Consider the following 55,417-nt stretch of genomic DNA (forward strand, 5'->3'; position numbering starts at 1 on the left):
TGTTTCCGTCAACACCTCATTTCGAGGCGGTTGACGCTGGTTCGTCTTCAAACCCGAAGGCTTTTCGTCGAACCGAGCCGCCCATCATAGCGGCTTTTTTCTTGCCGTCAACACCTTTTTGATCAGGGAGTTGACGCCGCCTCTTCATCCAAACCCGCAGGCTTTTCCTCGAAGCGAGCCGGCCATATTAGCCGACTTTTTCACGCTGTCAACACCCGATATTCGCTAGGTGTTTCCGGCCCCGCCTGCCTCTGTCGCGCCGAAGCTCGGCAGTTGCGTAGCGAGCCGCGCAGTTTAATGGCACCGAAAAAAAGGTCAACCGTTTTTTGCGCGCCCTTGCAGCGCTGCGTGCTGCCACGCTCTCCTATCTATTGGTAAGGGGGCGGCACAGCCGATCGCCGGCGTTTGCCCGAGAATGCAGGCTGCGCTCCACCATGGAACTCCGCATGACCGCTGCTGCCCGCGCGCTCTGGCGCGACGCTTCGCTGCCCGCGCTGATCGCCGGCTTCGTCACCGTGCTGGTCGGCTTCACCAGTTCGGCGGCGATCGTGTTCGAGGCTGCGCGCAGCGTCGGCGCCTCGCAGGCACAGATCGCGTCCTGGATGTGGGCGCTGGGGCTGGGCATGGGCCTGACCTGCATCGGGCTGTCGCTGCGCTACCGGATGCCGGTGGTCACCGCCTGGTCCACGCCCGGCGCGGCCTTGCTGATCGGCAGCGGTGGCGGACTGCCGCTGTCCGATGCGATCGGCGCCTTCGTGGTGGTGGCGGTGTTGTCTGCACTCGCCGGGTTTTCCGGCTTGTTCGAACGCCTGCTGCGGCGCATTCCGCTGTCGCTGGCCTCGGCGATGCTGGCCGGGGTGCTGCTGCGCTTCGGCCTGGACGTGTTCGTCGCGATGCAGCACCAACTGGCCATGGCCCTGGCGATGTTCGCCACCTATCTGCTCGGGCGCCGCACCTTCCCGCGCTATGCGGTCATCGCCACCCTGTTGGTCGGCATCGCCGTGGCCGCGGGCAGCGGCACGCTGCACCTGGAGGCGGCGCAGTTGCGCCTGGCGCAGCCGGTGCTGGTGTGGCCGACGCTGTCGTGGCAGGCGCTGTTCGGGATCGCGCTGCCGCTGTTCGTGGTGACGATGACCTCGCAGAACCTGCCCGGAGTGGCAGCGATCCGCGCGTCCGGCTATGCGGTGCCGATCTCGCCGACCATCGGCTGGATCGGCGTGGTCAACACGCTGCTGGCGCCGTTCGGCGCCTACGGGCTGAACCTGGCGGCGATCACCGCGGCGATCTGCATGGGCCGCGAGGCGCAGGAGGATCCGCAGCGGCGCTACATGGCCGCGGTGTTCGCCGGGGTCTTCTATCTGCTGATCGGCGTGTTCGGCGCCACCGTGGCCGCGCTGTTCGCGGCCTTTCCCAGGGAATTGGTGATGGCGATCGCCGGCATCGCGCTGTTCGGCACCATCGGCAACAGCCTGGCCTCGGCGCTGCGCGAGGAACATGAGCGCGAGCCGGCGCTGATCGCGTTCCTGGTCACCGCGTCGGGACTGTCGCTGTTCGGTATCGGCGCGGCGCTGTGGGGCCTGCTGGCCGGTGCGGCGACGCTGGCGCTGTGGCGGCGCAGCCGCTGAGGCCGCGCCGCCGCACCGGACTCAGCGCGGATCGCGCAACTGCAGCAACCAGTGGCTGGACACGCCGGAGTGATCGGGCAGCGGTTCGAAATCGAACTGGCGGTGCACGGCGGTGGTGCCGTCCACTCGCAGCGGCAGGGTGACGTAGGCGGCTCGGCCCTGCCGCAGCAGCGTGTCGATACGCTGGGTCTCCGCCAGCACGGCCTCGCTGGCGTACAGGCGCTCCAGGTCGCAGCCGATCAATTCTGCGACCTCGCGCTCGTACAGGGCGGCGAAGGCCTCGTTGACGAAGGCCAGGCGGCTGCGCCGCGCGCCCTCGCCGCGCTCGACGATCGCCACCGGCTCGCGCAGCCGCGACAGCGAGGCCTCCAATAGGGCGAAATCCTGCTGGAAGCGCTTGCGCTCCATCAGTTCGATCAGCACCCGCAGGCTGCGCGCCGATTCCAGGCTGATCGGCGACCAGGGCCGTGCGCGGCCACGCACGGTCTCCTGCCACAGGTCGAAGCTCTTGCGCGGCGACAGCCGCGAGCCGGCGATGTCCTGCAGCTTGGCCAACTGCGGATTGCCCGCCCAGTTGACCGTGCGCACCTGTTCGCGGCGGGTCCACAGCAGCGCGCTGCGCGCCTGCGGCATCAGCGGCACGAAGATGAAGCCGGCCGCCAGCGGCGCCAGATCGGCCAGCGCCGGGAAGGTCTCGCCGATCTGGTCCGAGTGCAGCGCGCCGACCGCGTCGTGGCGCAGCGCTTCGTGATGGGTGGACTCGATCTGCTCGCGGATCCGCGCCAGGTCCTCGGTGGCCGGCAGCATGCCGTGGCGGGTGACGTGGTCGCCATGGAACACCGCGACGCCGTCGGCATCGACCACGTCGAGCAGGTCCGAGGCCATCTCGTCGAGCATCGACGCGGTGAGCATCTCGGCGTCGTTGAAGTTGGTGATCAGCTTCTCGCGCACGGTCAGCAGCACCGACTCGGTGCGCGCGCGCGCCACCGCGGTGATCGCACCGATGCGCCCGGCCAGCGCCCGGCTCAGCGCATCGGCGACATCGCGCATCTCGTGGTTGCAGAAATACGGGCGGTAGTGGTGGCAGGCGATCAGGCCCCACAACGCATCGTTGACCACGATGGAGGCCACCAGGGTGGCGGTGACGCCCATGTTGGCCAGGTATTCCAGGTGCACCGGCGAGACGCTGCGCAGGCTGACGTCGCTCAGGTCCACCGGCGCGCGCAGGCGCGGATGCAGGGTGGGCTGGATCGGCGACGGCACGTAGCCGACGTTGGCGATCTGGCGCACGCGGTTGCGCAGGTACAGCGCGCGGGCCTGCGCCGGAATGTCGCTGGCCGGATAGTGCAGGCCGAGATACGGCTCCAGTTCCGCCGCGCGCGCCTCGGCGACCACGTCGCCGTTCCAGTCGTCGTCGAAGCGGTAGATCATCACCCGGTCGTAGCCGATCAGGCTGCGCAGGCTCTTGGCGGCGCGTTGGCAGGCCTCCTCGATGCTGTGGTCGGCCTCCAGCCGGCGCAGCACCGGTAGCGCTTCGCGCAGGGTGGCATCGGCCAGCGGCGCGTCGCGCGGCTCCAGTTCCAGCAGCCACTGCTCCGGATACAGATGCCAGGCGCCGACCCAGCGCTGCGTGGCGGCCGCGTCCTTGAACCCCACTTCGACATAGGCCAGGTCGCTGCGCTCGGCCGCGTCGGGCAACAGACGCGTGCGCGGATCCTCCAGCACGAGCAGGGCGTCGTAGCGCTGTCCGAGCAATTCGTCCAGCGGCCGGCCGAACAGGTCGGCGGCACTGGCGCTGGCCTGGACGATGCGCCCGTCCTGCGGCTCGATCACCAGCAGCACGCCGTGCGGCTGCACCGATCCAGGAATATGGATGGGCTCGCGTGCGCAGGCGTCCATGTCCAGGGGCACGACGATGTCGCTCATGCGGCGATCTCCAGGGCGAAGTGAGTGTGGAAGTGCGCGAACATGGCGCGGGCGCCGTCGACCGCGGCCTGCTGCAGCGGCGCGCTCGGCAAGGCCCGCTCCAGCCGCTGCTGGAAGTGTCGCCAGGCGGCCGGGTCGGCATGGCCGAGTTCGAAATAGGACAGGGCCGGCGCGGCGGTGGGCAGGGTCTGCCGCAGGTGCCGGGCGATCACCCGGCCGCCCAGGCGCGAGCCTTCGACCACGTAGAGCATGCCCCAACGCGCGCCGACGTCGACGGCCGGCGGCAGCGGCTGCAGCGCTGGCGGCGCCGCCCGCAGCGCGTGCAGATCCTGCGCCAGCAGCGGGGTGCGCGGCTGGTACTGCCAGTGCGCGTCGCCGCAGTCGCGCAGCCAGGCCGCTTCGCGCTGTTCCCAGCCGGCCAGCACCGCGTGATGGCGACGCAGCACCTGCACGTAGTCGGCCAGCGACAGCGCCGGATCCATCAGCGCGCGCATCGCCGGCAGGTCTTCCACCGCCTGGTGCTGCTGCGCAGTGGCCTCGCGCAGCAAGCGCGCAGCGGTCAACGGCAGGGCGGTTCCGTCGGGAGGGGACATCATGCAGGCGACTGGTACAGCAGCCGGCCGGCCGCGACGAAAGAGAGGACACAGCGTAACAATCGCGACCGCGCGGTGCCAGGCGAGGCAGCGCGGGAGCCGCGACGCCCATCCCAGCAAGCTGAGCCGTTCACGCCGGCCGCGCCGCCTGCGCCGCGCCTCAGCCGGCGGCCACCCCGGCAGCCGGCATTCGCGCACGGCGCCAGGCCACGATCCAGCCGCCGCCCAGCAGCAGCGCCGCCAGCAGCCACGGCACGCCAGGGAAGTGCAGCAAGGCATGCGGGCCGATGAAGGCGGCGAACACCCACGCGTACAAGAGCGGCCCGATCACCCCGGCCAGGCTGACCAGGCTCATCAGTGCGCCCTGGATGCGGCCCTGCGCGTCGGCGCCGACGTGGCGGGTGACGATCGCCTGCGCCGCCGGCCCGGCCACCGCCCATAGCGCGCTGATCGGCACACCGAGCAGGAACAGCGCGCCGCTGCCGGCCACGCTGTAGATGGCGAAGCCGATCACGCCGCAGCCCAGGCCGAACAGCAGCGCGCCGCGCTCGCCGAAGCGGCGCACCACCCGCGCCACCAGCACGGCGTTGACCACGATGCTGCACACGCCGACCAGGGCCAGCACCCAACTGACCTGTTTCGGTCCCCAACCGAAGCGGTAGTCGGCGAACAGCACGAAGATGCTCGGGTAGACGTAGTGCGCCAGGTTGGCCAGGAAGATCACCGCGGCCAGCGCGAACACCTGCGGGTAACGCTGCAGCAGGCGTAGCGCGCCGAACGGATTGGCATGCGCCCAGTCCACCCGCGCGGTGCGCCGTTCCGGCGCCAGCGATTCGGGCAGCACCCACAGGCCGTAGAGGAAGTTGAGCAGGGCCAGCCCGGCGGCGAACCAGAACGGCGCGCGCAGGTGCAGGCTGCCGAGCCAGCCGCCCAGCAGCGGACCGACCACGAAACCGACGCCGAACGCGGCGCCGATGATGCCGTAGGCCTGGGCGCGCTTGTCGGCCGGGGTGATGTCGGCGATGTAGGCGTTGGCCGAGGTGAAGCTGGCCGAGAACACGCCGGAGACCATGCGTGCCAGCAGCAGCACCGGCAGGCTCTGCGCCAGCGCCATCACCATGAAGTCCACGCCCAGCCCCAGGCACGAGGCCAGGATCACCGGGCGCCGGCCGTAGCGGTCGGACAATGCGCCCTGCAGCGGCGCGCTGACGAATTGCAGGGCGGCGAACAGGAAGCCGAACCAGCCGACCCAGCGGGCCGCGGCAGCGAAGTCCCCGCCGGTGAAGCCGCGCACCAGCGTGGGCAGCACCGGGATGATGACGCCGAAGGACAGCACGTCGATCAGCAGGGTGACGAAGATGAAGGCGACCGCGGCGCGGCGTGAGCGGACAGTGGGAGTCGGAGCGTGCACGGCAGGCCTCCTGGCGGACGCGGCAGTGTAATCGGCGTACCTGGTCATCGGCGCACCCGTGGGTGTGGAAGGTGACCGATTGGAACGGGCGGCGTGCCTGCGACACCGTGGTGGCTCGGCTGGCCGTCGCGGGAGCGCTTGCACCGCGACCGGTGGGGTCATGGCGTCGGGACTGAAGTCCCTCCCACAGAAGCATCGGGGCTGGCCAATTGCGGGTCAGGGCTCGACCCTTTCTGCACCAGCGGCGCAGCCAGGCCGCTTGCCGTAGGGGAGGTTTCAACCGCGACCTGAGGGACCGAGGTGTCGGGACTGAAGTCCCTCCCACAGAAGCATCGGGGTTGGCCAATTGCGGGTCAGGGCTCGACCCTTTCTGCACCAGCGGCGCAGCCAGGCCGATTGTCGTAGGGGCGGTTTCAACCGCGACCTGAGGGACCGAGGCGTCGGGACTGAAGCCCCTCCCACAGAAGCGTCCGGGCTTGCTGATTGCGGCTCGAAGCCCAAGCCCCCTTCCTGCACCAGCGGCGCAGCCAGGCTGCTTGTCGCAGGGGCGGTTTCAACCGCGACCTGAGGGACCGAGGCGTCGGGACTGAAGTCCCTCCCACAACAGGGTCGAGGCTTGGCGGATTGTGTCGGAACCGACGTCCTCTACACCGAGCGACTCCCCTCTCCCGTCGGGAGAGGGGTCGGGGTGAGGGTCCGGCGGAGGCAGCGGCGCCACTCATGCCATCAAGGCGCGGCGGCGCAGCAGTGACGGCCGGACCGTCACCAATGCCGACTGGCGGGCCGCAGCAGGTGGTGCCGCCGTCCGGCCGGGGTCACAACGCCGCGACAGAGATCGTCTGCTGCAGCACGTGCTGGGCGCCCGGGGCCAGTTCGATCACCTCGGGTCCGGCGTTGGCCGCTTCCAGGCACACGAACTGGCGCCAGTGCGGTCCGACGTCGGCCATCTTCTGTGCGCCGGCCTCGCCCGGGTTCCAGGCCACCAGCGTGCGGCTGCCGGTGGTGGCGATCTCGATGCGGCGCTGCAGGCCCGGGTCCAGCAGGGTGTAGCGGCCGCCGGCGCCGGTGTAGATGCGGTCGCTGCGGCCGGGGTCGCGCGGATCCTGCAGGCTCCAGTCGCCGTGCTGGCGATGCGGTGTGGCGTAGTTCTCGAACTTGTCCAGGTACTCCAGGCCGTCCAGGCCCTGCACCCGCACCTGGGTAGCGTCGGCGACGCGGAAGTAGTTGTGCAGCGCCTGGGTGAAGCGGGCGGGCGCGGTGCCGACATTGTCGGTGACCAGGCGCTGCTCCAGGGTGGCGCCGATGCGCAACTGCATGCGCAGGCGCAGCGGCAGGTCGTCGAAGTCCGGCGGCGCCAGGGTCAGCACCAGGCTGCCGTCGGCCTCGCGCCGCGCGTCCTGCAATTGCCAGGGCACGGTGCGCACGAAGCCGTGTGCGGGCACGGCGTCGCTCTGGCCCTGGCGGCCGAAGTACGGCCAGCACACCGGGGTGCCGCCGCGGATCGGGGTCGGCGTGGGCTGCGCGCTCGGCGACAGCCACAGCGCGTCGGTGCCGCCCTTGGGCACGAACGACAGCACCTGGCCGCCGAACAGGCTGATCGCGGCGGTGGACTGCGGGGTCTCCACCAGCAGCGAGGGATAGCCGTGGAAGTCGCCTGTGCTCAGGCCGGGGACGTCGGACATGGGGTGGATGCTCCGTGGCGCGGGGGATTGGGCGAAGGCCGGGTAGGCGGCCGGCAGCCGGAATGCGGTGGGCGGCGTGCCGCCGAACGGCGTCTTTGTAGGTGTAGGTGCCGGTGCTGGCGACGATGTCGGTGCAGGCGATTGCGGCGGCGTGGCCGGTGTCGGCACGGGCGTCGCAGGCGCGCTGCCGGCCTCGCGGCGCAGCGCATCGAGGATGCGTTGCCCGGCGCGACCGTCGGCCGGCTGCAGGCCCAGGCGTTGCTGCTCGGCCTGGATCGCACGGCGGGTGGCGGTGCCGATGGCGCCGTCGGCCTGGCCGATGGCGTGGCCGCGCGCCAGCAGCAGGGTCTGCAGTTCGCGCCGCTCGGGGCGGCCCAGGCCCGGATCGTCGGTCGGCCAGGCCGCGACCAGCCCGGGCTTGCCGCGCAGCCGGTCGGACAGCAGCGCGATCGCCAGCGCATAGCTTTCGGCGGCGTTGTAGGCGTAGATCGCGTCGTAGTTGCGGAACACCAGGAACGCCGGGCCATGCACGCCGGCCGGGATCAGCACCGCTGCCGGCGTCTGCGCGGCCAGCGCCGGCAGCGCGCCGCCGTCGGCGGCGGTGAGGCCACGCGCGCGCCAGTCCGACAGCGGCCGGCGCTGGGTGCGCCCGGCCAGCGCCGGGTCGAAGCCCGCCGGCAGCTTCACCTCCAGCCCCCACGGCTGGCCGCTCTGCCAGCCGGCGAGCTTGAGATAGTTGGCGGTGGAGGCCAGCGCATCGGGAATGCTGGCGACCAGGTCGCGGCGGCCGTCGCCATCGCCGTCCACGGCGACGCGGGCGTAGGTGCTTGGCATGAACTGGGTATGGCCGAAGGCGCCGGCCCAGGACCCGGTCAGGCCTTCGGGGCGCAGGTCGCCGGCCTGCAGCAGCTTCAGCAGCGCGAACAGTTCGCTGCGGAAGAACGGCTGGCGACGGCCTTCACAGGACAGGGTCAGCAGCGACACCAGCAGCGGACGCTTGCCGGAGATGCGGCCGTAGTCGCTCTCCACGCCCCACACCGCGACCACCGTCTCCGGGTCGACACCGTACTGCTGCGCCACCTGCGCGAGCAGGTCGCGATGCGCGGCGAGCATGGCGCGACCATCGTCGATGCGCTGGCTGTCGACCAGGCCGGCCAGGTAGTCCCAGATCGGCGTGGTGAACTCGGGCTGGGCGTCGAGCAGCGGAAGCACGCTCGGGTCCGGCTGCAGACCGGCGGTGAAGCGGTCGAAGGACGCCTCGGCGACACCCGCCTTCGCCGCGGCCGGGCGCAGGCCGGCCACGCAGCTGGCGAAGGCCGGATCGGGCGTGGACGGCGCCGCCGCGGGTGGGGTCTGCGCGAGCGCGCACGGGGCCGCCAGCAGCAGGATCCAGGCCAAACGCATCATCGCAACATCCTCGCCGACGGCAGGGCCGACATCATAAACAACCGCCGCGTGTGCGCTCCGCTCACGCGGCGCGGGCGGCAGGCACGCGACCGGCAGCGCGCGTTCCGAGCGTGGCCTGGTTGGCGGATCGCGCGGCACGACGTCGCGGCCGCGACACGCATGGCGTTCCGGCCGCTGCGGCATTCCGTCGGAGCGCCAGAGGGCCAACGCTTGCCCCGCCAACGAACGGCGGTGTGCAGGCGTGCGCCCCGCCAGCGCGACGCGCGACGCTCAGTCCAGCGCGTCGAGGTAGTACCAGCGCCCATCCTCGCGCACGAAGCGGCTGTGCTCGGTCATGCGCACGGCGCTGCCGCCGCCGATGCGATAGCGCGCCAGGAAGGCGACTTCGGCACTGTCGGCGCCGGTCTGCAGCACGCGCTGCACGGTGAGGCCGAGCCACGCCGTGCGTGGATCGATCTCCACCTGCGGCGGACAGGTCGACGGATGCCAGCTCGCGCGCAGGTAATCGGCGTCCTGGCGCACGTAGGCGCTGTAGCGGGAGCGCATCAAGGATTCGGCATCCGGCGCAGGGGTGCCGGCGTGGTACGGCCCGCAGCACTGCGCGTACTCGCGCGGACGGCCGCAGGGGCAGGGATCGGCAAGGCGCGGGGCGGACGGAGACATGCGCCGATTGTGCCGGCTGCGGCGACACGGCGCACGCCGCGCACGCGTCGCGGCCGGTGGCGGCTATGCTTGCGGCCCCTTGCGCGGAGCGCCGGCGTGCTCGAGTCGATCCCCACCGAACTGCCCTGGCTGCTGTGCATCGCCTTCGTCGCCGGGCTGGTGGACGCGGCGGTGGGCGGCGGCGGCCTGATCCAGTTGCCCGGGCTGTTCGCGACCTTGCCGCAACAGGCGCCTGCGGTGATCCTGGGCACCAACAAGTTCAGTTCCATGGCCGGCACCGGCACCGCCGCCTGGCGCTATGCGCGCCACGTGCGCCTGCCGTGGCGGCCGGTGCTGTATGCGACCGCCGCCGCGTTCGTGTTCGCCTTCCTCGGCGCCACGGCGGTGAGCCTGCTGCCGAAACAGGCGGTGCGCCCGCTGATCCTGGTGCTGCTGATCGCGATGCTGGGCTACACGCTGGTCAAGAAGGACTTCGGCGCGTTGCACCGCCCGCGCCACATCGGCCGCCGCGAATTGGCGATCGCGCTGGCGATCGGCGCGGCGATCGGGTTCTACGACGGCTTCTTCGGGCCGGGCACCGGCAGCTTCCTGATCTTCCTGTTCATCCGCTTCTTCGGCCTGGATTTCCTGCGCGCCTCGGCCGCGTCGAAGGTAGTGAACCTGGCCACCAACCTGGCCGCGCTGTGCTTCTTCGTGCCCAGCGGCAAGATCCTGCTGGCCGCGGCGGTGCCGATGGCCGTGGCCAACGTGGCCGGCGCGGTGACCGGCACCCGGCTGGCGCTGCGCGGCGGCACGCCGTTGATCCGGCAGTTGTTCCTGGTGCTGGTGGTGGTGCTGATCGGCAAGATGGGCTGGGATCTGCTGCACTGAGTGCAGTGCGCGGCACCGTGTGGTTGCCGCGTGTCTCCCCTCGCACCGATGTTGCCGCGCGCGCGCCCGATCGGCACGTACGCAAGCGCCGCTCAGTGGCCGCGGCGCTTGCCGCTCGCAGGCGGCGTCTTGACTGCTGCCGCCTTGGCCGGCTTCGCAGGTTTGCTGCCTGTGCCTGCTTTCACCGGCTTCGCCGACGCCGACCGCGCGGCTGGCCGCGTTGCCGCGGACGCAGCTGCCGCAGCCGCGGTGGACGTGCGTGGCGCCTTCGCCGAGGTGGCCTTGGCCGAGGACGGCGCGGCACGCGTGCCGGCGCGTTTGCCCGGCGCCGCTGGCGACGCCTTGCGCGGGGTCGACTTGGCGCCATTGCCGCGGCCATCGCGCGCCTTGGCGGAGGCACGCGCCGGCGTGGCAACGGTGTCTGCCACAGTCGCTGCGCCGGGCTCGGCGATGGTGGCCGCTGCGTCCGCGGCCGGCGGTGGCAGATCGGCGCCAGCCTGGTCCACCGCCACGCCGGATTCCACCGCAGGCGTCGCCGCGTCGTTGCGGCTGCGCTCGGGCAGCTTCAACCGGTGCGCCTGCTCGTCGTATTCGATCAGCAGCACGCCGGAGTTGTGGCGGCCGCTGATCTCGACGAAGCAGGCGCCGCCGATGAACGGCTCCAGCGTCATCACCGACTTCAGCGGCGTGGCCACCACCATCTGGAAACCGAAGTTCTCGAAGATGTTCATCGCCAGCGCGGTGAACTCGTTGTCGGCCTTGTCGAAGGCCTCGTCCAGCACCACTGCGGCATAGCGCGGCAGTTCGCCGTCTTCGCCGCCGAGCTGGTAGCGCAGCGCCGCGGCCAGGCAGGTGGTGGCCAGCTTCTGGCGCTGGCCGCCGGATTTGCCGGCGCCGCTGCGGTAGATCTCCACCTGCGCGCGGCTGTCCGCATCCAGTTCCACGCCGACGAACTCCACATGCTGGCGCACGTCCAGCACCTGCTCGCGCCAGCGCCGCAGCTCCGGCTCCTGCGCACCGAGCCGCTGCACCAGCCCGCGCAGCATGGCGAACTGCGCCTCGGCCAACGCACGATCTTCGGTCTGCTGATGGCCGAGCACGGCGCGCAACTGCTGCTGGAACTCCTGCACCTCGAGCAGGCGCCGGTCGCTGACTTCGATGGTCAGCAGGGTGCCGCGGTTGAACGGCACCTGTTCCAGGCTGGCATTGACCTCGTCCATGCGCTGCTTGATCGCCTTGTGCGCTTCGGCGGTGTAGCGCTGCAGGGCCAGCAGGTTGTTCTTGCTCTGGGTCTGCAGCAGGTCGAAGAAGCGGCCTTCGTGGCGCGGCAGGCCGTCGCTCTCCAGCCGCTGCAGGCGCGCCAGGAAGTCGTCGGCGCTGGCCAGGCTGACGGTGAAGTCGCCGCTGTCCTCCGGCCATTGCTGGCAGTAGCGGCGGAAGCAGTCCAGCACCTGCTGGCTCAGCCGCGCGTCCTGCGCCTGGCTCTGCGCCAGCTGTTCGCCGAGGCCACGCTCGACGCTGCGCAGATGCGCTTCCAGGTTGTCCAGGCTCAGCGGCGGCAGCGCCGCCAGGCGGGCGTCCAGCCCCGCCACCTGCGCCGGGCCGATCACCGCGGTGGCCACGCGCGCGGCGCAGGTCTCGCGCTGCGCCTCCAGGCGGGCGCGCTCGCGGCTCAGCTGGGCGCGCTCCAGGCGCACGTCCTCGTAGGTGCGGCGGGCCTGGTCGCGGCGCGCGCGGACGGTGGCGATCTGCTCGCCCAGCGCGCGCAGCGCGGTGTCGCCTTCGCGCAGTTGCAGCAGTTGCTCGGCGATGTCGCTCAGGCGCTGCAGCTTGGGCGCGACGTCGATCTCGTCCCACTCGCGCTCGGCCAGGGTGTGCGCGGCCAGTTGCCGGCCCTGGTCCTGCTCGCGCTGCTTGCGCAGAGCGGCGACGTCGGCATCGCAGGCGGCGATGCGCTGCGCCAGGGTCTGCCCCTCGCGCTCGTAGACCTTGAGCTTGTCGCGGTTGTCGTAGCCGAGCAGCCAGCGCTTGCGGTCGCCGACGGCGTGGCGGTCGTCCTTCTCGTAACGGTCGCCCGGATGCTTGACCTGGCCTTCGCGGGTGATCGCGCGCTCGGCGTCGCGCAACTGCGCCACGGTATCCACGCAGGCGTAGTCGAAGCGCCGGGCCAGCTCCTGGCGCAGCCACGGCGCATAGGCATGGTCGCGCAGCTGCAGCTTGCGCAGCAGCGACCTGGCGTCGGGCTCGCGGTGCTGCAGCGGCGCGTTGTGGCGCACCCGGAAGTACACCAGGCGGGTGCCGAGCTGGGTCTTGTTGACCCAGTCGGCGACGCTGGCGTAGTGGCGTTCGTCGACCAGCAGCGACTGCGCGAAGCCGTGCAGCACGCGCTCGATCGCGCCGCGCCAGGCAGCCTGGTCGGCCTCCACCTGCACCAGCTCGCCGACGAACGGCAGGGCGGCTTCGGGCAGGCCGGTCTCGGCGCACAGCCGCGCGCGCAGCGCCTGCATCGGCGCGGGAATGCTCGAGGGCGCCTTCAGCAGCGCCTCGATCTCGGTGCGGATGACCGCGAAACGGCGTTCGTCCTCGCGGCGCTCGGCCATGCGCTCGGCGATCGCCTCGTCCAGGCTGCTGGCCTCGCCGGCGACGCCGTCGCGCAACGCGCGCGCCTGCGCCACCTGCTCGGCAAAGCCGCTGGCGCTGCCGGCCAGGCCCATGCCGAGTTGGCGGCAGGCCTGTTCGACCTGGCTGCGGCGGCGCATGCGCTCGTCGCGCTCGCGCTCGACGCGGCCGCGTTCGCGCTCCAGCGCCTCGACCTGTTCGCCGCCCTGCGCGCGCTGCTGGGTCTCCAGCTCGGCCAGGGTCTGCTCGTGGTTGTCCAGCGCTTCGCGGCGCTGCCCTTCCTCGCCGGCCAGGCCGCGGTCCTGGGTGTCCAGTTCCAGCAGGCGTGCATCGAGCAGGGCCAGGCGGCGCTGCTCGCGGTAGCCGTCGATGCCCAGCTGCAGTTCGCGCAACTCGCCGACGCTGTGGCGCAACGCCAGCAGTTCGGCGTGGTAGTCGCGCGCCGGGGTCAGGGTTTCCACCTGGCGCCGCGCGGTCACCACCGCGTGGTGCGCGCCGTCGAGTTCGGCAAAGTCCTCGACCAGGCGGTCGGCCGCCTCGAAGGTGCGCGGCTCGTCGAGCATGAAGCTGCGCAGGAACGCGTTGAGATCGCCCAGATTCTTCGCCGACTGGGTCTTGTGCAGCAACCGCAGCGCCATCTCGTTGCCGATGCCGAGCAGGTGGCGGAAACGCTCGGCGTAGCCGGCGAAGCTGTCGAAGTGGTGCACGTCCTCGCCCAGGCGCAGCTTGAGCCGGCGCAGGTCCAGGTCGAAGCCGTCCAGCTCGGCGGCCACGTCGAAGCCGCGCGGCACCACCATGTAGTGCTTGCGCACGTCGGCCGCGGCGGTGCCGCTGCCGGCGATCCAGAACAGCCGCACCAGGCTCACCGCCTGGCCCTGCGCGTTGCGGTACTCCAGCGCCAGCGCCGACCAGGTCGCGCCCTTGCGCAGGTACTGGGTGGCGATCTCGCCGGAGGCGCTGTCTTGCTGGTCGGCCCAGGCGCCGCGCACGTAGGACACCAGGCTGCGGTCGCGGCCGCTGCGCTCGGCCTCGCGCGCGGCGGCGTTGAAGTCGACGATGCTCGGCGGGGTCAGCAGCGCCGACATCGCATCGAGCAGGGTCGACTTGCCCGAACCGGAGCGGCCGACGAACAGGAAGCCCTTCTCGGCGATCGGCACGTCGGTCAGGCCGTTGAATGTGCCCCAGTTGTGCACCTGCAGGCGGCGCATGCGGTACTGCTGCGCGCGCTGCTCGGCCAGGGTTTCGGCGAACAGGGACGGGGCGACGGGGACGGTGGACGATTCGGACAGGGACGTCATCGGGAACTCATCGGAAAACGGGGACGGCCGCCACGGCGGCCGGCGCACGGTGCAAAGCGGGCGCTAGGCGTGCGCGACGTGCGGGCACGGGCCGGTCACGGCGCCGCCTCGGCCACGCCGTCACGCAGGCCGCGATAGGCCGCCGACAGCGCCTGCACGTCCTCGGCCGAGAACAGCAGCTTCAGCGCGGGCGAGACTTCATAGCGGTCCTCGCTGCCGCGCAGCTTGGACAGCAGGTGGTTGTCGCGCATCTTGGCGATCGCCGCCAGCACCCGCCGGGCGAAGCCGGCGCGGTCGGTGGACACGTTCTTCTCGTACACCGACAGCACCTCCAGCAGCTGCGCCTCGTCGACCACCGCGCGCTCGCCACGGGTGTCGGCCTCGGCCAGTTGCTGGCGCAGGAACAGCAGCAGCACCGACTCGATGAAGGTCAGCGGCGCGGTGCGCAGCAACGCCGGGGTCTCCAGCTCGCCGGTATCGGCCTGGCGCGCGAACGCCACACCGCCATCGCGGTCCAGCACCAGTTCCAGGAACAGCTCGCTCAGCACGCGGCGGACCGCGGCCTCGTGGCGCAGCAATGCCTGCCACAGCGGGCCGTGCCGGTAGGCATCGACGCTGGGGCCGGACAGCAGCTGGCACAGCGCGCGCCGCGCCTCCAGCGGCAGGCTGCCGTTGTCGCCGGCGAACAGCGCGGTGCCGCCATCGGCCGCAGCGGACGTGGCGGCGGCCGCGGCGACATCGCCGGCATCGGCGTCGTGGCCGTGGAATTCGTCAGACCAGTTCATTGCGTTTTTCCTTGGTGAACCACACCAGCGGGATGCGCGCGCGCCGGACCTGGCCGTCGCCGCCCTCCCATTGCACCGCTTCCCATTCGCCGTCGACCACCACGCCATGGCGGGTGCCCAGCGCCAGGTAGCCGATCACGCTGCCCAGGCCCTGCGCCGCCGGGCGCTGCCGCAGCGCCTCGCCGATGCTCAGTTGCGGCTGCCGGCCGAGCAAGTCGTGCAGGTCGTTGCGCAGGCCGCGCAGGTCGATCTCCGACTGCGCCACCAGGTCGCCGACGCTGTCCAGCGAGATCGTCGCCGCCTCGGCCGCCTGCACCCGCCCGTCCACCAGCTGGCTGCGCGGGTCGTGCAGGCGCCACTGCGACGGCGAGCGCAGCCGCGCGCTGCTCAGCGGCAGCACGTAGCCGGTGGCCGCGGTGGCATGCAGCTGGTCGCGCAACTGCAGCGCCTCGCCCTGCGCCTGCTTCAGCAGCTGGTTGAGCCGGCGCTGTTCCAGGTAGCCGCGGCTCTGCACGAAGCCGCGCAGGCTGCGCGCGAAATGCTGCATCACCTCGTGCACCTGGCCGCCGCGTTCGAGCAGGGTCCCGGTGAGCCCGCGCAGGAAGGCGCGTTCGTGGCGGTCCAGGCGGCGGGCGAAGCCGCGCGCCAGCAGCGCCTCCAGCGCCGCATCCAGCTGCACGCTCTGCTCGGCATCGTTGAGCAGACTCCAGAACGCCTGGAAACTGCGCCCGGCCTCGCTCTCGCCGATCACGTCGATGCCGGCGAACAGCTTCTCCAGCACGTCGCCGCGCGCGCCCTCGTCGTCGATGATGCGCTCGCGGAACTCGCGGTTGAGCCGCTCGAAATCGTCGCGGACCCGGCGGAAATCCTCGGTCAGGTCGTCGGACAGGCGGATGATGTCGCGGGTGCGTTCGAGCGCGCGCTTGCCGTCCAGCGCGGCCAGCTTGCCGGCGGCGACGCGCTCGATCTCCGCGTCCAGGCGCTCGCGCTCGGCGCGCAGCGCGGCCAGGCGCGCGTCCGGATCGGTCTCGGTCTGCCCGGCCAGTTGCACCAGCTGCTGGATCACCAGCGACAGCCGGCTCTCGGTGGCCACGCTGGCACTGTCGCGCACGCCGGCGATGAAGCGGATGGCCTGCGCCGCCTGCCGCGACAGTTCGTATTCTTCCTGCGCGTCGCCTTCGGGCAGGCGCCGCTCCAGCCAGCCCTGCGCCAGCCAGTGCGCCACGTAGGCCTGCGCGGTGCGCGGCAGTTCGCGCGACAGCTCGTCGTCCTTCAGCGCATCGAGCTGGCGCTGCAGGCGCTCGTGCAGCACATCGGCCGGCAGCCGCCGCTGGGCGTCGCCAAGCAAGGTCTGCAGCAGGCCGATCAGCTCGGGGGCATGGTCGGCAGCGAGCAGTTTCCACAACGGCTTTTCGCGCAACTGGCGATAGCCGGCGATCCGGACATGCGGCTTCATGCAGGAACCGACCGCCACCGCATCCGCAGACTCAGCGCACGCGCTCGATGAAGCGCAGGAACTCGGCGCGGGTGCGCGCGTCCTCGCGGAAGGTGCCGAGCATCTTCGAGGTGACCATGCTGACGCCGCGCTTGTGGATGCCGCGGGTGGTCATGCACTCGTGCGCGCCTTCCACCACCACGCCCACGCCCAGCGGCTGCAGCACGTCCTGGATGCACTGGGCGATCTGCGCGGTCATCTTCTCCTGCACCTGGAAGCGCCGCGCGTAGGCCTCGACCACGCGCGCCAGCTTGCTGATGCCCACCACCTTGCCGCGCGGCAGGTAGCCGACGTGGACCTTGCCGATGATCGGCGCCATGTGGTGTTCGCAGTGGCTTTCGTACTCGATGTCGCGCAGCACGATCAGCTCGTCGTAGCCGGCCACTTCCTCGAAGGTGCGCAGCAGGTACTCGCGCGGGTCGGCGCGGTAGCCGCTGAACCAGTCGCCATAGGCCTCGGCCACGCGCCGCGGGGTGTCCAGCAGGCCCTCGCGGGTGGGGTCTTCGCCGGCCCAGCGCAGCAGGGTGCGCACTGCGTCTTCGGCCTGCGCCTGGGTCACCGGGGGAGTGGAGCTGTTGTCGGAATCGGCCATGGGGGGAACGCCCGTAAGGGGGCTGCATGGTACCCGAGTCGCCTGGCAGCCGCCGCATGCGCGGCCTCCGCGCGGCGGGGCGACCCGGCCGATACCGGGTGCGCCGTTCAGCGTCCGCCTGCTCCGCGCCCGGGCGGCATGCGCATCGCCCGGGCCGGCGCCGCGCCGGTCAGCGCCGGCGCGCGTGCATCTCGCCCTCGTGGTCGAGCCAGTTGGACCCCTTGTTGGTCAGGAAGAACATGTACACCACCAGCGACACCGCGATCACCGCCGTGGCATACCAGACGAAGGTGGTGACGTGGCCGGTCTTCAGCGAGGCCTGGTACAGCAGCGGCGCGGTGCCGCCGAAGGCCGAATTGGCCAGCGCATAGCCCAGGCCCACGCCCAGCGCGCGGATATGGGTGGGGAACAGCTCGGCCTTCACCACCGCGTTGATCGAGGTGTAGCCGGTGAGGATGACGAAGCCGGCGGTGAGGATGGCGAAGGCGCTCAGCCAGTCGCTCTGCCTGGGCAGCTCCAGCACCAGGAACCAGGTGTAGAGCACGCCGCCGATGCCGAAGAACACCAGCAGGGTCTTGCGCCCGATCAGGTCCGACAGCCAGCCGCCCACCGGCTGCATCAGCATCAGCACGATCAGCGCGGCCAGGTTGATGATGGTGCCGGCCATGACGTCGTCGCCGGCGAAGGCGGTCTGGATCATCTTCGGCCCGGTCACCGAGTAGGTGTAGAACGCCACGGTGCCGCCGGCGGTGATCAGGAAGCACAGCAGCAACGGGCGCCACTGGTGCACGAACAGCTCGCGCAGCGAGCCGGAGGACCTGTCCTTGCCCTGCTTGGCCGCGGCGATGGACTCGGAGGTCAGCGATTCGTCCATCGTGCGCCGCAGCCAGAACACCACCAGCGCGCCGATGCCGCCCAGGCCGAAGGCCACGCGCCAGCCCCATTCGGAAATCTGGCCCTTGTCGAAGAAATGCAGCATCCCGAACAGCACCGCCTGCGCCAGCACGTGGCCGCCGACCAAGGTGACGTAGTGGAACGAGGACAGGAAGCCGCGCCGCCCCGGGATCGCCGCCTCGGACATATAGGTGGCGCTGGTGCCGTACTCGCCGCCGGTGGCGAAGCCCTGCAGCAGGCGCGCCAGCAGCAGCACCACCGCCGCGGCGCCGCCGATGCTGGCCACGGTGGGCGTCACCGCGATCAGGAACGAACAGGCCGCCATCACCGACACCGACACCGTCAGCGCCAGGCGGCGGCCGTAGCGGTCGGCGAAGCGGCCGAAGTACCAGGCGCCGATCGGACGCATCAGGAAGGTCACAGCGAAGATCGCCCACACGTACAGCGTGGCGTTCTTGTCCTCCTTGGAGAAGAACTGCGATTCGAAGTAGGTGGCGAACACCGAGTAGACGTAGACGTCGTACCACTCCACCAGGTTGCCGGCCGAGCCCTTGAGCGTGTTGGACACCGAGCGGCGCAGGCTGCCCGGTGCGGCGGCGGCGGACGGAGAGGTGGATGCACTCATGCGGTGGGCCTCATGGATGGACGTCACGGAGTATAGGCAGGCGCTTGCGAGGATCCTGTCGCGACGGCGGCCACGCCGGGCGTGCGCGCCCTGCCCTCATTGCGCCTGCGGCGCGGCGAAGGCCTTGCTGTACATGCCCGAGCGGTCGAAGCAACAGACCCGCCGCTTGCCCGCGGCGAGCATGTCGCAGGTGCTGGCGATGCGCTTGACCCGCGTCTGCGCCTGCTTGCCCGCGCCGATCCAGAAGATCCAGTCGCGCCGCGCCACCGTGGTCAGCGTGTCCCAGGCCGCACGCGCAGGCGGATGCGCGGCCAGCGCGCGCGCCAGGTCGTCGGGCAGCACGGGTTCCGGTTCCACCGCCGCCGGCGCGATCTCCAGGGTCACCGTGGTACCGACCTCGACCGCCGCGGCCGCCCACAACGCCTCCTCGACCTGCAGCCAGTGGCCGCCTTGCCCATCGGGTTGCAGCGTGGCCTGAAACGGATGCCCGGCGAACCGGCCCTCCACGCTGGCCAGGCCACGCGTGGGCAGCGCGGCGCTGGCCGCCGCAGGCAGCAGCAGGAAACACCAGGACGCGTCCGGCGGCGTGGCTGGACGCAGCAGTGTCGCCTGGAAGCGGATCGGGTCGGCGGCGCCGGTCATGCCCGGACCTTAGCACCGGCCACGCGCGGTGCCATGCTGCACCCGCGCGCGGCGGCGGCGCGACGCGCTCCTGGTCTTGTCGCTCGCCAGGCACTACGCGCTGCCTGACCTGCCCGGCGGCCACCGCCGCGGCAGACCGGCACAACGTCACGTTACCGATACGGCACAGGGGACGCCCTCGCCCCTTCCCTTCAGTTCGACAGGCCACCGCCGCTATCCATGCGCCGGCCCGGGGGACCCGCGCCATGCGCGCGTCACGCGGGCGCAGGCAACCTGCCTGCCCGTCCGCCGTCACCTACCGTCGATCCCTCTTCCTTCCCCCCATTCCCCCGATCCCATGCACGCCCTTTCCAATCTGCGCATCGGCCAGCGCCTCGCGCTCGGCTTCCTCACGATCATCGTGCTGATGGTCCTGCTCACCGTGGTCGGCATCCAGCGCGTGCACAGCATCGACCAGCGACTCACCGCGATCAACGAAGTCAACAGCGTCAAGCAGCGCTACGCGATCAACTTCCGCGGCAGCGTGCACGACCGTGCCATCGCCCTGCGCGACGTGGTGCTGCTGGACGATGCGGCCAGCCGCCAGGCGACCGAGCAGACCATCGACAAGCTGGCCGGCGACTACGCGCGCGCCGCGCAGCCGCTCGATGCCCTGCTCGCCGTCTCCAGCGACGCCCAGGAGAAAACCATCCTGCAGCGCATCCAGGGCATCGAAGCGCGCACCATGCCGCTGATCACGCAGGTGCGGCGGCTGCGCGATGCCGGCGACACCGTGCAGGCGCAGGCGCTGCTGCTGCAGCAGGCGCGCCCGGCCTTCGTCGACTGGCTGGCCAGCATCAACGCCTTCATCGACCTGCAGGAAGCCAAGAACCGCCAGGCCGCCAAGGAAGCGATGGCCACTGCGCGCGGCTTCGCCCTGCTGATGGTCGGCTGCACCGTGCTGGCGCTGCTGCTGGGCACGCTGATCGCCCTGCTGCTGACCCGCCGCGTGGTGCGGCCGCTGCGGCAGGCGCTGGGCCTGGCCGAGCGCATCGGCGCCGGCGACCTGAGCAGCCCGGACACCGTCACCACCCGCGACGAGGCCGGGCAGTTGCTGCGCGCCATGCAGCAGATGCAGCGGCGCCTGCACGAGGTGATTTCCGCACAGCGCGAGATGGCTGCGCGCCACGATGCCGGCGCCATCAGCTATCGCATGGATGCGCAGCGCTTCCCCGGCGAGTACGGGCGCATGGTCGCCGATACCAATGCCCTGGTGGATGCGCACGTGCAGACCCAGTTGCGCATCACCGAGGTGATGGGCCGCTACGCCATCGGCGACCTCAGCCAGGACATCGCCCACTACCCCGGCGAGAAGGCCGCGATCACCGCGGCGATGCAGCAGGTCAAGCAGAACCTGCACGCGATCAACGTGCAGATCCAGACCCTGGCCGAAGCCGCCTGCGCCGGCAACTTCGCCCACCGCGGCCAGCCGGAGAAGTTCGAGCACGCCTTCCGCACCATGGTCGAGAACCTCGACACCATGATGGCCACCGCCGACGCCAACCTGGCCAAGTTCTCCGCGCTGCTGCGCTGCATCGCCGACGGCGACCTCACCGTGCGCATGAGCGGCAACTTCCACGGCGTGTTCGCCGCCATGCGCGACGACGCCAACAGCACCGTGCACCGCCTCACCGACATCGTCGCGCACATCCAGCGCACCACCAACAGCATCGGCTTCGCCGCCGAGGACATCGCCAGCGGCAACCAGGAACTGGCCAAGCGCAGCGAGCAGCAGGCGGCCAGCCTGGAAGAGACCGCCGCCTCGATGGAGGAACTGACCTCCACGGTGAAGCAGAACGCCGAGCACGCCCAGCGCGCCAACCAGCTGGCGCTGGGCGCGGCCGGCGTGGCCAGCGAAGGCCGCGACGTGGTGGGCCAGGTGGTGGCGACCATGGATGGCATCCAGGCGGCCTCCAGGCGCATCGCCGACATCATCGCGGTGATCGACGGCATCGCCTTCCAGACCAACATCCTCGCCCTCAACGCCGCGGTGGAAGCCGCACGCGCCGGCGAACAGGGCAAGGGCTTCGCGGTGGTGGCCGCGGAGGTCGGCACGCTCGCGCATCGTTCGGCCGGCGCCGCCAAGGAGATCAAGACCCTGATCGACGACTCGGTGCAGCGCGTGGCCCACGGCGCCACGCTGGTACACCAGGCCGGCGCCACCATGGACCAGGTGGTGGCCAGCGTGCAGCACGTCACCGACCTCATGGGCCAGATCTCCGCCGCCTCGCACGAGCAGGCCAACGGCATCGCCCAGGTCAACCAGACCATCGCGCGCATGGACGAGACCACCCAGCAGAACGTGGCGCTGGTGGAAGAAGCCAGCACCGCGGCGCGCTCGCTGGAGGAGCAGTCGGCGCAGCTCACCCAGGCGGTGGAAGTGTTCAAGGTCGGCGCCTACGTCTGATCCACGCGCACGGCGGCGGCCGTGCCGCTTCGGTTCGTCCCGCCGGCCGGCGGCGATGATCGGCCGGCAGCCCAGCGCGTGAACGCCAGGTGTCGGCCGGTGCCGGCCATCGCATCGGCTGCCATGGCCGTTGCCGGCGCAGGCGGTACGATGGCGGCCTCCCACGTTCGCCCCCTCCCCGGAACCGCATGAAGGCTGGCCTCCCCGACGCCGCCGCGACGGCATGAGCCGCGCGTCGCACCGCGCGCCCGTCGCCGCCGAGACACGCAGCGAACGCTGGCAGCGCTGGATCGCCTGGCTGCTCAGCGCGCTGCTGCACGTGCTGATGGCGCTTGCTCTGCTGTATGCGGCCAAGCCCACCATGTCCACGCCGCAGGGCGCGGCCGGCGGCAGCCGGATCCGCGTGGACTTCCTCGGCGACAGCGACAAGCCGGCGAAGCCGCTGCCGCCCAAGCCCAGCCCGCCGCCGGCGTCCGCCGCACCCAAGCGCACGCGTGCCACCACCACCGTGCAATCCACCCTGGTCGCGCAGTCCGACGACCCGGTGCCGCCGCCCGATCGCGTCGACACGCCGAAAGCGGCGGACACGCCCGCGCCCGCGCCCGCCCCGGCGCCGCAGCCGCGTCCGGCACCGCCGGCGCCCACCCCGCCCGCGGACGCCCCGGCGCCGAGTCCGGCGCAGACCGCCGACAGCAATCCGCCGCCGCCGACCGAGCGCCGTCCGCAGACCTGGACCGGGCGCCCGCCCGGCGCGCTCGACACCGACACCGCCCCGGACAACAGCGGTCTGGCCGCCGGCCCCGGCAGCCGCGGCAACCGCCACGACATGGACGCGGCCCAGCCCAGCCTGGAGGTCGGCGGCTACCTGGTCTATTACGACCTGGGCAGCGAGAGCCAGCTGCGCACCTGGCAGCAGCAGGGCATGAAAGAGATGTTCATCCTACTGCCCGGCACCGAATACCGCATGGTCTGCCCGCTGGAAATCGCCCTGACCCGCGGCTCCGGCAAGTGCCGCGCCCTGCCGCCGGACTCGCCGGAGCTGAAGAGCATCGGCGACGCCCGCCAGGTCATCACCATGCTGCAGGTCTATCACCAGGGCGAGCTGGTCTGGCGCGGGCCGGGGCCGTATCGCTGAGTTGCTGTGAGCGGGCGATCGGTGCGTCCACCCTTGCTGCAGTCGGGACTGAAGTCCCTCCCACAAGGAGCGGCCAGCCTTCAGCACGTCCGTCGGCATTCGCACCGGCGACCAGGGTTCCGCCCTTGTGGGAGCGGCTTCAACCGCGACGCGCGAACCCGTCGGCGCATCCGATCTCACTGCAGTCGGGACTGAAGTCCCTCCCACAACGAGCGACCAACCTTCAGCGTTGCCGTCGGCACTCGCACCGGCGACCAGGGTTCCCCCCTTGTGGGAGCGGCTTCAGCCGCGACGAGTGAACCCGTCGGCGCATGCGAATGCACTGCCGTCGGGACTGAAGTCCCTCCCACAAGGAGCGACAGCCTGCAGCGCTGTCATCGGCACTCGCACCGGCGACCAGGGTTGGGCCCTTGTGGGAGCGGCTTCAGCCGCGACGAGTGAATCCATCGGCGCATGTGAATGCACTGCCGTCGGGACTGAAGTCCCTCCAACAAGGAGTAACCAACCTTCAGCACGTCCGTCGGCACTCGCACCGGCGACCAGGGTTGCGCCCTTGTGGGAGCGGCTTCAGCCGCGACGAGTGAACCCAGAACCAGGCGATGCGCTGCGAAGCGAAGGCGCCGCAACGCCCGCACCTGCAGCAACACCACCCGGCGCCATCACGCCCGCTTTGCATTCGCTGCCGGCGCGGTTGCTAGAGTCTGCCCGCGCCGCCGCGGCCGCCTGTGCCCCGCTTTGTAGGTATCGCCAGGCCCGGCGCCTTTCCTCCATTGAAGGAGTCTCGACATGCCCCGGACATTCCCCCTCGCAACACTCGCCCTCGCCGCCGTCGCCCTGCCCGCGCTGGCCCAGTCCGACCGACAGGTGGTCGAGGACATGCTGACCCGCTCGGCCAACGTCTGCCCGGGCCATAGCACCGACCGCACATCGCCGGCGGTGAAGGCCGTGCCGGTGGGCGCGCTGCGGGTGATGCTCGATCGCGGCCTGGTGATGTGCCCCGACCGTCGCCTGGACGCCACCGCCCCGGCGGTGTTCTACGGCAGGCTCGGCGTGTTCGCCTGGAACCCAGAGGTTCCCGCCGGCTCCAGCGTGATCGTCAAGCAGATCGACGCGATGACCCGCAAGGACGAATACCCGTCCGACACCCTGGTGTGGGATGCCAAGGGCACGCCGCTGAAACAGCAGACCGTCCCCGCGTTCGAACCCAAGCCCGGCGCCACCGTGCTGTACCAGGTTCGCTGACCCCGTTCCGCTGGCCCGCGCACGGGTCGGCAAGATCGATCGCAGCCGGCGGCCCGCAAGGTCCGCCGGCTTTTTTACGCCGCGGTGCGAGTTCCATCGCGACCGCGCGCGGCGACAGACAAGACACGCCGTGACGCGCACGACGTCGATGATGTCCTGCTTCTGTCCTTACGCCGCCCACGCGTTTCGTGGCGGCGGACAATATTCGGATCATCGGGCGCGATTATCCATCGCAACCGTCCGATTATCTTTAAATCAAGATTATTGACTTCTGAAAAGTCCGCTTCAGAAGCGTAGACAAATTCCTGTGACGTGCACGCAGCCAGCCGAAACAGCGGAATTCGGCTGGATTCGCGCGAAACCATGCGGATCTTTCATCCTTTCCTCGTCGCCACTGTGGCGCAGCGCACGCCGCAGCATCGATGGATTTCGGCATTTTCTGACGCGATGTGTCCTGAAATTCCATCAGGCGCGATGCGAATCAATACCGCAGCTAAATATTATCTCGTCGTGTCGCAAAAATAATGCGGACGACATAGTAGCGTTTGCGCCCTCCCCCACCCCCCGGGCGACCGGGATTCGACACGAGGATGTTTCCATGGCCACACAGCGGAATCGGCTGGCGCTGCGCGCACTTTCCCTCATCGGCATCGCGGGCGCGTTGTTGCCCATCGCCGCCACGGCGTCACCGGCGCGCGGCACCGTGCTCAAGAGCAATGTCCTGACCAGCTACACCCGCCAGGCAATCGCCACCCTGCTGGCCAACGACCAATCCCCCGACCAGGCCAAGTGCGACGTGCGCGTGGCCGAGTTCACCTACGCCACCATCGGCGTCGATGGCGAACCCACCACGGCGTCGGCGGCGCTGCTGGTGCCGGGCGGCAGCCAGTGCCCCGGTCCGTTCCCGCTGGTGAGCTACAGCCAGGGCACCGAGTCGCAACGCCGCGCCGAGCAGGCCAAGGAGATCCGCGACGACAAGGGCGACGACACCATGGTCACCCACCTCGCCACCCAGGGCTATGTGGTGGTGAGCAGCGACTACCTCGGCATCGGCCAGTCCACCTACGCGTTCCACCCCTACCTGCACGCCGCGTCCGAGGCCAGTTCCACCATCGATGCGATGCGCGCCGCGCGCCAGGTGCTGCAACGGCTCAACACCCCGCTGTCGGGCAAGGTCATGCTGACCGGCTTCTCGCAGGGCGGGCATGCCGCCATGGCCACCCAGCGCGAGATCGAAGCGCACCTGTCCAACGAGTTCAACCTGGTCGCCAGCGCGCCGATCTCCGGCCCGTACGCACTCAGCCAGACCTTCCGCGACAGCTGGAGCGGCCGCAACGCCGTGGGCGAGAACACCTTCGGCATCGTCCTGGCCAGCTACGCCATCGTCGGCATGCAGCACACCTACAAGAACCTCTACCTCGACCCATCGCAGGTGTTCCAGGATCCGTGGGCGAAGAAAGTGGAGAAGCTGTTCCCCGGCAACCAGAGCCTGACCGACCTGGTGCTCGGCGACACCCTGCCGGGCGTGGACAAGATCCGCCAGTACTTCCAGCCGGGCTTCTACAAGGACTTCGCCAGCAACGCCAACGACCCGTTCCTGCGCGACCTGGAGCGCAACGACCTGCTCGACTGGGCGCCGCGCACCCCGACCCTGCTGTGCGGCTCGGACAACGACGCCACCGTGCCGCTGAAGAACGCCACCACCGCCATCGCCGCGTTCAAGGCCCGCGGCAGCCACCAGGCGACCGTACTCGACCTGGGCACCGGCAAGCCCAGCGACAACAGCGCGCTGGAGCACCTGGCGACCGAAGACGCCTGCGCCGTGGCCGTACGCCAGCAACTGTTCGACACACTTCGCTGAGGTCGCGGCGGACGACAACGCAGGCGCACTCCCTCCCCCGGCGCCTGCGATCGTCCGTCCCGCTGGCTGCCATGCCTGGGCGCAGGCGTGGCAGCGTTTTTCCGTGCGGTGCGGACACGGCCTGCTGTGCGAGGCCGTCGCCGATCGGCGACGAGGACGACCGCGCGTTGTACGCAGCGACGCGACCGTGGGCAAGCGGACGTTGCCGACAACGGGCTCAGGTAGCGGGCTGACGGCAGAGCAGCGTGGCGATGCCGCAGCGGCATTCGCACGCCGCCACACATTCCCGAACGCCTGACATCATCCCGCGCCCAGATCGGCACCACGCGGCGACATCGACACCTGCTTTCGTCGGCCCCGCGCATCGGCGAGCGCGCGGCCCACGCCATACACCGACAGCGGCACCACCCAACTGGCCCACAGCAACAGCGCGATCAAGCCCGGCGACGGCGTCATGCCCAGACCGATCGCCGACGGCAACGACATCCGGAACACCACCGGCGCCAGCGTCGCCAGATAGGCCCGCACCATCCAGCGCTGATGACGCAGCACCTGCCCACGCCAGATCGCCATCAGTCCGACCGACCCGGTCACCAGCCACGCCAGCGCCGTCGCCGCGAACGCCACCCGGATCGCAAACGGCGCCGGCGAGGTCGCGATCAGCCCGACCGCCCCGACCATCGCCACCACCATCCCCGCGAAATACGCCCGCCCCACCCAACGATGCAACCGCGGCCAGCGCCGCCACCGCTGCGTCGCGAACTGCAGCGCCCCCAGCAACAGACCGACCGCCCCGCCACCGAAATGGCACCACAGCCAGCCGCGCCGGGTCAGGAACATCGCATAGGCCGGCGACTGCAGCGAGGCGTACTTCAGATAGACCGAATGCACGAACTCGGTGGCGCTCAGGGCAAGGGCCAGCCAGAGCAGCCACCACGCCAAACGCACGACCGGCGTGGTGCGTGGTGGCGCCAGTTGGCGGCGCGTCGGCTCGCTATTCATTCCCTGCCCCAACGCTGCGCCGGACCATCGGCAGCGCGACACTAACATGGACGTCTCGGCGCCACGGAAGGCGGCGACGGGCGGCGGACAGGCGCGTCCGAGAACACTGCCGCACACGTCGCTTCGCCGATCGGCACAGGCGATCCGGCTACCGATCGCGACGCCGCCACCCAGCCTTAAATGCAAATCGCGTCTCGTTTTGTAGACGACACAGTTAACAGTACAGACATCTGCCGCACACAGGTCTATGGTCGATCCGGGGACGGGGGTCGCATGGGACGCAGACAGGGGAAAACCGGATTCGACGCGCTGGCGGCACTGCCGTGGCCAGTGGGAATCATGGCCGGCATCGCCGGCTTCCTCGCCGTGCGCGACGGCATCCCCTGGTGGTTCTCCCGCCACGACGGCGCGCTGTCGCAGGCCATCGCCCAGCAAGCGCAAGGCGCATTCGCGCCCCTGGCGTGGATCCTGCTGCTGCTCTGCTGGATCGCAGCGCTCGCCTCATTCCTCAAGGCGCGGCACCGCCGCCGCCTGCTGGACACCCGCACGACCCTGGAAAGTCTGGCCGCCGGCGGCTGGCACCAGTTCGAACTCCTGGTCGGCGAAGCCTTCCACCGCCAGGGCTACGCGGTAGAAGAAACCGGCCTCGGCGGCGCCGACGGCGGCATCGACCTAATCCTGCGCAAGGACGGCCGCCGCACGATAGTGCAATGCAAGCAATGGAAGCGGCAGCAGGTCGGCGTCTGCGTCGTGCGCGAGATGTATGGATTGCTGGCACATCACCAGGCCGATGCGGTGAAGATTGTTTGTGTTGGTAGCTTTACATCAGATGCCACCCAGTTTGCACAAGGAAAGCTTCTTGAACTGATCGGCGCAGAGAATCTCCTGAGAATGATCCAGGCAACGCAACGCGTTAGCGCTGCGCAAAGCTATGCCAAATCACAGATAGAACCCGATCTTGTGAAGATGGGGGTTACCGCCAATCCAACTGCGCCTGTATGCCACCGATGGGGAAGCGCAATGGTACGTCGAATCAATAGGCGTACAGGCAAGGGCTTTCTTGATTGTAATGAATTTCCAAAATGCAGAGGATCCGCTTAGATGAAACTGGACCACCGCTCTTTTGTAAAACAAAAATTTGGGCGAATTCAAAAGTGGATTCAACAAACTTTCGCAAAGTGATTTCATGCTAAATGTAAAATCTACTTTTTGAAATCTTCCAAAAATACAATTTTATCGAATCTTTTTAAACATAATTTTCAATGGCGTGATAAATGAAATATCGAGAAAGCCAAACAGACAAAGAACTTAGGTCATGGTTTGCAAATGATCTCAGCAAGGCACTTCTACGAAAAATATACCTGCAAGCAGGAAAACTTCGCGGAATAAGCTCGTTAGACCTTAACTTTGATTACCCCATAACAGCAATCGCCGGAGTGAATGGTGCAGGGAAGTCAACAATCCTAGCAATGGCGTGTTGCGCATATCATAACCGCAGCAAAGGCTTTAAGCCGCCTCGTCGGAAAACAACCTATTACACTTTTTCTGATTTTTTTGTTCAACATGTAAATGAAATTGCTCCACAAGGCGTAGACATCCGATATCAGATAGCTTATGACAAGTGGAAGCCCACACCTCATCTTCCAGAGGGTAAAGGCTTAGCTTGGCAGAAAAGATGGAAAGCCAAAGGTGGAAAATGGAATAATTATTCCGACAGGGTATTTAGAAACGTCGTTTTTCTTGGAATTGAAAGAATAGTCCCTCATAGCGAGCGCAGTCAATCCAGATCATATTCAAGGTCATTCAAAGACGTTCCTCAAAAAGGGTGGGAATCTAAAGTCAAAGATGCGGTAGGCTATGTCCTTGGAAAAAATTATGATCAGTTCAGGTATTTGGAACATACGAAATATAGCCTCCCAATTGTTCAATGCAACGGCGTTACTTATTCTGGCTTCAACATGGGAGCTGGTGAGAATGCGCTTTTCGAAATATTTTCAAACATGTACTCGGCAGGAGAAGGCGCGCTTTTAGTAATGGATGAAATAGAACTTGGACTACACGCTCGTGCCCAAAAACTTTTTATGAATAAGCTCAAAGAAGTGTGCAAAGAAACAAAGACACAGGTGTTATGCACAACTCATTCCAAAGAGATATTTGAATCGTTGCCGGACGACGCACGATTTTTTGTTGAATCAGTCTCCGGAAAAACCAAGGTTACGTCAGGAATGTCGGCCGAATTTGCGTTCTCCAAAATGGGGAACAAAACGCCCCCTGGCGCCATCATTTTTGCGGAAGATGAAATTGCACGATCAATAGTACAAGCAATCCTACCTGCCAACATACGATCACGAATTGAGATCTGTGTAATAGGTTCCGCCTCAGCCCTTTCGCGCCAACTCGCGGCATCATATCTAAGAAAGGAAGCCACGCCGGTAATTGCAATATTTGATGGCGATCAACGCATGAAAGAGAAGGACAATTTAAATCACGCCGCCAAGATGGCTGAAACTAAAATTCAGACCATCTCTAAATGGTTCGGCGAACATATATCTTACTTGCCCGGGGCTATATGGCCAGAGTCATGGATGATTCAAAAGTGTAAAGATATTCCAGCCGCAGTCGCCATCGCGCTGAACACTGAAGAGGGAGAAATACCTGAAATCATGGAATATGCGCTACAAGCTGGAAAGCATAAAGAATTTTATGAAATATCCACGCACGTAGGATTGCCTAAGGATCAGTGCATGGATAGAATTTGCAGCGTAATTTCTCATCATTTCTCAAATGAATTTGATGAACTGAGAGATAAAATAATTAACTTATTTTAACAGGGATCAGAGCCTGAGGTATCCCCACGTTTTCTGAAGGGGCAACTATCTGGTTGAGGACGTGTTCGGAAATCGGGGTGGGAGTTCAATAATTGCATCTTCACCCTCGGCTCCACAGCCCAGCGAAATCGAACGAAAGCTGCCGGTCGTGGCGGATGGAGAGCAGATACACGGTGGTGGATGCCTCCGTCACCGTGTACAGCATCACGTAGTCGCCGTGCTGGTGGATGCTCAACGCATCCGGCGCTCCCGCCGGCAATGCGGCCAGTTGCGCCAGCGCCTCGGCTGATTGCGGCGGAGTGTCCAGGTAGGGCCGGCCGATGCGCGGGAAACGCCGCAGGTTCGGGATCACGGCCGCCCGCGATTCGGCGAGCAGGTCATCGAAGGCCGCAGCAGCATCAGCGTCCAGCAGAAACGCTTCGATCGCGTCGAGGCACGCGATGAAGCTCTCCGTCAGTTCGACGCGATGCAATGGTCAACCCAACTTCTTGGTCGCGCGCTTGCCTGGGCTAACCCCATCGGGTGTCTTGATCGCCGCGCGCCGCTGCTGCAGTTGATCGATTGCGCCATCGGCATCGACCGTGCGGCAGGCGGCGACGTCGGCCAAGCTGCGCTTCGCATCGTCGAGCAACAGCAGATGGATGCGCTCGCGCTCGAGCCGGTGGTAGTAGTCCAGCCGGTCGGCGTCGATCAGCGCGACGTAGCTCTCGCCGTTCTTGGTGATGATCTTCTCGGCGCCGGCCTTCGCCTGGTCGGCCAGTTCGGAGAGATTGGCGCGCGCCAGGGTGACAGACTCCACGTTGGTAACGGAAAAACCCGTTGGTACCAGCCGCTTGATCCGCTCCGGAAAGTCACCAAGCAAGCGACGCGCCTCTTCCAGTTCGTAGTCCGCCTGCAGACTCAGCCAAAAGCGTTCGGTCGTGCCCAACGCCGCAGCCAGGCGCACGGCGGTGTCGGCGGTGATGCCGCGCTTGCCCAGCACGATTTCGTTGATCCGGCGCGGCGGCACGCCGGTGACGCGGGCAAGTGCGTTCTGACTAATGCCCAGCGGGACGAGGAACTCGTCGCGCAGCACGTCGCCAGGATGGATGTTGGGCAAGGAGGCCATGACAGGATGCCTGAATTGGTGGGTCGGCGATGGCGACCTCATCCAGCGACCATAACGGCGCCCGTCATACGACGCAATCCGTTACGGCGTTGCGCAAGGCCCCTCTGCTCAAGTGTTGGAAGCACGCCAATAACGCGACGCGGCGGCGGATTGGGGCGAGCCTGCGCACGATGGGGAACTCCTCCCCATTCTTGACCTCCCATACATCCAACCCATCGCATCCTCGCCCCGATTCCAACACCGGAGGCGGGGACATGACGAAGTGGATGGGAGCGGCGCTGGCCGCGGCGATGCTGGTGACCGGCTGCGCCCGCGTGGAGGGCGAGAAGTTCGTCGGCCACTGGGTCAACGTGGAGTCGAAGGACGACACGATCGACATCGAGCGCAATGGGGAGTCGTTCATGGTGCGCAACACCACCCCGCGCTTCTTCACCCGCAAGCCCAAGACCGAGAGCTACCCGGCCATCTACAAGGACGGCGTGCTGCAGGTGACCAGCGACGGCGAGACGGTGAACTTCGCCATCGACGAGGCCGATGGGCACCTCAACACCGGCAGCGACGAGTACCAGCGGGTTCCGGCCAAGTAGTCGCGCGACGTCGAGCCCGGACCCCGGGCTCGCCTGGCCTGCCCGCATCGGAAGGTTGCTGCGGGCGGGGCATGGGTGCCGGCAGTTCGCCGGTTCCCGGGACGCCGCTTCGCTTACTCGCCAGTGGGACGCTTGGTCCGCGTGGACCGGCGTTTTTCGCTCTCGAGCGCTTTCAGCTTGCGCGTTGCCTCTTCGAAATCGCGCTCTACCGGCGACGGTTCTTCCAACGTGCGCTGCCTGTAGCGGGCGAACTCGGCCTTGGAAAATTCCAGCGCCTGTTCGCGGCCGATGCGGCCGGCATGCGTCAACACCTCGCGGTCGCTCAGGCGCAGGAAATCGTCCAGCTTGGCGATCCAAGCGTCCATGGTCATCGGCCTGCGGTTCATGGCCTGCAGTTCCGCGAACTCCAGGTAGGCGGTGACGATGCGGTTCAGTGCCTCCAGCTCCTCCGCATTCAAGTAGCTCTTGGCGACGACCGCATCGGACGCGCGCGGCGCGGCGCCCACCCAGTTGGTCATGCCGCTGTGCGGCTTGCTGGCGTCGGCGCGCTCCATGAGCAGTTCGGCGGCGGTGTGGCCATGGGCCGCCCAGTGCATCTTGTTCTGCACGGTGGCGAAGAAACGCTGGCTGGCCTCGGCCGATGGGTCGTAATCCACGCTGGTGGCGTAGATGTCCAGCACCTTGCGCCAGAACAGCTTCTCCGACGAGCGGATGTCGCGGATGCGGCCCAGCAGTTCTTCGAAATAGCCATCGTCAGGCCCGCGCTTGAGCCGTTCGTCGTCCAGCGCGAAGCCCTTGACCAGGTACTCGGACAGCCGCGCCGTCGCCCACTGGCGGAACTGCGTTCCGCGCGCGGAGCGGACCCGGTAGCCGACGGCGAGGATGGCGTCGAGGTTGTAGTGCCTGAGGTTCCGGCGTACCTCACGCGTCCCCTCCTGGCGAACTTGTAAGTAATCCTTACATGTTGCCTCTTCACGCAGTTCGCCCTCCTCGTAGATCGTTCTGAGGTGCTGGGTGACGTTCTGCGGGGTCGTCTGATACAGCTCCGCGATCTGCGCCTGCGTCAACCACACCGACTCGCCTTCCAGCCGCACCTGGATCCGCGTCTGCGCATCCTCGCTGCGATACAGGATCAATTCCGAGGTGGGGGCGTCCTTGTCGTCGTTACGCATGCCAGCTCCTGACGCGGCTCGTCAAAACAGCGCGCCCTGGATCGGCGTGCTGGGTAGTTCGGGAAGGATATCGGCTGCAGGCCGCAACGGCTGCGACTGTGGCTGCTGCTCCCCACCCAACCGCCACGCCAACCCCGAGATCCGCGCCGCATGCCGTGCGAGCGCGGCGCGCAGCACCGTTTCGCTGGCGGCGATGTGCAGCGCGCGGCGGGCGCGGGTGATGCCGGTGTAGACCAGTTCGCGGCTGAGCACGCGGGCGTCGCGGGCCGGCAACTGCAGCCAGACTTCCTCGAATTCGCTGCCCTGGGCCTTGTGCACGGTCATGGCGAAGGCGCTTTCGTGCGCGGGCAGTGCGGCCGGGTGGAAGCCGCGGACTTGGCCGTCGCCGGCGCCGTCGAACCAGGCGACCAGGGTGCCCTGTGCGTCCTTCAGGCAGATGCCGACGTCGCCGTTGAACAGGCCGTGGCGGTAGCTGTTCTCGGTGATCAGCAGCAGGCGCCCGTGGAACCAGGGCGCGGCGGCGCCGAGGCGGCGTGCGCCGCTGGCGGTCTCGGCCAGCAGTTGTTCGATGCGCGCGTTGAGTCCGCGCGCGCCCTGCGGGCCGGCGCGCACGGCGGTGAGCAGACGCAGGCGCGCGGCGGCGCGCAAGGCTTTCGCCGGGTCCTCGGCGTCGCCGAGGGCGCGCCAGTGCGCGAGCAGGGCGTCGCCGCCGGCGGCGAGCGGGTCGTCGACGCCATCGTGGAAGCGCACGCCGGCGAGTTGGCCGTCGCGCAGCAGGCGCAGGGCGCCGTCGGCGTCGCCGCTGCGCACGGCGTCGGCCAGCGGCGCCAGGGCGAAGTCCTGGGCCTGGCGGTAGCCGCGCAGCAGGTGCACGCGGTGCCCGGCCAGGCCGCCGTGGTCGTGCGCGACCGCGCTGTGGCCGAGCAGCGGCTGCAGCGCCTTGGCGTCGTCGGGCTGTAGCGCGTCGCCGGGGCCGGCGGCCTGCAGGATCGCGGCAAGCACGTCGCCGGCCTCGACCGAGGGCAACTGGTCGGCGTCGCCGAGCAGGATCAGCTGCGCGCCGTCGGCCACGGCGTCGACCAGCTTGCACATCAGCGGCAGATCGACCATCGAAGCTTCGTCGATCACGATCAGGTCGAACGGCAGCGGGTTGTCGGCGTCGTGGCGGAAGCGCGGCAGGTCGGGGATGACGCCGAGCAGGCGATGCAGGGTGCTGGCGCCGGCCGGCAGCGTCTCGGCCAGGGTGGGGTCGACGCCGTCGGCGAGTGCGCGCGCCACCGCGGCGCGCAGGCTCTCGGCCATGCGCTCGGCGGCGCGGCCGGTGGGCGCAGCCAGGGCGATGCGCGGCGGCGGCAGGCCGGCGGCGCGGGCCTGGGCGAGGCGCAGCAGCAGCAGGCGGGCGATGGTGGTGGTCTTGCCGGTGCCGGGGCCGCCGGTGACCAGCAGCAGGGCGCGGCGCAGGGCCAAGGCTGCGGCTTGGGCTTGGCGGTCGGATGGGTAGGCGGCGGCCGTACCCTCACCCGCCCTGCGGGCACCCTCTCCCGTGGGGAGAGGGAAGAGCTGGGCGAACAGGGGCGCGAGCGCGGCGAGGTCGTTGTGCGGCAGCGGCTGTGCGGCGAGGCGGCGCAGGCCCAGGGCCAGGCGTCGCTCGTATTCGCGGTAGCGGCGCAGGTAGAGCAGGCCGTGTTCGAGTACGAGTGGGCAGTCGGGGCTGGCCGGGTCTTCGGCAGCGGGTTGTGCGACCCAGCGCGAGGCGGCCAGCGCGCGGGTCCAGTCGTCTGCGGTGGGAAGCGCGGGGGCGGCGCCGTCGCGGCTGTCGAGCAGGAGGCTGGCGCGTGCCGGGTCGAGGCCGGCGTGGCCGCTGGCCACTGCCAGCGAGGCCAGGGCGGCGCCGGCCAGGACCAGGTCGGGGGTGTTCGGATCGAGGCGGGCCAGGCTGTGCGCGAAGGCGTGGTCCAGCGTGCGCAGGGTGCCGCTGCGGTAGAGGGTGGCGAGGAGGTTGGATTGGCTCACGGCGTGGGGACTCCGTGGGCGGACGTACCCTCACCCCAACCCCTCTCCCGAGGGGAGAGGGGCTCAAGCGGAGCGCCGGCGAAGAGGGTGTCGACGCCTTCGATCAGGTCCGGGTCGAAGCGCCAGGCGTGCACGCCTGGCGACGGGTCGCGGGCGGCGTCCAGGCCGCGGCAGAACAGGTAGCGCACGCCGCCGAAGTCGCGGGCGTAGTCGTAGGCACCGCCCAGGCGGAAGCGCAGCCAGCGGTGCAGCGCCACGGTGTAGATCAGCGCCTGCAAGGTGTATTCGCTGTGCGCCATCGCCCGCGCCAGGGCGTCGGGGTCGTAGCCCGGCAGGCGGTTGGACTTGTAGTCGAGCACGTACCAGCGGCCGTCGTGCTGGTAGGTGAGGTCGATCAGGCCGGTCATCAGTCCCTCCAGGCGCTGCCGCGCGCCGAACGCCTGGCGCTCGCCGGCCACGCCGAAGCGGTGCAGCAGCGCCAGCAGCGCGTCCACACGCGTCGGGCGCATGGCGAAGTGGAATTCCATTTCGTTGCGCCGCTGCTCCTCCGGCACCGCAGCCAGGCAGGTGCCTTCGGGCAGGGCGACGGTGAGGGTGTTGCCGACCAGGGCGGTGAGCATGGCGGTGCCGTCTTCCAGTTCGTCCTCGGCATAGCCGCCGCGTCGCAGCGCTTCGACGATGGCGGTGGCCTGCCCCGCTGGCGCCGGCTGGCCCGGGTGCCAGTCGCGCCAGGCGGCGAAGTCGCAGCGCTCGAACACGTCGTGCAGGGCCACGCCGAAGCGGTTGCCGACGAAGCGACGGTCGACCATGTCCACTTCCACCGCGGCGCTGACCGGCTCGCTGGCGGCGGGTTCGTCGCTGCCGCCGCTGCTGGGCACGGTGGCGCTGGCCATCGGGTCGCTGCCGGCATCGGCATTGGCGAGCTGGGTGAAGCTGTACACCCACCACTCCGGCAGCACGCGCCGCTGCGGCACGCGCGCCGGCGGCACCGGCGGCGCCGGCTCGGGCGGCAGGCGCGGCAACTGCGCCGGCGGCGGGGTGCTGTCGATGGCGATGGCGCCGGGAGCAGCGGCGGCCTGCAAGGCATCGAGATCGCGCAGCATCGGTGCCAACGCGGTGCGCTCGTGCTGCGGGAAGGCGCCGGTGGCGGTCCACAGTGCGTGTTCGGCGCGGGTCAGGCCGACGTAGAGCAGGCGCGCGTCCTCGGCGCGCTGCTCTTGTTTCCACGCGGCCTCAGCGGTGTCCCAGGCCGGGTCGGACTCGCCGCCGCTGCGGCTGGTGTTCCACTGCAACTGGCGCCCACCCTGCGGCGCCGGCACCACGCAGTGGCGCCCGGGGCTGCGCTCGCTGCGGCCGATGCCGGCGTACGGCAGGAACACCAGCGGATACTCCAGGCCCTTGCTCTTGTGCAGGGTGACGATCTGCACGCGGCGTGCGTCCGACTCCAGCCGCAGTTGCTGCGCTTCGTCGCTGTCGTCGGCATTGGCGATGCGCCGCGCCAGCCAGTCGACCAGGCCATGCGGGCCGAGCGCGCGGGTGTCGGCTTCCTGCAGCAGTTCGGCAAGCTGCAGGTAGTTGGTGAGGCGGCGCTCGCCATCGACCAATGCCAGCAGGCGCTGCCCGTGTGCGGCGCCGAGGTCGCCGATCAGGGCGAGCGGTCCGCCGCGCTGCCAGCGCTCGCGCCAGTCCAGCGCCTGTTGCTGCCAGCGGCGGTGGCGCTCGCCATCGTGGTCGAGCGCGGCGATGGCCGCGGCGTCCTCGCCGATCAGCACGGTGGCCAGTGCGGCGCGCAAACGGCCGTCGTCGCCGGGGTCGAGCAGCGCTTGCAACAGCGCCAGCAGTTCCAGCGCCTCGTCGGTGGCGAACAGGCTGCGACGGCCGGCGGCGACCGCGGGAATGCCGGCGGCGGCAAGCGCCTGCTGGATGCGCGTGGCCTCGCCGTGACTGCGCACCAGCACGGCGATGTCGCCGGCCTGCACGGGGCGGCCGAGCAAGCTCGCGCGGCCGTCGCGCGCATCGGCCAGCCAGCCGCGGATCGCCGCCACGCAGGCGGCGGTGCACAACTCGCGGGCGCGACCGGCGCTCCACGGCTTGGGCTTGCCCGGCGCCTTGGCGGTGGCCGGTGGCGGCGGCGGTTCCGGTGCGCGCCACACGGTCAGCGCCGGGGCCGGCACGCTGCCGCGTTGCAGGTCGGCATCGACGCGCTTGCTGCCCGGCTGCACCGGGTGGAAGGCGATGCCGTCGGTGAGGAACGCATCGGCGTAGCCGGCCTGCGCGTACAGCGCGTCGATCGCCGCCAGCAGCGCCGGGCGCGAGCGGAAGTTGTGCGCCAGCGGCGGCGCGCGTTCGGCATCCGTGGCGGCGGCCAGGTAGGTGCGCACGTCGCCGCCGCGGAAGCCGTAGATAGCCTGCTTGGGATCGCCGATCAGGGCGAGCAGCGGCGGCAGCGTGTCGTCCGGCGCGGGCAGCGAGGGCGCGATCGCTGCGTCGTCCTGCGCCGCAGCGGGATTGGCCGTGTCCGGGGCGAACACCTTGCGGAAGATCGTCCACTGACGGTCGTCGGTGTCCTGGAATTCGTCGACCAGGGCCACCGCGTACTGCGCGCGCAGCCGCTGCGCCAGGGCGGCGCCGTGCGGGCCTTCCAGCGCGCGCGCCACGCCCTCGACCAGGTCGTCGTAGGTCTGCACGCGGCGCTGCCGCTTGAGATGGGCCAGCCGCTCCGCCGCGTCGGCGCGCAACGCGTGCAGCAGGCAGATGCGGCGTTGCGTGCGCCACTGCGCCAGCTGCGCCAATGCGGCCAGGTAACCGTCGATGGCGTGGCCCAGCGGCGAGGCCGGGGTGCGCTCGGCGTGCTTCTTGTTGGTGCCGGCGGTCAGTTCGGCGGCGGTGAGCTTGATCAGCTTCGGATGCGGCGGCGCGTCCGCGGTCGGTGCCGCGGCGAAGGCGTCCAGCCAGTGCCACAGCGCGGTCAGCCAGTCGGGCTTGTAGCTGACCTTGCTCAGCACGCCGGCATCCATCGCCGCGGCGATCGCCTCGAAACAGGCGGTGCCGTGCGTGCGGAACGCCTCGGCCAGCGCCACGCCGGCGCGCTGCGCGGCCTGCTGCAACACGGCGCCGTCCTCGGCGGAAAAGACCGGCGCGGCCGGCAACAGCGTCGGATGCCGCACCAGTTCGCGCAGATCGATCGCCATGCCGTCCGGACCGCCCGGCCACAGTGCCACCAGGTCCTCGGCCATCGCCGGATCGGCGGCGCGTTGCCGCCACAGGTCGGCGGCGACGTCGCGCAGCAGTTCGCGGTCGTCGGTGAGCAGTTGCGGTGCGGCGAAGGCCTGGCCGCTTTCCAGCGCGTGCTCGCGCAGCACGCGCGCGCAGAAGCCGTGGATGGTGAAGATGGCGGCGAGGTCGATGTCCTCGGCGGCCTGCTGCAGGCGGCGGCGCAGGGCCGCTGGGGTTTCGGTGCTGGCGGCCAGGTGCGCGGCGAGGATGGCGCGGGTGAGGGCGACGTCGGGCAGGTCTTGTTGTGGGGTTGGCTGCGATGGGTCGGTCGCGAGGTCGGTCGCGGCTAAAGCCGCTCCTACGCGGTCTGGATCGGGGACCAGGCTGGCCGCCAACGCCAGGCGCTCGCGGATGCGGCGGCGCAGTTCCTGGGTGGCGGCCTCGGTGAAGGTGACGGCGAGGATCTGGCCCAGACGCAAGCCGCGCTCGACCACCAGGCGGGTGAACAAGGTGGCCAGGGTGAAGGTCTTGCCGGTGCCGGCGCTGGCCTCGATCAGGCGCACGCCGTGCAGCGGCAGCTGCAGGTAGGGGTCGCGGTCGGGTGCGGCGTTCATTCGGCGTCTTCCTGGGTGCCGCGCCAGCGCTGCCAGCTCTCGCTCAGCCGCTGGGGATCGAGTGCGGGGCCGGCGTCGCCCTGTTCGAGCAGGCCGAACACGCGCTGGCTGGTGGCGGCGAACTCGGCGAAGCGCTGCGCATCGGCGAACGGGTCGCGGCCGCGGCTGACCAGGCGCAGTTCCGGGCTGTCCGCCTCGCTCCAGCCGAAGCTGGCCTGCCATTGCGCGGCAGCGTCCTTGATTGCCTTGTCGAGATCGCCGGCGCGCGCGGCCTGGTAGTACTTCCAGCTGCTGTACGGCGCGAACGCCAACGGCGCCTGCCGGCCATGCCGGTACAGCTGCAGCAGTTCGCCCAGCGCCTGCTGCGCCTGGGCGGCGGGCAGCGGCTCGCGGTCCATCGGATGCGGGCCGAGGCTGTCGTCGTGGTCGAAGAAACGCACGTAGGGCGCGCGTTCGCCGGCGGCGCGCAGCAGCAGCCATTCCAGCCCGTGGCGGATCGCGCTGCGCCCGCTCAAGGCGCCCACCTGCACGCGTGCCACGCCGGGCGCGTACCAACCCGGCAGGCGGCCATGCAGCGCGGTGCCGTCGAGGTCCACCTGCAGCCGCGGCGCCAGTGGCGCGGCGTCGCCACCGCGCCACTGCCGGAACGCCTCGGCGTACGGGCGCAACTGGCGCACGCGCTCGTCGAGCTGGCGCCGGCCCAGCGGCCCGGATGGCAGCAGCGCGCGGGCGCGCAGGCGTTCGTACAGGGCCTCGGTGTCCTCGCGCAGCACCGCCTCGAACACCTGCTGCTGCAGGCCGTACTGATCGAGGCCGCGGCTGGGCGCCAGCAGCGGTTCCAGATCGCTGTCGGCCTGCGCCGGATCGGGCAGGCGCAGGCCCAGGCGCTGGCGCAGGAACTGCCCGGCCGGATCGACCAGCAGCCGGCGCAGATCGTCGATCGACAGCTGCGCCGGCAGCGCGTCGTCGGCCGCGGCTGGCAGCGCGTCGATCCATGGCGCCAGCGGCTGGCGCTGGCCGACCAGGCTGTCCACCGCCGGCCGCCACTGCCGTCGGTAGCTGAAACGGCGGGGGTCGGCCTCCTCGGCACCGGTGGCGCCGAACGCGGCGGCGGCGAACGGCTGCAGCGGATGCCGCACCACCAGTGCCGCGGCGGCGGCCGGATCGGCGTGGTACTGGGCGGCGCAGGCCAGCAGCTCGCCGACCAGCGGCGAGGGTTCGCGCACGCTGCCGTCGCGCGCGTCGGCGCCCAGGTAGCTCAGGTAGAACACCTCCTGCGCCGAGGCGAACAGCTGCAGGAACAGGAAGCGGTCGTCCTCGCGCGTCGAACGATCGCCGTGGCGGCGTCGCGTGGTGCCCAGTTCGGCGGTGAGGCGGTTGAGCCCGGCGGCCGGATCGCGGCGCGGGAAGTCGCCATCGTTCATGCCCAGCAGGCAGATGACCCGGAACGGCAGCAGCCGCATCGGCACCATGCGGCCGAAGCTGATGCCGCCGGTGAGCAGCGGCGCGCGCGTGTCCGATTCGCCCAGCACCGCAGCAAAGTGCGCACGCACCACCTCGGCCGGTACCGCCTCGGTGTAGTCGGCGCGAGCAGCGTCGCGCGCGAACTGGTCGATCAGCGCGCGTAGCCGCTCCAGCGCGCGCTGCTGGCGCGGTGCCGACGGACTCTGCGGCAGCAGCGCCTCGAGCAGGCCCAGCAGCACTTCGCGCCACTGCGCCGGCGGCATCGGCTCGGCCAGCGCGGCCTGGTGGCGATCGAGCACGCGCAGCAGGCGCAGCAGCGTGTCCAGCGCCGCCAGCGCGCTGCCTTCCAGTTGCGGCCACGGCGCCACACCGTCGATGTCGTCCTCGGCGCCGCTGGCGTGACCGAGCAACAGCCGGTCCAGGGCGAAGCGCCAGGTATAGGCGTCGTCGGCCGGCGCCTGGTGGCGCTGCCGGTGCGCTGCGTCCAGGCCCCAGCGCGCGCCGGCGGCGTGCAGCCAGGCGCGCAGACGTTCCAGCCCGGCCTCGTCGAGGCCCGCGGCCTCGGCGATCGGCGCGCTGGCGAGCAGGTCCAGGATCTCGTGCAGGCCGAAGCGTGCGATCGGCAGGCCGAGCAGCGCCAGGAACACTTCGGCCAGGGGCTCGCTGGCCAGCGGGCTGGCGTCGGCCAGCGCATAGGGCAAGGCATCGTCGCCGGCGTGGCCGCCGAACACCGCGTCCAGATACGGCACGTAGGGATCGATGTCCGGCGACAGTACCGCGATCTCGCGCGGCTGCAACGGCGGATCGAAGCGCGGGTCGTCCAGCAGCGCGCGCAATTGGTCGTGCAACACCTGCAGTTCGCGCAGGCGGGTGTGGCAGGCATGCACCTGCAGGCTGGGATCGTGCGGGTCCACCGCGGCCAGCGGCGCCGGCCGCGCTGGCGCACGGCGATGGAACAGATCGCTCTGCATGCGCCGCAGCAGGCTGTCGCCGAGGCCGCCCTCGGCCAGCGTGCGCCGGCCCGACTCCAGCGGATCGGCATAGACCGCGATCTCGGCCAGCGGATGCACCACCTCGTAGTCGCCGATCAGCGCCATGAAGTCGCGCCCGGCCGCGCCCCAGGCCTGCAGCAATGGGTTCTCCTGCACGTGGTCGGCGAACAGGTCCACCGCCCCGCCCTCGCGGCGGCGCTGCCACAGCGTCTGCAGATCGCCCCAGTAGCCCTGCGCCGGCGTCGGCAGGTAAAAGTGCAGCGTGCCGGCGCGCGCCTGCGTGGCCAGCACGCGCAGCACATCCGGAGAGATGTTGAGCACGGCGAAGGCGAACAAGCGCCGCGGCAGGCCCTGCGGTAACGGCCCGTCCGGGCGCGCGTAGCGGTCCAGGTACTGGCCGATGCGGCGTGCGCGGTAGGCGCGGCCCGTGGCGATGCGCCGCCACAGCCGCGCCTGCGGATCGTCCGGGTCGGCGCCGCCTTCCCAGCGCAGCAGCCAGTCGCGACGCCAGGCCTGGTACTTCTCGAACACGTTGCTCAGCTCGCCGGCCAGGCTCCACGGCTTGAGCGCATCGCCATCGGCCAGATAGCCGGCCAGCGGCGCCAGCGCCGCATCGCTGCCCAGGTCGCCCTGCAGTGCCGCGTACAGGCGCCAGTGCATGGTCGCCATGTCCAGGTCGTCGGCCGCGGCACCGAGATTGCGCTCCAGCGCGCGCGCGACGAATTCGCCGGGAGTCAGGAATTCCAGGTTCGCCGCCACCCCGTGCACCGTGGCCAGGGTCGATTGCAGCCAGCGCCGCATCGCCACCTGCGGGATCAGCACCACCTCCGGCGCCAGCAAGGGCTGCCCCGGCGACGGCCGGCGCAGTTCTTCGGCAAGCAGGGCGGCCAGGGTATCCAGCGCGTTGGAGGGATATAGCCGGAAATCGGGCGCGGACGGGGCAGGCATGTGCCGGGCATTGTGCCGGATGCGGGCAGGCGGCGCTTTCGGGCACAGCCTTGTGCACCCAAACATCGCGGGTCGCTTCGCGCCGGACCCTCACCCCAACCCCTCTCCCGGGGGAGAGGGGCTAGCCGCTCCCTTCTCCCCTCGGGAGAAGGTGGCCCGAAGGGCCGGATGAGGGTACGGGCGCCAGCCTCGCGTGCCCAAACATCGCGGGTCCCTGCGCGCGGACCCTCACCCCAACCCCTCTCCCGGGGGAGAGGGGCTAGCCGCTCCCTTCTCCCCTCGGGAGAAGGTGGCCCGAAGGGCCGGATGAGGGTACGGGCGCAGCCTCGTGCACCCAAACATCGCGCGTCGCTGCGCGCCGGACCCTCTCCCCAACCCCTCTCCCGGGGGGGAGAGGGGCTCAAAGCGTCAGTACTTCTTCTCGACGTTGAACATCCAGGTCTGGTCGCTGCCGCTGTCGCCGTCGGTCACGCCGCGGTACTCCACGCGCGTGGACAGGCCCTGGTCGGTGCTGAACACCACGCCCACGCCCAGCATCAGCCGGTTGCGGTCGTACACGCTCTGCCCGGTGCGGTACAGGGTGCCGCCGACGATGTCGGCATAGCCCAGCGTGGCGTCGCCGCGGCCCTGGAAGTCGTGCTGGTACTCGAGCCGGAACTGCGGCGTCAGCCGTCCCCAGGTCATCTGCCGGCGCCATTCCAGGCGCAGGCCGAGGTTGCCGGTGGTGGTGGCCACGTCCATGTCCTCGTAGCGCAGCGCATACGGCGCCATCGCCGCTTCGCTGTAGGCGTCCAGCGTGGCGCGCGCGGCATCCACCCGCGCGTACGGGGTGATCTGCCAATCGCCGCGCTGCAGATCGGCACCGGCCGACAGCGACGCGATCCACTGGTGGCCGCTGCGGTCGCCTTCGGCCAGGGCGCCGTTGTCGGTGACGTAGCGGCGCAGGTCGTAGGACAGCAACTGGTAGCCGACCAGGGTGTCGAAGAACAGCGTCTGGCCCGGGTGATAGCTGGCATACAGCGCCAGCGTGTACGCGGTCGACTTGCTGCGGCTGCCGTCGCGGCCGACATCGCTGTCGTCGCGGCCGAAGCCCACGCCCGCGCCCAATGCGAAGGACGAGGAGACGCGGTAATCGGCGCCCAGGCTCAGGCCATCGGTCTGGAAATCCACGCCGGCGCGCTGCGACTGCCTGTCCAGGCTGCCGGAGCGGATCGCACCACCCACCCACAGGCCCAGATCGCCTGCCGCAGTGGCATCGCGTGGTGCCGCCGACGCGGTGTCGGCGCCGCCGTCCATGGCGCCGTCGCGCAGGTCGCGGTTGGCCGGGTCGCACGCTTGCGCGTCCAGGTTGCGATCGCTCTGCAGCGTGCGGTCGCGCTGGCGGCACTGCGAGCTGGCCTGGAAGCTCACGCCGTTGTCGAAGCCGCGCGCACCCCGGTGGGTCGCCTCCAGGCGGCGCTGGAAGTTGTCGATCTGCGCCTTGGCGAAGCGCCGGGTCGACTCGGCCTGCGCGTCGATCAGACCACGCACCTGCGCATCCTGGGTCGGATCCCGGCGCGGCGCGATCACGAACACGATGTCCGCCGCGGCCGAGGTTGCGTATGCATTAGACAGGGTGAAGCGCACCGTGGCGTTGCCGGAGAAGGCCGGGTTCGGCACGAAGGTCAGTATGAAGCCCGGGCCGTCGTCCGCGGCCGCGGTCGGCACGCCGGCGGCCCTGGCGGCCGCGCGGGTGATCGTCGCGGTACCGGCGTTGGCCGGCAGCACCGCGACCACGGCGGCCGCCACGAACGGACCGCCGGTGGCGTCGCGGGTGACGTCCAGGGTCTGCGTCTGCCCGGTCACCGCCGGCACCGTCACCGACACCGCGATGGGGCGGGCGTTGACGGTGATGGTGACCACGGCCGGGGCCGAACTGCCGCCGGCGCCGATGGCGGTGTAGTGCACGCTGTCCACGCCCACGTAGCCCGGCGCCGGCGTGTACACCAGGCGCACGCCATCGACGGTCGCGGTGCCGTGGCTGGGCGCGGTGGCGATGGCGATGCTGTCGATACTGCCGGTGTCGTTGCCGGTGACCGCCAGGGTCAGCGCGGTATCCACGAGGGTGGCGCCGGTGTCGTTCGCCGCCACCGGTGCCGGCACCGCCGAGGCGATGGTCAGGGTGTAGGCCTGCGTGGCCGAGAAGCCGTTGGCGTCGCTCACCTTGATGCTGAAGGCGAAGCTGCCGGCCGCGCTCGGCGTGCCGGACAGCACGCCCGCCGGGGTCAGGCTCAGCCCGGTCGGCAGCGCGCCGCTGACCACGCTGTAGCTGTACGGTGCGGTGCCGCCGCTGGTGCTCAGGGTCTGGTTGTACGCGGTGCCCGCGGTGCCGGCAGGCAAGGTCGGCTGCCCCGGAGTCAGGGTCGGCGCCGCGATGCTCAGCGTGTAGCTGCGGCTGGCCTGGCCGGGGACGCCGGCGGTGCTGTCGGTGACGGTGGCGGTGAAGACGAAACTGCCCGCCTGGGTCGGGGTACCGGACAGCACGCCGGCCGCGCTCAGGCTCAGCCCGGCCGGCAACGCGCCGGTAGCGAGGCTGTAACTGTAGGGCGCGGTACCGCCGGTGGCGCTGAGCGCCTGACTGTAGGCGCTGCCCGCGGTGCCGGCCGGCAGCGCCGGCGGCGACAGCGTCAGCGTCGGAGAGGCCACCGTCAGGGTGAACGCCTGCGCCGCAGTGAAGGCGTTGGCGTCGGTAACGCCCACGGTGAACGCGAAGTTGCCGGCCGTGGTCGGCGTACCGGACAGCACGCCGCCCGCGCTCAGGCTCATCCCGCTCGGCAAGGCGCCGGCATTGAGCACATAGCTGTACGGTGCGGTGCCGCCGCTGGTGCTCAGCGCCTGGCTGTAGCTGGCGTTGATCGCCGCTGCCGGCAACGTCGGCGGGGTGATGGCCAGGGTCGGCGAGGCGATGGACAGGGTGTAGGCGTGCGAGCCGCCGAAACTGCCGGCATCGGTGACGCCGACGACGAAGGTGAAACTGCCGGCCACGGTCGGGGTGCCGGATAGGACACCGGCACTGCTCAGGCTCAGGCCCGCAGGCAAGGCACCGGAGCTGAGCGCGTAGGTGTAGGGCGCCGTCCCGCCGCTGGTGCTCAACGTCTGGCTGTAGGCGGTGCCCGCGGTCCCGGACGGCAGGGTGGACGGGGCGACGGTCAAGGTCGGCGCCACGATCGCCAGCGTATAGCTGCGCGACGCCTGGCCCGGCGTTCCGGAGGTACTGTCGGTCGCGACCAGGGTGAAGCTGAAATTGCCGGTCACGGTGGGCGTGCCGCTGAGCGCACCGGTCGCACTGTTGACGGTCACGCCTGCCGGCAAGGCGCCGGCCGTGACGGCATAGGTGTACGGCGCGATGCCGCCGCTGGCCTGGGTGATCGCCGCGCTGTAGGCCTGGCCGGCGGTGCCGTTGGGCAGGGTCGTCGCCGGCAGCGTCACGGTTGGCGCAGCCACCGTCAACGTATAGGCACGGCTACCACTGATGGGCGACGCGCCGCTGTCGGTCGCGGACACGGTGAAATTGAAGCTGCCGCTGCCGCTGGGCGTGCCGGTCAGCACGCCGGCGGAACTCAGCAGCATGCCCACCGGCAATGTGCCGGTGGTGATCGCGAAGCCATATGGCGCCGTCCCACCACTGGCCGTCAAGGTCTGGCTGTAGCTGGTGCCGGCGGTGGCCGCCGGTAGCGACGTCGGCGAGATCGTCACCACCGCATCGTCGTTGAGGATCGTGCCGGTGGCGGTGGCGCGGGCGATGGTGGCGTTGCTGGCAGCGGACAGGGTCACCGTGAACGTCTCGTCCGGCTCGACGGTGGTGTCGCCGATGATCGTCACTGCGATGCTCTGCACGGTGGTGCCGGGCGCGAAGGCCAGCGGACCCGAGCTGGCGACATAGTCGCTGCCGGCAGTGGCGGTGCCGTCGGCGGTCCCGTAGTTGACCATGACGGTTTGGCCGCTGGCGGCGCTGAGGGTAACCGTGAACGTCGCCGTGGTGGTGCCGCTGTTGCCTTCGATGACGCTGACATCGCCGATCGAGAGCGACGGCTGCGCATCGTCGTTGACGATGGTGCCCTGGCCCTGTCCGTCGGCGACGGTGGCGCCGCTGACGTTGCTGACGTTGACGAAGAAGGTTTCGTCGGGTTCGTTGAGCGTGTCGCCGATCACCTGCACGGTGAAGGTGGCACTGCTGCTGCCGGCCGGAATGGTCAGCCCGTTCACGCTGGAGGAGATGTAGTCGGTGCCCGCGGTCGCGGTGCCGTTGGCGGTGGCGATGTCGAAGCTGACCCCGCCACTGCCGGCCGGCTGGCTGAGCGAGACGGTGAAGGTGAACGCGGTGTTGCCGGAATTGCCCTCGTTCTGCGACACGTCGTTGACCGACAGCGCCGGCTGGTCGTCGTTGAGGATGGTGCCGGTGGCGCTGGACGGCGAGCCGACGGTGTAACCGCTGCCCGCATTGAGGCTGATCACCACGGTCTCGTCCGGCTCCACCGTGGTGTCGGGGGTGGGATCGACGGTGATCGTGCCGCTGGTCTGCCCGGCCGCAATCACCAGCGGCGAGTTGACCGCGGCGTAATCGGTACCGGACGTCGCGGTGCCGCCCACGCTGAAGCCGATCGAGAGCGCCGACGGCGACGCCTGGCTCAGGGTGACGGTGTAGACAAGGTTGGCGCTGCCATCTTCGGCGACGCTGGCCGGCGACACCGCGATGCTTGCCGAAGGATAGTCGTCATTGACGATGGTGGCGGTGGCGCTGGAGGGGTTGCCGATCGAGTAGCCGGTACCGTTGGCCACCTGGAAGATCACCGTCTCGTCCGGCTCCACCGTGGTATCGGCGACCGGGGTGACGCTGAAGCTGGCGGACGTCGCGTTGGCCGGCACCACGATGCTGCTGACCGCACCGGTGTAGTCGGTCCCGCTGGTGGCCGTGCCGCTGCGGGTCAGGTTCACCGTGGTCGCCGAACTGTTGGTCGAGCTCAACGTCACCGTGTAGACGAAGGGCGTGCCGCTGTCCTCGTTGGCGCTGGACGGGGAGACCGTGATGCTGGCGCTGCGCGAGGGGTTGATGGTGATGTTGAAGACGATCTGGTTGTTGTCTTCGTCCAGCAGGTAGAACGAGTCCGAGGTCGCACCGTCCCCGTTGTTGTTGTAGGTCACTCGCTCCGTGCCGGCGGCGTCGAGCTGGCCGGTAAGCACGTAGTTGCCGTGCGACGGTTGCGCGCCATCACTCATACCGAAGTTGTTCGGGCCGTCGCAATTGCTGACGTCGAACGTCACCGATTGGCCCTGGTTCACGGTCGCGGTCTGCGGTGTCGTGCAGTAGGGCCCGGCAGCCAGACAGACCTGCGATGTAGCCAGCAGCAGGAGCGCCATCAGCCAACGCAACGTCAGTCGCACGCCGCGCGAAGCGGTGGATTTCGTAGACATATTTCGATTCCCCCAAAACGCGCCACCCCATGGGCGCTGGCAGCCATCCTGGTGCCTCGGACTTCGCGGAACATCGGCTCTGCAAGCATCGGCCATGCGCGTCGCGCAACTATTGGAACAACAAATCCGACGCCGCGTAAAGCAACAAATGCGTCACGTCTGTCTGGTTCAGCGAAATCGTCGCTTGCAAGTCGCCGAAGTCGTGATTAAGTAGTCTGGCGCCAGACACGAGGTCTGGCGTCATCCACTCCGGGGGGAGATCCGCATGAGCGAGTTCTTCATCGGTCAGATCATGCTGACCGGTTTCGCGTTTGCGCCAAAATATTTTGCGCAGTGCAATGGGCAATTGCTGCCGATCAATCAGAACCAGGCCCTGTTCAGTCTGCTCAGCACCCGCTTCGGCGGCGATGGCAAGACCACCTTCGGCTTGCCGGACATGCGCGGGCGCACGCCGGTGGGTTATGGGCCGTCGGCCGATCCGGCGTGGCAGCCGCCTGCGGTGCCGATGGGCCAGGCCGCTGGCGCGGAGACGGTGACGCTGGTTGGCGACAACCTGCCCCAGCATCTCCATCTGCTGGATTGCAGTAGCGTCAACGGCGACAACCGCACGCCCGCCAGTCGCTTGTTCGCGAACAACATCGTCAGTCCCGGTCCGGGAACAGCGCACGCGCTGTATGCCGCGCCGGGCACGACGGTGCCGTTGTCGCAGTCCACCATCGCCAACAGCGGCGGCGGCCAGGCGCATCCGAACGTGCAGCCGTACACCACGATAAATTTCTGCATCGCGCTGTCCGGCATCTTCCCTTCGCGCAGCTAGGCGCATCCGCACCCAAGCTCACCGCGTGCGGCGGCGCGCGTGGCGCCTCATCGACCAGGAAGCATCTCATGGGTACTCCTTTCATCGGCGAAATCCGCATGTTCGGCTTCGGCCGTACACCCCAGGGCTGGCAGGCGTGCGACGGCTCGCTGCTGCAGATCTCCGAATACGAACCGTTGTATGTGCTGCTCGGCACCGCCTACGGCGGCAATGGCACCAGCACCTTCGCCGTGCCGGATCTGCGCGGTCGCCTGCCGATCCACCAGGGCCAGGGACCGGGCCTGAGCAACTATCCGCTCGCCCAGCGTGCAGGTACCGAGACGGTGACATTGACGGAGCTGCAGATGCCGGCGCACACGCATACCGCCCAGGCCACCACCGCCGCAGCGACCGCGTCGGCGCCGGCCGGGCTGCTGCCGGGCGCGGTCAACGGCAGCGTGTTCTATGCCAGCGACACCACCGGCGCCACCATGGTCGCGATGTCCCCGCAAAGCACCTCGTTCGCCGGCGGCAACCAGCCGCACGACAACGTCATGCCGACGCTGACGGTGCAGTACTGCATCGCCACCACCGGCATCTTCCCGCAACAGGCCTGACCCCCTGCGCCGCGCCGACATGGCTGCGGCATGCATCCGCTTCATCGGAGGACTCCGCTCATGACCGAACCCTATATCGGCGAAATCCAGCTGTTCGGCTTCGACTACAACCCGTACGGCTGGGCGTTGTGCAACGGCGCCACCCTGCCGGTCACGCAGAACACCGTGCTGTACTCCCTGCTCGGCGTGGCCTACGGCGGCAATGGCACCACCACGTTCCAACTGCCGAATTTCGTGACGCGCGCCGGTTGCCAGCAGGGCGCGGGGCCGGGCCTGACGCCGCACACGCTGGGCAGCAACTTCGGCTCGGCGTCGGTGAGCCTGCAGAGCACGCAGATCCCGATGCACCAACATGGCGTCAACGCGTTTTCGCAGCCGGATCCGACCAAGAAGACCGGTATGCCGGTCAGCGGCGCCGCACTCTCGTCGCTGAACCTCACCAACGAGCGCCCTTTCCTGGCCGTCGCGCCGAACACGCAGTTCTCCCCGACCATGTTGATGCCCACCGGCATCGGTCAGGCGCACGAGAACCGACAGCCGTATCTGGCGGTGAACTTCTGCATCGCGTTGCAGGGCAACTATCCGGCCTTCAACTGAGGACATGATGTCGATCGCCGCGTCGCCCGGCTTTCCGCAACGGGACGCCGGGCTCGCCGCGCCGCCGGCATTGTGGGCGCGCGGCATCGTCCTGCGCGCAGCACAGGCCACGGACCTGGACTGGCTGCGCGACCTGTACGCCAGCACGCGGCGCGACGAACTGGCCGCGGTGCCGTGGCCGGAACAAACCAAGCGCGCCTTTCTCGACCAGCAGTTCGCCTTGCAGCATGCGCACTATCTGCAGCACTTTCCCGGCGCGGACTTCCTGATCGTGGAAGACGCGCACGCACGCCTTGGGCGGCTGTATCTGGACCGCAGCGCGGATCCGCACGTCCTGGTCGATATCAGCCTGCTGCCGGACTGTCGCGGCCACGGCATCGGCGGTGCGCTGATCGGACAGGCACAGGCGCTCGCGCATGCGGATGGGCGCGCACTGACACTGCATGTGCTGCATGCCAATCCCGCAGCGCAGCGGCTTTACGCGCGGCTGGGCTTCGTCGCCGGCGAGGCCGGCCAGACCCATCTGGCCATGCGCTGGGATGGCGCCGGCACGAAGCCGGACGCGCGCGTCAGTTGAACACCGCCTGATACAGGAAGCCGTCGCGTTCGCGCGCGACCGGCACCAGGAAGATGCCGATCTCGCCCAGGCGCGGATGGCGCATCTGGTAGGTCTGCTGCGGAAACAGAAAAGCCGAGCCGTTGCGGAACAGCAGCGAGAACGGGGCGCGCCGCGCCGCGGGCGGCGTCGGCAGCGGCCGCGCCTCGACCAGCACGAATGCGACCTCGCCTTCGTTCAACTGCGCCGAGAACGTCTCGTTCACGCTTCCAGCGAAGTGTTCCAAGCTCAACAGCTCCATCCTTGACTCCAGGTGTGGTTCGGCACGGTCGCCATGCCGGCATCGTCGCGTGCCGTCGCGACGCGCACAAGCGCTGTGCGGGCATTTGTCCACACCGCCTTTTGTCCACCCCTCAAGTGCAGCTGCGAGGCGCTGGCGCGGTGGCGGCCATCCCGAGTCGATGCGGCGTCGCCGACGACCAATGCGCGGCCGCATGACACGCTGTTGCATGAACGGGGTGAAGCGGGCGCGCACACCGGCCCGCGCGGTGCCACAATACTGCACGGGCCAGTTCGGTTAAGTTCAGCCGAACGGATCGATCCTATGTTGTATTTTCGTTAAAGGTCGCGATGGCGTCTTCCGAATCCAATCTGGTGCAGTTGTCGGGCGTGCGCATCGACCGCGGCGGCCGGGCGATCCTGCGCGACGTCTCGCTGAGCGTGCCGCGCGGCAGCATCACCGCGGTGCTCGGCCCCTCCGGCAGCGGCAAGTCCACGCTGCTGGCGGCGCTGACCGGCGAACTGGAGCCGGCCGCGGGGACGCTGCAGGTGTTCGGCAAGCCGCTGCCGCGCGGCAGCCGTGCGCTGCGCGAGACGCGCAAGAGCATCGGCGTGCTGCTGCAGGGCAACGGCCTGCTGACCGACCTGAGCGTGGCCGAGAACGTGGCGCTGCCATTGCGCGCCCACACCCGCCTGCCCGAACCGGTGCTGCAGCGGCTGGTCGCATTGAAGCTGCACGCGGTGGGCCTGCTGGCCGCTGCCGACGCCTGGCCGCGCGAGCTGTCCGGCGGCATGGCGCGGCGCGTGGCGCTGGCGCGGGCACTGGCCCTGGACCCGCCGCTGATGATCTACGACGAACCCCTGACCGGGCTGGACCCGATCGCCTCCGGCGTGATCATGAGCCTGATCCAGCGCCTCAACCACACCCTGGGCCTGACCAGCATCATCGTCAGCCACCACGTCCACGAGACCCTGCCGATCTGCGACCAGGCCGTGGCCATCGCCAACGGCGGCGTGGTCTTCGCCGGCACCCCGCAGGACCTGCAGGCCAGCAGCGATCCGTTGCTGCAGCAGTTCCTGCACGGCCGTCCCGACGGCCCGATCCCGTTCGATGCGCCGCAGCGCGCGCGGAGCGCCGCCTGATGGCCATCGTTGCCCCGATCCGTTCCCTGGGCCGTGCCGGGCTGTTCTTCCTGACCGTGCTGCGCGGCTCGCTGCCGACCCGGGACCTGCTGGCCGAGCTGATCCGCGAGATCTACAAGGTCGGCGCGCGTTCGCTGCCGATCATCGCCGTGGGCGGCGCCTTCGTCGGCCTGGTGCTGACCCTGCAGGGCTACCGCACGCTGCAGACCTATGGCGCCTCCGATGCGCTGTCCACGCTGCTCGGCCTGTCGCTGTACCGCGAGCTGGCGCCGGTGCTGACCGCGCTGCTGTTCATCGGCCGCGCCGGCAGTTCCATCGCCGCCGAGCTCGGCCTGATGCGTGCGACCGACCAGATCAAGGCGCTGGAGCTGATGGCGATCGACCCGGTGGCCAAGGCGGTGGCGCCGCGCTTCTGGGCGGCGGTGCTGACCGTGCCGCTGCTGACCGGCATCTTCTGCTCGCTGGCGATCAGCGCCAGCTATTTCGAGGCGGTGGCGGCGCTCGGCCTTGACCGCGGCACGTTCTGGTCGGCGCTGTCGAGCAGCGTGGATTTCTGGGACGACTTCGGCGTGGCGATGCTGAAGTCGGCGGTGTTCGGCGGCACGGCGGCGCTGGTGGCGGCCTATGTCGGCTTCCATGCCGAGCCGACCATCGAGGGCACTTCGGTGGCCACCACCCGCGCCGTGGTCAACGCCTCGCTGCTGGTGCTGATGTTCAACTTCGTCATGTCGGCGCTGCTGTTCCGCTGAGCGGCGCCAACGCGGGACCGGCCGGCGACGGCAGGCTCCGCGGCAACATCCCGGTCGCGGCACTGGCGCCGCGGCCACGCTGAATCAACAAGGTAGACACGTTATGGCTCTCCGTGGTCCCCGTCTCGAGTTCGCCGTCGGCGCCTTCCTGCTGCTGGGCCTGGCCTCGCTGCTGGTGCTGGCGCTGGCTTCCACCAACCGCCAGTGGGGCTTCGGCGGCCACCGCTACGATCTGGTCGCGCGCTTCTCGCAGATCGGCCAGCTGCGTGCGCAGGCGCCGGTGAAGATCGGCGGCGTCATCATCGGCCAGGTCGCCAAGATCGACCTGGACCCGACCAAGTTCGACTCGGTGGTGACCCTGTCCATCGACGACAAGTACAAGGACCTGCCGGCCGACACTTCGGCGGCGATCCTGACCAGTGGCCTGCTGGGCGAGAGCTATGTCGGCCTGCAGCCCGGCGGCGACCCCGACACGCTCAAGCCCGGCCAGGAAATCGCCTTCACCCAGCCGGCGGTGGACCTGATCCAGCTGGTCGGCAAGTACATGTTCGGCGGCGGCAGCGCCGGCGGCGACAAGAACGCAACACCCGCTGCCGCACCCTCGGCCGACCCCACCACGCCCGCAACGGAACCCAAGCCATGACGATCAAACTGCTTTCCGCCGCTCTCGCCGCCGCGCTGGCCGTGGCCGCGCCCTCCGCCGCCCTGGCCCAGGCCGCCGCGCCGGCCGCCGCCACCCAGGCCGGTTCGGCCAGCAAGGTGGTGCTGGAGAACAGCACGCGCATCCTGACCACGCTGGAACAGCGCCGCGGCGAGTTCAAGAGCAACCCGACCGCGCTGCGCCAGTTCATCGACAGCGAGATGAACAAGTCCTTCGACCGCGACTACGCCGCCCGCCTGGTGCTGGGCGTGCATGGCCGCGGCGCCTCCGACGCCGACGTCAAGCTGTTCGGCGACGCGATGGCCGACAACCTGATGCAGCGCTACGGCACCTCGCTGCTGACCTTCGAAGGCAAGCCGCAGGTGCGGGTGAAGTCGGAAACCCCGCTGCCCGGCGGCCGCGGCGTCAAGGTCTCCACCGAACTGCTGCGCAGCGGCGGCGACCCGGTGCCGGTGGACTACCTGCTGCGCAACACCGGCGCGGGCTGGAAGATCTTCGACGTGATGGTCGAGGGCGTGTCCTACGTGCAGACCTTCCGCAACCAGTTCGACACCCCGCTTCGCAACAAGTCGATCCCCGAGGTTGCGGCCGAGCTGCGCAACGGCACGCTGCAGGCGGCACCGGCGGGCAACAGTGGCAAGTGATGCGCCGCAGCTGCGCCGCGACGGCGACACGCTCGCGCTGAGCGGCGTGCTCGACCGTGCCGCGGCCACCGCGCTGTGGCCGGCAGCGCTGCGCGCGCTGCCGGGCGCACGCGCGCTGGACCTGCAGGGCGTCTCGCGGGTGGACAGCGCCGGCCTGGCGCTGCTCGCCGAACTTGCCGCGCGCCTGCGCGCCCAGGGCCAGGCCGAGGTCGCCATCCATGGCGCCCCGGCCGGCCTGACCGACCTGAGCGCCGCCTACCGGCTGGCCTCGACCCTGGACTTCCACTCTCCCCCTGCGGCGAGCTGACACATGAACGTGCTGCGTATCCTCACCTCCCTGACCCTGGCCGCCGCCCTGGGCGCCTGCGCTGGCGCGCCCAAGCGCACACCGCCACCGCCACCGCCGCCGGTGGCACAGACCGCGCCTGCCGCCGGCGACAGCGCCGCGGCTCCCGATACGCACGCCACACAGGCGACCGCGGACAGCGCCACCGGCATGGACACCGGCGCCGCGCCGGCATCGGCAAGCGCGCCTGCGGCGATGCCGCCGGCGAGTGCTGCCCCGGGCGCCGCGTCGGCCAACGGCACGCCGACCTCGGCCGAGGACGACTACGCCGCGCTGTACGGCGGCGACCCGTACAACCCAGTCGCCGATCCGACCCTGCCAGAGGGCGTACCTGCACCGCAGAGCTACGATCCGTGGGAGAAGTTCAACCGCAAGGTGCACGCCTTCAACAACGTGGTCGACCGTGGCGTGGCGCGGCCGCTGGCACGCGCCTACGTCAACGTGGTGCCGCGGCCGGTGCGGTTGGGCGTGACCAACTTCTTCGACAACCTCAGCTCGCCGCTGACCATGGTCAACCAGTTGCTGCAGGGTCGGCCGCTGCAGGCGGGACAGACGCTGAGCCGGTTCCTGATCAACAGCACGCTGGGCATCGGCGGCATCTTCGACCCGGCCACCGACGCCAACCTGCCGCGGCGCAGCGAGGACTTCGGCCAGACCCTGGGTGTGTGGGGCTGGCGCCGCTCGCGCTACCTGGAACTGCCGTTGTTCGGCCCGCGCACGGTGCGCGATGCGTTCGGCCTGGTTGGCGACGCGCCGCTGTCGCCGCTGCAGCAGATCGAGGAAGACCGGGTGCGCATCGGTCTGCAGGGCCTGCAGTTGGTCGACACGCGCGCGCAGTTGCTGTCGCTGGACAGTCTGCGCGACCAGGCGCCGGACGAGTACCAGTTGACCCGCGATGCGTGGCTGCAGCGCCGCAACTATCAGATCGAGAGCGACATGCGCGGGCACAAGCGTCAGGACGACGATCTGCCGGCCTATCTGCGCGAGGAAGAGACCAATCCGACGGTGCCGGTGGATGCGATGCCGGTCCCGGAGTGGCGCGGCGGTCGCTGAGTCGCCTGCACTTAGGCAGCACAGAAAACCCCGGCTTCGGCCGGGTTTTTTGTGCCTGAACTTTTTTGCCATCGCGCACAGTAGTAGCAGCGCAGAGTGGAGTGGCTGTTGGGTTGCAGCGGGTGATGCCGTATCCGCAGCGGACGTCGACGTGCCGTCGCTTCGCTCTTGCTCTTGCTCTTGCTCTTGCTCTTGCTATTGCTATTGCTATTGCTATTGCTATTGCTATTGCTCTTGCTCTTGCTGTTGCTCTGGCTGTTGCTCTGGCTGTTGCTATTGCTTTGGCTGTTGATTTACCGGGGTCCCCTCGGCGCGGCAGCCACGGCGGGGAAAAACCCGAAGGGCGGCGCACAGGGACGTGCGCCGTTCGCGGCAGGGGCAGGATGCCCCTTCCGCGAATCCCCGTCGTGGCTGCGAACCTGGAGCGCGAAGCGCGGAAGGCGCGCTGCGGGGTGTGCTTTCTTTTGGTTACTTTTCTTTGCACAAGCAAAGAAAAGTGACTCGCCGCAAGGCGAAAGCCTTTGCTGTTGCTTTCAAGCTTCCAAACGAAGCAACCACATCAACGACAACAGCAGAAGCAAAGCTTTCGCCCTTGCGGGCGAGTTACTTTTCTTTGCTCGCGCAAAGAAAAGGTAACCAAAAGAAAGCGCGCCCTGCCTCGCGCCCTCCGCGCTGCGCGCTCCGGGTCCGCGTCCATCACGGGGATCCGCGGAAGGGGCATCCTGCCCCTGCCGCGGACGGCGTACATCCATGTACGCCGCCCTTCGGGT

Annotated in this window: 40 protein-coding genes and 1 pseudogene; 21 read left to right on the plus strand and 20 right to left on the minus strand. The window is 69.4% G+C overall.

Annotated elements, in window-relative coordinates; genetic code table 11:
• The first annotated feature begins 446 nt into the window (after positions 1–446).
• Entirely contained in the window at positions 447–1,625 is a 1,179-nt protein-coding gene (locus ACHWVH_RS12535; RefSeq protein ID WP_394687283.1) for a benzoate/H(+) symporter BenE family transporter, read from the plus strand.
• 21 nt (positions 1,626–1,646) lie between these two features.
• Here the strand turns inward: ACHWVH_RS12535 and bphP are convergent, their stop codons facing one another.
• The 5 genes from bphP to ACHWVH_RS12560 all read right to left on the minus strand — a co-directional run bounded on the left by bphP (position 1,647) and on the right by ACHWVH_RS12560 (position 9,307).
• Complete coding sequence (gene bphP, locus ACHWVH_RS12540) at positions 1,647–3,551, minus strand: bacteriophytochrome BphP (protein WP_394687284.1); 1,905 nt, start codon at positions 3,549–3,551, stop codon at positions 1,647–1,649.
• Positions 3,548–4,147, minus strand: coding sequence for a biliverdin-producing heme oxygenase (locus ACHWVH_RS12545; protein WP_295929004.1), 600 nt, complete (start codon positions 4,145–4,147; stop codon positions 3,548–3,550). Before ACHWVH_RS12545 ends, bphP begins: the two co-directional genes overlap by 4 nt.
• Before the next feature lie 157 nt (positions 4,148–4,304).
• Entirely contained in the window at positions 4,305–5,555 is a 1,251-nt protein-coding gene (locus ACHWVH_RS12550; protein ID WP_394687285.1) for a TCR/Tet family MFS transporter, read from the minus strand.
• Positions 5,556–6,370: 815 nt separating this feature from the next.
• Positions 6,371–8,641, minus strand: coding sequence for a lytic murein transglycosylase (locus ACHWVH_RS12555; protein ID WP_394687300.1), 2,271 nt, complete (start codon positions 8,639–8,641; stop codon positions 6,371–6,373).
• Between the two features lie 273 nt (positions 8,642–8,914).
• Complete coding sequence (locus tag ACHWVH_RS12560; RefSeq protein ID WP_081613356.1) at positions 8,915–9,307, minus strand: YchJ family metal-binding protein; 393 nt, start codon at positions 9,305–9,307, stop codon at positions 8,915–8,917.
• Between the two features lie 96 nt (positions 9,308–9,403).
• Here ACHWVH_RS12560 and ACHWVH_RS12565 point away from each other — a divergent pair, with 96 nt between their 5' ends.
• A complete protein-coding gene (locus ACHWVH_RS12565) occupies positions 9,404–10,177 on the plus strand; it encodes a TSUP family transporter (RefSeq protein ID WP_017912277.1) in 774 nt (257 codons plus the stop codon).
• 92 nt (positions 10,178–10,269) lie between these two features.
• Here the strand turns inward: ACHWVH_RS12565 and ACHWVH_RS12570 are convergent, their stop codons facing one another.
• From ACHWVH_RS12570 to ACHWVH_RS12595, 6 genes are all read right to left on the minus strand, one after another.
• Positions 10,270–14,094: an ATP-binding protein gene (locus tag ACHWVH_RS12570; protein ID WP_394687286.1), complete on the minus strand. Its 3,825-nt coding sequence runs from the start codon at positions 14,092–14,094 to the stop codon at positions 10,270–10,272.
• A 95-nt stretch (positions 14,095–14,189) separates the two neighbouring features.
• A complete protein-coding gene (locus tag ACHWVH_RS12575) occupies positions 14,190–14,879 on the minus strand; it encodes a DUF4194 domain-containing protein (RefSeq protein ID WP_267097575.1) in 690 nt (229 codons plus the stop codon).
• A complete protein-coding gene (locus ACHWVH_RS12580) occupies positions 14,866–16,335 on the minus strand; it encodes a DUF3375 domain-containing protein (RefSeq protein WP_295926463.1) in 1,470 nt (489 codons plus the stop codon). Before ACHWVH_RS12580 ends, ACHWVH_RS12575 begins: the two co-directional genes overlap by 14 nt.
• A 31-nt stretch (positions 16,336–16,366) precedes the next feature.
• Positions 16,367–16,966: a GTP cyclohydrolase I FolE gene (folE, locus tag ACHWVH_RS12585; RefSeq protein ID WP_017909619.1), complete on the minus strand. Its 600-nt coding sequence runs from the start codon at positions 16,964–16,966 to the stop codon at positions 16,367–16,369.
• 169 nt (positions 16,967–17,135) lie between these two features.
• A complete protein-coding gene (locus ACHWVH_RS12590) occupies positions 17,136–18,485 on the minus strand; it encodes an MFS transporter (RefSeq protein ID WP_394687287.1) in 1,350 nt (449 codons plus the stop codon).
• Between the two features lie 96 nt (positions 18,486–18,581).
• Entirely contained in the window at positions 18,582–19,127 is a 546-nt protein-coding gene (locus ACHWVH_RS12595) for a YdeI/OmpD-associated family protein (protein WP_267119730.1), read from the minus strand.
• Between the two features lie 337 nt (positions 19,128–19,464).
• Here ACHWVH_RS12595 and ACHWVH_RS12600 point away from each other — a divergent pair, with 337 nt between their 5' ends.
• From ACHWVH_RS12600 to ACHWVH_RS12620, 5 genes are all read left to right on the plus strand, one after another.
• Positions 19,465–21,573, plus strand: a complete 2,109-nt coding sequence (locus ACHWVH_RS12600) for a methyl-accepting chemotaxis protein (protein WP_394687288.1) — start codon at positions 19,465–19,467, stop codon at positions 21,571–21,573.
• A gap of 223 nt (positions 21,574–21,796) precedes the next feature.
• Entirely contained in the window at positions 21,797–22,708 is a 912-nt protein-coding gene (locus ACHWVH_RS12605) for a type II toxin-antitoxin system RelE/ParE family toxin (RefSeq protein ID WP_394687289.1), read from the plus strand.
• Between the two features lie 786 nt (positions 22,709–23,494).
• Positions 23,495–23,950 (plus strand): hypothetical protein, encoded by a 456-nt coding sequence (locus tag ACHWVH_RS12610; protein ID WP_394687290.1) that lies wholly within the window; start codon positions 23,495–23,497, stop codon positions 23,948–23,950.
• Between the two features lie 312 nt (positions 23,951–24,262).
• Complete coding sequence (locus ACHWVH_RS12615) at positions 24,263–24,475, plus strand: hypothetical protein (protein ID WP_394687291.1); 213 nt, start codon at positions 24,263–24,265, stop codon at positions 24,473–24,475.
• Positions 24,476–24,548: 73 nt separating this feature from the next.
• Positions 24,549–25,811, plus strand: a complete 1,263-nt coding sequence (locus ACHWVH_RS12620; protein ID WP_394687292.1) for a lipase family protein — start codon at positions 24,549–24,551, stop codon at positions 25,809–25,811.
• Between the two features lie 300 nt (positions 25,812–26,111).
• On the opposite strand, the gene ACHWVH_RS12625 is transcribed toward ACHWVH_RS12620, so the two are convergent.
• The gene (locus ACHWVH_RS12625; RefSeq protein WP_295911594.1) at positions 26,112–26,813 is read right to left on the minus strand and encodes a DUF2306 domain-containing protein; all 702 of its coding nucleotides are present in this window, start codon (positions 26,811–26,813) and stop codon (positions 26,112–26,114) included.
• A 273-nt stretch (positions 26,814–27,086) separates the two neighbouring features.
• Between ACHWVH_RS12625 and ACHWVH_RS12630 the strand changes: the two genes are divergently transcribed.
• Together ACHWVH_RS12630 and ACHWVH_RS12635 are read left to right on the plus strand one after the other, a co-directional pair.
• Positions 27,087–27,914: a restriction endonuclease gene (locus tag ACHWVH_RS12630; RefSeq protein WP_394687301.1), complete on the plus strand. Its 828-nt coding sequence runs from the start codon at positions 27,087–27,089 to the stop codon at positions 27,912–27,914.
• Between the two features lie 173 nt (positions 27,915–28,087).
• Positions 28,088–29,641: an ATP-dependent endonuclease gene (locus tag ACHWVH_RS12635; RefSeq protein WP_295911596.1), complete on the plus strand. Its 1,554-nt coding sequence runs from the start codon at positions 28,088–28,090 to the stop codon at positions 29,639–29,641.
• A 100-nt stretch (positions 29,642–29,741) separates the two neighbouring features.
• Here the strand turns inward: ACHWVH_RS12635 and ACHWVH_RS12640 are convergent, their stop codons facing one another.
• Both ACHWVH_RS12640 and ACHWVH_RS12645 read right to left on the minus strand, forming a co-directional pair.
• Positions 29,742–30,113 (minus strand): type II toxin-antitoxin system RelE/ParE family toxin, encoded by a 372-nt coding sequence (locus ACHWVH_RS12640; protein WP_295911598.1) that lies wholly within the window; start codon positions 30,111–30,113, stop codon positions 29,742–29,744.
• Positions 30,114–30,467: 354 nt separating this feature from the next.
• Positions 30,468–30,749 (minus strand): annotated as a pseudogene (locus ACHWVH_RS12645) (HigA family addiction module antitoxin); the annotation flags it as partial.
• A 254-nt stretch (positions 30,750–31,003) separates the two neighbouring features.
• Between ACHWVH_RS12645 and ACHWVH_RS12650 the strand changes: the two are divergent.
• Positions 31,004–31,336, plus strand: coding sequence for a hypothetical protein (locus ACHWVH_RS12650; RefSeq protein ID WP_295909733.1), 333 nt, complete (start codon positions 31,004–31,006; stop codon positions 31,334–31,336).
• Positions 31,337–31,449: 113 nt separating this feature from the next.
• Here ACHWVH_RS12650 and ACHWVH_RS12655 read toward each other — a convergent pair whose 3' ends face one another.
• From ACHWVH_RS12655 to ACHWVH_RS12675, 5 genes are all read right to left on the minus strand, one after another.
• Positions 31,450–32,508: a virulence RhuM family protein gene (locus tag ACHWVH_RS12655; protein ID WP_394687293.1), complete on the minus strand. Its 1,059-nt coding sequence runs from the start codon at positions 32,506–32,508 to the stop codon at positions 31,450–31,452.
• 21 nt (positions 32,509–32,529) lie between these two features.
• Entirely contained in the window at positions 32,530–34,521 is a 1,992-nt protein-coding gene (recD, locus tag ACHWVH_RS12660; RefSeq protein ID WP_394687294.1) for an exodeoxyribonuclease V subunit alpha, read from the minus strand.
• On the minus strand, positions 34,518–38,351 hold the full coding sequence (recB, locus tag ACHWVH_RS12665) for an exodeoxyribonuclease V subunit beta (RefSeq protein WP_394687295.1): 3,834 nt from the start codon (positions 38,349–38,351) through the stop codon (positions 34,518–34,520). Before recB ends, recD begins: the two co-directional genes overlap by 4 nt.
• Positions 38,348–41,755 carry an exodeoxyribonuclease V subunit gamma gene (gene recC, locus ACHWVH_RS12670; RefSeq protein WP_394687296.1) on the minus strand — a complete coding sequence of 1,136 codons (3,408 nt, stop codon included), beginning with the start codon at positions 41,753–41,755 and terminating at the stop codon, positions 38,348–38,350. The genes recB and recC overlap by 4 nt, the downstream gene beginning before the upstream one ends.
• A gap of 408 nt (positions 41,756–42,163) precedes the next feature.
• A complete protein-coding gene (locus tag ACHWVH_RS12675; RefSeq protein WP_394687302.1) occupies positions 42,164–47,170 on the minus strand; it encodes a putative Ig domain-containing protein in 5,007 nt (1,668 codons plus the stop codon).
• 301 nt (positions 47,171–47,471) lie between these two features.
• On the opposite strand from ACHWVH_RS12675, the gene ACHWVH_RS12680 reads away from it, so the two are divergent.
• From ACHWVH_RS12680 to ACHWVH_RS12695, 4 genes are all read left to right on the plus strand, one after another.
• A complete protein-coding gene (locus ACHWVH_RS12680) occupies positions 47,472–48,023 on the plus strand; it encodes a phage tail protein (protein WP_295926502.1) in 552 nt (183 codons plus the stop codon).
• Between the two features lie 68 nt (positions 48,024–48,091).
• On the plus strand, positions 48,092–48,619 hold the full coding sequence (locus ACHWVH_RS12685; RefSeq protein ID WP_295926505.1) for a phage tail protein: 528 nt from the start codon (positions 48,092–48,094) through the stop codon (positions 48,617–48,619).
• A 60-nt stretch (positions 48,620–48,679) separates the two neighbouring features.
• Positions 48,680–49,216, plus strand: coding sequence for a phage tail protein (locus ACHWVH_RS12690; RefSeq protein WP_394687297.1), 537 nt, complete (start codon positions 48,680–48,682; stop codon positions 49,214–49,216).
• Positions 49,217–49,223: 7 nt separating this feature from the next.
• Entirely contained in the window at positions 49,224–49,793 is a 570-nt protein-coding gene (locus ACHWVH_RS12695) for a GNAT family N-acetyltransferase (RefSeq protein ID WP_394687298.1), read from the plus strand.
• Here the strand turns inward: ACHWVH_RS12695 and ACHWVH_RS12700 are convergent.
• Positions 49,786–50,073, minus strand: coding sequence for a DUF6916 family protein (locus tag ACHWVH_RS12700; protein WP_017909947.1), 288 nt, complete (start codon positions 50,071–50,073; stop codon positions 49,786–49,788). The two genes, ACHWVH_RS12695 and ACHWVH_RS12700, sit on opposite strands and share 8 nt — an antisense overlap.
• A 329-nt stretch (positions 50,074–50,402) precedes the next feature.
• Between ACHWVH_RS12700 and ACHWVH_RS12705 the strand changes: the two genes are divergently transcribed.
• The 7 genes from ACHWVH_RS12705 (at position 50,403) to ACHWVH_RS12735 (ending at position 55,283) form a co-directional block, all read left to right on the plus strand.
• Entirely contained in the window at positions 50,403–51,194 is a 792-nt protein-coding gene (locus ACHWVH_RS12705) for an ABC transporter ATP-binding protein (protein WP_152237765.1), read from the plus strand.
• On the plus strand, positions 51,194–51,943 hold the full coding sequence (locus tag ACHWVH_RS12710) for an MlaE family lipid ABC transporter permease subunit (protein ID WP_017909945.1): 750 nt from the start codon (positions 51,194–51,196) through the stop codon (positions 51,941–51,943). Before ACHWVH_RS12705 ends, ACHWVH_RS12710 begins: the two co-directional genes overlap by 1 nt.
• A gap of 103 nt (positions 51,944–52,046) precedes the next feature.
• A complete protein-coding gene (gene mlaD, locus ACHWVH_RS12715) occupies positions 52,047–52,586 on the plus strand; it encodes an outer membrane lipid asymmetry maintenance protein MlaD (protein WP_017909944.1) in 540 nt (179 codons plus the stop codon).
• On the plus strand, positions 52,583–53,248 hold the full coding sequence (locus ACHWVH_RS12720; protein WP_152237766.1) for a phospholipid-binding protein MlaC: 666 nt from the start codon (positions 52,583–52,585) through the stop codon (positions 53,246–53,248). Before mlaD ends, ACHWVH_RS12720 begins: the two co-directional genes overlap by 4 nt.
• A complete protein-coding gene (locus ACHWVH_RS12725) occupies positions 53,238–53,555 on the plus strand; it encodes a lipid asymmetry maintenance protein MlaB (protein WP_267084930.1) in 318 nt (105 codons plus the stop codon). Before ACHWVH_RS12720 ends, ACHWVH_RS12725 begins: the two co-directional genes overlap by 11 nt.
• A gap of 3 nt (positions 53,556–53,558) precedes the next feature.
• Positions 53,559–54,647 (plus strand): VacJ family lipoprotein, encoded by a 1,089-nt coding sequence (locus ACHWVH_RS12730; protein WP_295965904.1) that lies wholly within the window; start codon positions 53,559–53,561, stop codon positions 54,645–54,647.
• 180 nt (positions 54,648–54,827) lie between these two features.
• The gene (locus tag ACHWVH_RS12735) at positions 54,828–55,283 is read left to right on the plus strand and encodes a hypothetical protein (RefSeq protein ID WP_394687299.1); all 456 of its coding nucleotides are present in this window, start codon (positions 54,828–54,830) and stop codon (positions 55,281–55,283) included.
• Positions 55,284–55,417 lie beyond the last annotated feature (134 nt).

The sequence above is a fragment of the uncultured Xanthomonas sp. genome, assembly GCF_964278005.1.
GTDB classification, from domain to species: domain Bacteria; phylum Pseudomonadota; class Gammaproteobacteria; order Xanthomonadales; family Xanthomonadaceae; genus Xanthomonas_A; species Xanthomonas_A sontii.

Coding starts and splice junctions, on each gene's coding strand:
- ACHWVH_RS12625 (WP_295911594.1), bottom strand. CDS start 26,813: ATGAATAGCGAGCCGACGCGCCGCCAACTGGCGCCACCACGCACCACG.
- ACHWVH_RS12600 (WP_394687288.1), top strand. CDS start 19,465: ATGCACGCCCTTTCCAATCTGCGCATCGGCCAGCGCCTCGCGCTCGGC.
- ACHWVH_RS12650 (WP_295909733.1), top strand. CDS start 31,004: ATGACGAAGTGGATGGGAGCGGCGCTGGCCGCGGCGATGCTGGTGACC.
- mlaD (WP_017909944.1), top strand. CDS start 52,047: ATGGCTCTCCGTGGTCCCCGTCTCGAGTTCGCCGTCGGCGCCTTCCTG.
- recB (WP_394687295.1), bottom strand. CDS start 38,351: ATGAACGCCGCACCCGACCGCGACCCCTACCTGCAGCTGCCGCTGCAC.
- ACHWVH_RS12575 (WP_267097575.1), bottom strand. CDS start 14,879: ATGAACTGGTCTGACGAATTCCACGGCCACGACGCCGATGCCGGCGAT.
- ACHWVH_RS12655 (WP_394687293.1), bottom strand. CDS start 32,508: ATGCGTAACGACGACAAGGACGCCCCCACCTCGGAATTGATCCTGTAT.
- ACHWVH_RS12535 (WP_394687283.1), top strand. CDS start 447: ATGACCGCTGCTGCCCGCGCGCTCTGGCGCGACGCTTCGCTGCCCGCG.
- ACHWVH_RS12690 (WP_394687297.1), top strand. CDS start 48,680: ATGACCGAACCCTATATCGGCGAAATCCAGCTGTTCGGCTTCGACTAC.
- ACHWVH_RS12605 (WP_394687289.1), top strand. CDS start 21,797: ATGAGCCGCGCGTCGCACCGCGCGCCCGTCGCCGCCGAGACACGCAGC.
- ACHWVH_RS12630 (WP_394687301.1), top strand. CDS start 27,087: ATGGGACGCAGACAGGGGAAAACCGGATTCGACGCGCTGGCGGCACTG.
- ACHWVH_RS12610 (WP_394687290.1), top strand. CDS start 23,495: ATGCCCCGGACATTCCCCCTCGCAACACTCGCCCTCGCCGCCGTCGCC.
- ACHWVH_RS12570 (WP_394687286.1), bottom strand. CDS start 14,094: ATGACGTCCCTGTCCGAATCGTCCACCGTCCCCGTCGCCCCGTCCCTG.
- ACHWVH_RS12545 (WP_295929004.1), bottom strand. CDS start 4,147: ATGATGTCCCCTCCCGACGGAACCGCCCTGCCGTTGACCGCTGCGCGC.
- ACHWVH_RS12590 (WP_394687287.1), bottom strand. CDS start 18,485: ATGAGTGCATCCACCTCTCCGTCCGCCGCCGCCGCACCGGGCAGCCTG.
- bphP (WP_394687284.1), bottom strand. CDS start 3,551: ATGAGCGACATCGTCGTGCCCCTGGACATGGACGCCTGCGCACGCGAG.
- ACHWVH_RS12700 (WP_017909947.1), bottom strand. CDS start 50,073: ATGGAGCTGTTGAGCTTGGAACACTTCGCTGGAAGCGTGAACGAGACG.
- ACHWVH_RS12580 (WP_295926463.1), bottom strand. CDS start 16,335: ATGAAGCCGCATGTCCGGATCGCCGGCTATCGCCAGTTGCGCGAAAAG.
- ACHWVH_RS12560 (WP_081613356.1), bottom strand. CDS start 9,307: ATGTCTCCGTCCGCCCCGCGCCTTGCCGATCCCTGCCCCTGCGGCCGT.
- ACHWVH_RS12695 (WP_394687298.1), top strand. CDS start 49,224: ATGTCGATCGCCGCGTCGCCCGGCTTTCCGCAACGGGACGCCGGGCTC.
- ACHWVH_RS12595 (WP_267119730.1), bottom strand. CDS start 19,127: ATGACCGGCGCCGCCGACCCGATCCGCTTCCAGGCGACACTGCTGCGT.
- recC (WP_394687296.1), bottom strand. CDS start 41,755: ATGCCTGCCCCGTCCGCGCCCGATTTCCGGCTATATCCCTCCAACGCG.
- ACHWVH_RS12555 (WP_394687300.1), bottom strand. CDS start 8,641: ATGCGTTTGGCCTGGATCCTGCTGCTGGCGGCCCCGTGCGCGCTCGCG.
- ACHWVH_RS12685 (WP_295926505.1), top strand. CDS start 48,092: ATGGGTACTCCTTTCATCGGCGAAATCCGCATGTTCGGCTTCGGCCGT.
- ACHWVH_RS12730 (WP_295965904.1), top strand. CDS start 53,559: ATGAACGTGCTGCGTATCCTCACCTCCCTGACCCTGGCCGCCGCCCTG.
- ACHWVH_RS12705 (WP_152237765.1), top strand. CDS start 50,403: ATGGCGTCTTCCGAATCCAATCTGGTGCAGTTGTCGGGCGTGCGCATC.
- ACHWVH_RS12620 (WP_394687292.1), top strand. CDS start 24,549: ATGGCCACACAGCGGAATCGGCTGGCGCTGCGCGCACTTTCCCTCATC.
- ACHWVH_RS12635 (WP_295911596.1), top strand. CDS start 28,088: ATGAAATATCGAGAAAGCCAAACAGACAAAGAACTTAGGTCATGGTTT.
- folE (WP_017909619.1), bottom strand. CDS start 16,966: ATGGCCGATTCCGACAACAGCTCCACTCCCCCGGTGACCCAGGCGCAG.
- ACHWVH_RS12710 (WP_017909945.1), top strand. CDS start 51,194: ATGGCCATCGTTGCCCCGATCCGTTCCCTGGGCCGTGCCGGGCTGTTC.
- ACHWVH_RS12720 (WP_152237766.1), top strand. CDS start 52,583: ATGACGATCAAACTGCTTTCCGCCGCTCTCGCCGCCGCGCTGGCCGTG.
- ACHWVH_RS12680 (WP_295926502.1), top strand. CDS start 47,472: ATGAGCGAGTTCTTCATCGGTCAGATCATGCTGACCGGTTTCGCGTTT.